Origin of the sequence: Streptosporangium amethystogenes subsp. fukuiense, from assembly GCF_042665875.1 — a bacterium.
Taxonomy (GTDB): Bacteria; Actinomycetota; Actinomycetes; order Streptosporangiales; family Streptosporangiaceae; genus Streptosporangium; species Streptosporangium fukuiense.
In genome coordinates this window covers 170268-227807 of record NZ_JBHTEE010000001.1, presented here as the reverse complement: position 1 = coordinate 227807, position 57540 = coordinate 170268, and the positions used below count along the sequence as shown (strand labels likewise).

At 68.1% G+C, this 57540-nt stretch carries 51 protein-coding genes and 1 other RNA gene (2 of these 52 running past the window's edge); 16 read left to right on the top strand and 36 right to left on the bottom strand.

What is annotated here, in order from left to right; genetic code table 11:
- From ACFQVD_RS00990 to ACFQVD_RS00970, 5 genes are all read right to left on the bottom strand, one after another.
- Window positions 1-784: the 5' portion of a methyltransferase domain-containing protein gene (locus ACFQVD_RS00990; RefSeq protein WP_343969456.1), read on the bottom strand. The gene continues 350 nt to the left of window position 1, outside the view; 784 of the gene's 1134 nt are visible here — the first part of the coding sequence; its start codon is at window positions 782-784; its stop codon lies beyond the left edge, outside the window.
- 41 nt (window positions 785-825) lie between these two features.
- A complete protein-coding gene (locus tag ACFQVD_RS00985; RefSeq protein WP_343969453.1) occupies window positions 826-1734 on the bottom strand; it encodes a radical SAM protein in 909 nt (302 codons plus the stop codon).
- Window positions 1735-1993: 259 nt separating this feature from the next.
- Window positions 1994-2305, bottom strand: coding sequence for a hypothetical protein (locus ACFQVD_RS00980; RefSeq protein WP_343969450.1), 312 nt, complete (start codon window positions 2303-2305; stop codon window positions 1994-1996).
- Window positions 2306-2475: 170 nt separating this feature from the next.
- A complete protein-coding gene (locus ACFQVD_RS00975) occupies window positions 2476-2853 on the bottom strand; it encodes a hypothetical protein (protein WP_343969447.1) in 378 nt (125 codons plus the stop codon).
- A 189-nt stretch (window positions 2854-3042) separates the two neighbouring features.
- Entirely contained in the window at window positions 3043-4407 is a 1365-nt protein-coding gene (locus ACFQVD_RS00970; RefSeq protein WP_343969444.1) for a helix-turn-helix domain-containing protein, read from the bottom strand.
- Between the two features lie 192 nt (window positions 4408-4599).
- On the opposite strand from ACFQVD_RS00970, the gene ACFQVD_RS00965 reads away from it, so the two are divergent.
- Window positions 4600-5259 carry a class I SAM-dependent methyltransferase gene (locus tag ACFQVD_RS00965; RefSeq protein ID WP_343969441.1) on the top strand — a complete coding sequence of 220 codons (660 nt, stop codon included), beginning with the start codon at window positions 4600-4602 and terminating at the stop codon, window positions 5257-5259.
- A gap of 77 nt (window positions 5260-5336) precedes the next feature.
- Here ACFQVD_RS00965 and ACFQVD_RS00960 read toward each other — a convergent pair whose 3' ends face one another.
- The 4 genes from ACFQVD_RS00960 to ACFQVD_RS00945 form a co-directional block, all read right to left on the bottom strand.
- Complete coding sequence (locus tag ACFQVD_RS00960; RefSeq protein WP_343969438.1) at window positions 5337-5813, bottom strand: (2Fe-2S)-binding protein; 477 nt, start codon at window positions 5811-5813, stop codon at window positions 5337-5339.
- A 15-nt stretch (window positions 5814-5828) separates the two neighbouring features.
- On the bottom strand, window positions 5829-8126 hold the full coding sequence (locus ACFQVD_RS00955; RefSeq protein WP_386368348.1) for a molybdopterin cofactor-binding domain-containing protein: 2298 nt from the start codon (window positions 8124-8126) through the stop codon (window positions 5829-5831).
- On the bottom strand, window positions 8127-9344 hold the full coding sequence (locus ACFQVD_RS00950) for an oxygenase MpaB family protein (protein ID WP_343969432.1): 1218 nt from the start codon (window positions 9342-9344) through the stop codon (window positions 8127-8129).
- A gap of 301 nt (window positions 9345-9645) precedes the next feature.
- Window positions 9646-10881, bottom strand: a complete 1236-nt coding sequence (locus ACFQVD_RS00945) for an oxygenase MpaB family protein (RefSeq protein ID WP_343969429.1) — start codon at window positions 10879-10881, stop codon at window positions 9646-9648.
- A gap of 182 nt (window positions 10882-11063) precedes the next feature.
- On the opposite strand from ACFQVD_RS00945, the gene ACFQVD_RS00940 reads away from it, so the two are divergent.
- The gene (locus ACFQVD_RS00940; protein WP_343969544.1) at window positions 11064-11720 is read left to right on the top strand and encodes a TetR/AcrR family transcriptional regulator; all 657 of its coding nucleotides are present in this window, start codon (window positions 11064-11066) and stop codon (window positions 11718-11720) included.
- A 68-nt stretch (window positions 11721-11788) separates the two neighbouring features.
- On the opposite strand, the gene ACFQVD_RS00935 is transcribed toward ACFQVD_RS00940, so the two are convergent.
- The 9 genes from ACFQVD_RS00935 to ACFQVD_RS00895 form a co-directional block, all read right to left on the bottom strand.
- A complete protein-coding gene (locus ACFQVD_RS00935; RefSeq protein ID WP_343969426.1) occupies window positions 11789-12400 on the bottom strand; it encodes a hypothetical protein in 612 nt (203 codons plus the stop codon).
- Window positions 12401-12771: 371 nt separating this feature from the next.
- The gene (locus ACFQVD_RS00930; protein ID WP_343969423.1) at window positions 12772-13791 is read right to left on the bottom strand and encodes a ferritin-like domain-containing protein; all 1020 of its coding nucleotides are present in this window, start codon (window positions 13789-13791) and stop codon (window positions 12772-12774) included.
- 132 nt (window positions 13792-13923) lie between these two features.
- Complete coding sequence (locus tag ACFQVD_RS00925) at window positions 13924-14334, bottom strand: cupin domain-containing protein (protein WP_031172261.1); 411 nt, start codon at window positions 14332-14334, stop codon at window positions 13924-13926.
- A gap of 9 nt (window positions 14335-14343) precedes the next feature.
- Window positions 14344-15096 (bottom strand): SDR family oxidoreductase, encoded by a 753-nt coding sequence (locus tag ACFQVD_RS00920; RefSeq protein WP_343969418.1) that lies wholly within the window; start codon window positions 15094-15096, stop codon window positions 14344-14346.
- Window positions 15093-16082 carry an RNA polymerase sigma-70 factor gene (locus ACFQVD_RS00915; protein WP_343969415.1) on the bottom strand — a complete coding sequence of 330 codons (990 nt, stop codon included), beginning with the start codon at window positions 16080-16082 and terminating at the stop codon, window positions 15093-15095. Before ACFQVD_RS00915 ends, ACFQVD_RS00920 begins: the two co-directional genes overlap by 4 nt.
- Window positions 16079-16219 carry a hypothetical protein gene (locus ACFQVD_RS00910; protein ID WP_343969412.1) on the bottom strand — a complete coding sequence of 47 codons (141 nt, stop codon included), beginning with the start codon at window positions 16217-16219 and terminating at the stop codon, window positions 16079-16081. The genes ACFQVD_RS00915 and ACFQVD_RS00910 overlap by 4 nt, the downstream gene beginning before the upstream one ends.
- Window positions 16203-16433, bottom strand: coding sequence for a hypothetical protein (locus tag ACFQVD_RS00905; protein ID WP_031172255.1), 231 nt, complete (start codon window positions 16431-16433; stop codon window positions 16203-16205). Before ACFQVD_RS00905 ends, ACFQVD_RS00910 begins: the two co-directional genes overlap by 17 nt.
- 85 nt (window positions 16434-16518) lie before the next feature.
- Entirely contained in the window at window positions 16519-17703 is a 1185-nt protein-coding gene (locus ACFQVD_RS00900) for a low temperature requirement protein A (protein ID WP_343969406.1), read from the bottom strand.
- 93 nt (window positions 17704-17796) lie between these two features.
- The gene (locus ACFQVD_RS00895) at window positions 17797-18456 is read right to left on the bottom strand and encodes a sigma-70 family RNA polymerase sigma factor (RefSeq protein ID WP_343969541.1); all 660 of its coding nucleotides are present in this window, start codon (window positions 18454-18456) and stop codon (window positions 17797-17799) included.
- Between the two features lie 304 nt (window positions 18457-18760).
- Here ACFQVD_RS00895 and ACFQVD_RS00890 point away from each other — a divergent pair, with 304 nt between their 5' ends.
- The 5 genes from ACFQVD_RS00890 (at window position 18761) to ACFQVD_RS00870 (ending at window position 29095) form a co-directional block, all read left to right on the top strand.
- Window positions 18761-21553 (top strand): ATP-binding protein, encoded by a 2793-nt coding sequence (locus tag ACFQVD_RS00890; RefSeq protein ID WP_343969403.1) that lies wholly within the window; start codon window positions 18761-18763, stop codon window positions 21551-21553.
- 160 nt (window positions 21554-21713) lie between these two features.
- The gene (locus tag ACFQVD_RS00885; RefSeq protein ID WP_343969400.1) at window positions 21714-22811 is read left to right on the top strand and encodes a hypothetical protein; all 1098 of its coding nucleotides are present in this window, start codon (window positions 21714-21716) and stop codon (window positions 22809-22811) included.
- An 86-nt stretch (window positions 22812-22897) separates the two neighbouring features.
- On the top strand, window positions 22898-26722 hold the full coding sequence (locus ACFQVD_RS00880) for an endonuclease/exonuclease/phosphatase family protein (RefSeq protein ID WP_343969397.1): 3825 nt from the start codon (window positions 22898-22900) through the stop codon (window positions 26720-26722).
- Window positions 26723-27338: 616 nt separating this feature from the next.
- Window positions 27339-28271, top strand: coding sequence for a hypothetical protein (locus ACFQVD_RS00875; RefSeq protein WP_343969394.1), 933 nt, complete (start codon window positions 27339-27341; stop codon window positions 28269-28271).
- A gap of 77 nt (window positions 28272-28348) precedes the next feature.
- Window positions 28349-29095: a hypothetical protein gene (locus tag ACFQVD_RS00870; RefSeq protein ID WP_343969391.1), complete on the top strand. Its 747-nt coding sequence runs from the start codon at window positions 28349-28351 to the stop codon at window positions 29093-29095.
- Between the two features lie 50 nt (window positions 29096-29145).
- Here the strand turns inward: ACFQVD_RS00870 and ACFQVD_RS00865 are convergent, their stop codons facing one another.
- Complete coding sequence (locus ACFQVD_RS00865) at window positions 29146-29427, bottom strand: winged helix-turn-helix domain-containing protein (RefSeq protein ID WP_343969388.1); 282 nt, start codon at window positions 29425-29427, stop codon at window positions 29146-29148.
- Window positions 29428-29523: 96 nt separating this feature from the next.
- Here ACFQVD_RS00865 and ACFQVD_RS00860 point away from each other — a divergent pair, with 96 nt between their 5' ends.
- Window positions 29524-29742: a hypothetical protein gene (locus ACFQVD_RS00860; RefSeq protein WP_343969385.1), complete on the top strand. Its 219-nt coding sequence runs from the start codon at window positions 29524-29526 to the stop codon at window positions 29740-29742.
- 1593 nt (window positions 29743-31335) lie between these two features.
- Here the strand turns inward: ACFQVD_RS00860 and ACFQVD_RS00855 are convergent.
- From ACFQVD_RS00855 to ACFQVD_RS00835, 5 genes are all read right to left on the bottom strand, one after another.
- Window positions 31336-32199 (bottom strand): phage capsid protein, encoded by an 864-nt coding sequence (locus ACFQVD_RS00855; RefSeq protein ID WP_343969382.1) that lies wholly within the window; start codon window positions 32197-32199, stop codon window positions 31336-31338.
- A 748-nt stretch (window positions 32200-32947) separates the two neighbouring features.
- The gene (locus tag ACFQVD_RS00850; RefSeq protein WP_343969379.1) at window positions 32948-33118 is read right to left on the bottom strand and encodes a hypothetical protein; all 171 of its coding nucleotides are present in this window, start codon (window positions 33116-33118) and stop codon (window positions 32948-32950) included.
- 1065 nt (window positions 33119-34183) lie between these two features.
- On the bottom strand, window positions 34184-34744 hold the full coding sequence (locus ACFQVD_RS00845; RefSeq protein WP_343969376.1) for a hypothetical protein: 561 nt from the start codon (window positions 34742-34744) through the stop codon (window positions 34184-34186).
- A gap of 59 nt (window positions 34745-34803) precedes the next feature.
- Window positions 34804-35076 (bottom strand): hypothetical protein, encoded by a 273-nt coding sequence (locus ACFQVD_RS00840; RefSeq protein ID WP_343969373.1) that lies wholly within the window; start codon window positions 35074-35076, stop codon window positions 34804-34806.
- Between the two features lie 11 nt (window positions 35077-35087).
- Window positions 35088-35261, bottom strand: a complete 174-nt coding sequence (locus ACFQVD_RS00835) for a helix-turn-helix domain-containing protein (RefSeq protein WP_386274131.1) — start codon at window positions 35259-35261, stop codon at window positions 35088-35090.
- 397 nt (window positions 35262-35658) lie between these two features.
- On the opposite strand from ACFQVD_RS00835, the gene ACFQVD_RS00830 reads away from it, so the two are divergent.
- The gene (locus tag ACFQVD_RS00830; protein ID WP_343969369.1) at window positions 35659-36858 is read left to right on the top strand and encodes a tyrosine-type recombinase/integrase; all 1200 of its coding nucleotides are present in this window, start codon (window positions 35659-35661) and stop codon (window positions 36856-36858) included.
- A gap of 40 nt (window positions 36859-36898) precedes the next feature.
- Here the strand turns inward: ACFQVD_RS00830 and rnpB are convergent.
- From rnpB to ACFQVD_RS00810, 4 genes are all read right to left on the bottom strand, one after another.
- Window positions 36899-37293, bottom strand: an RNA gene (gene rnpB / locus ACFQVD_RS00825) — RNase P RNA component class A.
- Window positions 37294-37588: 295 nt separating this feature from the next.
- A complete protein-coding gene (locus ACFQVD_RS00820) occupies window positions 37589-38839 on the bottom strand; it encodes a bifunctional RNase H/acid phosphatase (RefSeq protein WP_343969366.1) in 1251 nt (416 codons plus the stop codon).
- Window positions 38836-39576, bottom strand: a complete 741-nt coding sequence (locus ACFQVD_RS00815; RefSeq protein WP_343969363.1) for a zinc ribbon domain-containing protein — start codon at window positions 39574-39576, stop codon at window positions 38836-38838. The genes ACFQVD_RS00820 and ACFQVD_RS00815 overlap by 4 nt, the downstream gene beginning before the upstream one ends.
- On the bottom strand, window positions 39573-40406 hold the full coding sequence (locus ACFQVD_RS00810) for a Nif3-like dinuclear metal center hexameric protein (protein ID WP_364158061.1): 834 nt from the start codon (window positions 40404-40406) through the stop codon (window positions 39573-39575). Before ACFQVD_RS00810 ends, ACFQVD_RS00815 begins: the two co-directional genes overlap by 4 nt.
- Before the next feature lie 240 nt (window positions 40407-40646).
- Here ACFQVD_RS00810 and ACFQVD_RS00805 point away from each other — a divergent pair, with 240 nt between their 5' ends.
- From ACFQVD_RS00805 to menC, 3 genes are all read left to right on the top strand, one after another.
- Window positions 40647-42086, top strand: a complete 1440-nt coding sequence (locus ACFQVD_RS00805; RefSeq protein WP_343969357.1) for a flavin-containing monooxygenase — start codon at window positions 40647-40649, stop codon at window positions 42084-42086.
- Window positions 42087-42169: 83 nt separating this feature from the next.
- Window positions 42170-43219 (top strand): dipeptidase, encoded by a 1050-nt coding sequence (locus ACFQVD_RS00800; protein ID WP_386274127.1) that lies wholly within the window; start codon window positions 42170-42172, stop codon window positions 43217-43219.
- A gap of 11 nt (window positions 43220-43230) precedes the next feature.
- Window positions 43231-44331 (top strand): o-succinylbenzoate synthase, encoded by a 1101-nt coding sequence (gene menC, locus ACFQVD_RS00795; RefSeq protein ID WP_343962157.1) that lies wholly within the window; start codon window positions 43231-43233, stop codon window positions 44329-44331.
- Between the two features lie 64 nt (window positions 44332-44395).
- On the opposite strand, the gene ACFQVD_RS00790 is transcribed toward menC, so the two are convergent.
- The 5 genes from ACFQVD_RS00790 to ACFQVD_RS00770 all read right to left on the bottom strand — a co-directional run bounded on the left by ACFQVD_RS00790 (window position 44396) and on the right by ACFQVD_RS00770 (window position 50045).
- Window positions 44396-45148 (bottom strand): dienelactone hydrolase family protein, encoded by a 753-nt coding sequence (locus ACFQVD_RS00790; protein ID WP_343962155.1) that lies wholly within the window; start codon window positions 45146-45148, stop codon window positions 44396-44398.
- A 305-nt stretch (window positions 45149-45453) separates the two neighbouring features.
- The gene (locus ACFQVD_RS00785; protein WP_343962153.1) at window positions 45454-46089 is read right to left on the bottom strand and encodes a GNAT family N-acetyltransferase; all 636 of its coding nucleotides are present in this window, start codon (window positions 46087-46089) and stop codon (window positions 45454-45456) included.
- A gap of 277 nt (window positions 46090-46366) precedes the next feature.
- Entirely contained in the window at window positions 46367-47842 is a 1476-nt protein-coding gene (locus tag ACFQVD_RS00780) for an AMP-binding protein (RefSeq protein ID WP_343962151.1), read from the bottom strand.
- Window positions 47843-47854: 12 nt separating this feature from the next.
- Window positions 47855-48835, bottom strand: coding sequence for an acyl-CoA dehydrogenase family protein (locus ACFQVD_RS00775; RefSeq protein WP_343962149.1), 981 nt, complete (start codon window positions 48833-48835; stop codon window positions 47855-47857).
- Between the two features lie 31 nt (window positions 48836-48866).
- The gene (locus ACFQVD_RS00770; protein WP_343962146.1) at window positions 48867-50045 is read right to left on the bottom strand and encodes an acyl-CoA dehydrogenase family protein; all 1179 of its coding nucleotides are present in this window, start codon (window positions 50043-50045) and stop codon (window positions 48867-48869) included.
- A gap of 273 nt (window positions 50046-50318) precedes the next feature.
- Between ACFQVD_RS00770 and ACFQVD_RS00765 the strand changes: the two genes are divergently transcribed.
- Together ACFQVD_RS00765 and ACFQVD_RS00760 are read left to right on the top strand one after the other, a co-directional pair.
- The gene (locus tag ACFQVD_RS00765; RefSeq protein WP_343962144.1) at window positions 50319-51146 is read left to right on the top strand and encodes a sensor histidine kinase; all 828 of its coding nucleotides are present in this window, start codon (window positions 50319-50321) and stop codon (window positions 51144-51146) included.
- A 17-nt stretch (window positions 51147-51163) separates the two neighbouring features.
- Complete coding sequence (locus ACFQVD_RS00760; RefSeq protein WP_343962141.1) at window positions 51164-51766, top strand: TetR/AcrR family transcriptional regulator; 603 nt, start codon at window positions 51164-51166, stop codon at window positions 51764-51766.
- Here ACFQVD_RS00760 and ACFQVD_RS00755 read toward each other — a convergent pair.
- Window positions 51711-52643 carry a DMT family transporter gene (locus ACFQVD_RS00755; protein ID WP_343962139.1) on the bottom strand — a complete coding sequence of 311 codons (933 nt, stop codon included), beginning with the start codon at window positions 52641-52643 and terminating at the stop codon, window positions 51711-51713. The two genes, ACFQVD_RS00760 and ACFQVD_RS00755, sit on opposite strands and share 56 nt — an antisense overlap.
- Window positions 52644-52823: 180 nt before the next feature.
- Here ACFQVD_RS00755 and ACFQVD_RS00750 point away from each other — a divergent pair, with 180 nt between their 5' ends.
- The gene (locus tag ACFQVD_RS00750) at window positions 52824-53831 is read left to right on the top strand and encodes an AurF N-oxygenase family protein (RefSeq protein ID WP_343962136.1); all 1008 of its coding nucleotides are present in this window, start codon (window positions 52824-52826) and stop codon (window positions 53829-53831) included.
- On the top strand, window positions 53828-54625 hold the full coding sequence (locus ACFQVD_RS00745; RefSeq protein ID WP_343962134.1) for an SDR family NAD(P)-dependent oxidoreductase: 798 nt from the start codon (window positions 53828-53830) through the stop codon (window positions 54623-54625). Before ACFQVD_RS00750 ends, ACFQVD_RS00745 begins: the two co-directional genes overlap by 4 nt.
- Window positions 54626-54702: 77 nt before the next feature.
- On the opposite strand, the gene ACFQVD_RS00740 is transcribed toward ACFQVD_RS00745, so the two are convergent.
- The gene (locus ACFQVD_RS00740) at window positions 54703-55974 is read right to left on the bottom strand and encodes an MFS transporter (RefSeq protein WP_343962132.1); all 1272 of its coding nucleotides are present in this window, start codon (window positions 55972-55974) and stop codon (window positions 54703-54705) included.
- 152 nt (window positions 55975-56126) lie between these two features.
- Window positions 56127-57540, bottom strand: the final stretch of a protein-coding gene (locus ACFQVD_RS00735) for an amino acid adenylation domain-containing protein (RefSeq protein ID WP_343962129.1). Its footprint extends 1724 nt past the window's final position; the window shows 1414 of its 3138 coding nt (coding positions 1725-3138); its start codon lies off the right edge, out of view; it ends in the stop codon at window positions 56127-56129.

Here is a 57540-nt window from a genome sequence, read left to right as displayed (position 1 = left end):
CGTCCTCGCCATCCGCCACGTGCGCGGTCTCCATCAGACCGGCCAGACCGGGCGGGTAGTCGGCGCCGGTCCTGGTCTTCATGAACATCGCCCAGTCCCGCTCCACCTGCCCGGCGGCGCCACCGTCGTCGGTCTTGGTGGCCGACACGATGAGGGAGGTGCCGGCGATGGTCGTCGTCAGGCGGCCTCCGGGGTTGAGCGCGCTCAGCCAGGAGATGGGGATGGGCCGTACCGACACCATCGTCACGATCCGGTCGAACGTCCCGGGGATCTCGCCGGTGGCGTCCACCGGCGAGACGCGCGGGGTATGGCCGATGGCGGTCAGCCGCTCCGAAGCGGCGGAGGTCACGTAGGCGTCCACGTCGATGCTGGTCACCCGGCCCGCACCGAACCGGTGGCACAGCAGGGCGGTGCCGTAGCCGGAGCCGGTACCGACGTCGAGGACGGTGTCCTCATCGCCGATGCGGGCGTGCCGGTACATCTGCACCACCAGACCCGGCAGCGTGGACGAGGAGGTGGGCCGCCCCGTCGGCTCGTCGTGAGCCTCGGCCTGGTCGGCGTGGAACGTGCCGATCCTGGTGACGAGGGTGCGATCCCGGTAGGCGGCCTCCAGCCATGCCTCCTCGTCGGCCGGACCGTGCCGGAGCTCCCAGTGACCGTCGCTCCAGGTCCACCAGGCAGGCACGAACCGGTGGCGGGGGGTGGAGGCGACGGCGTCGCGCCACCGCGACCCCGGGTGGGTGACGCGGCCGGCGAGCCGCCGCGCGTGAAGGAGCCAGTCCATGACGGTCAGTCTCCTCCTCCGCTCCGGAGGCAGGGACGTCATCAGCCGATTCCAGCGAGAGGGATCAGCCACTCCCACCGTGTCGGCAGGATGAGGGCGTCGCCCTCGCAGACGGTTTCCGCCGGTGCGCAGTCGTTCCCGTCCGAACTCGGGTTGCAGGCCATCGCGCCGTTGCGGCGCGGTACCCGGATGAGGAGGTCCTGCCATGCCCGTCCGGTGAGGATCTCCGCGAGCGGGGTGGTCCTGACGTTGCCCGCGGACCCCAGGAACCGGGACATGACACACATCCACACCTCCCCGTCGGAGGCGACGGCGGCGCGGCCGTTGCCGCACTGGCCGCACAGCTCCCGGACGCCCGTGCCGATGGTGGCGGCGCCACGGCCGACGCCGCGCATCCGGTCGATCGGGCCGAGGCGGTGGACGCCCAGGGCCTGCATCTGCGCGTACGCCTGCTCGGCGCGCTGGCCGTCGGAGAGCCGGACGATGGCGACCTTGAGCGGGATGCCGCGCCGCACGGCCTGCCGGATGTTGGCGAGGGTCCGGGCGTGGGAGCCGCCACGGCCGGTGATGCGGTCGTGCTCGCCGGGGTCGTCGGAGTAGTACGAGGTGGCCAGCGTGACGCCGGGGTGGTCGAGCAGGTCCCACAGCCGGTCGGTGACCCGGTAGAGGTTGGAGAACACCTGGACCTTCAGGGCCTGGGCGAGGGCGTGCGTCAGCAGGCGCTCGAAGTCGGGGTGCCGCGTCGGCTCGCCGCCGATGAACTGCACGGTGGCGATCCCGGCGGCGGGGGCGCAGGCGAGCAGGTCCTCCCAGTCGCCGGTCGTCATGGTGCCGTGGGATCCGGTGGGGCCGGAGTCGGCGTAGCAGTGACCGCATCGGAGCTGGCAGCGGCCGGTGATCTCCAGTTCCAGGAAGTGGACCGGAGCGAGCTCGGGGACGTGCGCTGCCATCGTGATTCCTTCCTGCGGAGGACGAAGCGGTGGTTCCCGTGACCACGAGAGCGCCGCCCTCCTCTTTCACCCCCCTGTGGGATGAAAGTCGGCGTCTCCCGTGGTCACGGGGGTCGTGCCCGGCCGCCTCCCGGTCGGCTGTGTCGGGTGGAGGTCCGGTCGTCTCTCCCGTACGGCCCGGGTGTGCGACGTCGCGCCACCGTGTACGGGATGGGTCGTGACGGCGCGCTGAGGTCCGGCTCCACGTGCCGCCACGCGATCAGAGGGTCAGGGCGGCGTAGACCAGTTCGGCGATCCGGCGGGCGACGTCGGCCAGGTCGAAGGCCGGGGCGTTCGCGGCGGGAGCACCCAGGTCGGGTCCCCAGTAGATGACCTCGCCGCTGTAGCCGGTCCACACGGTCAGCGTCTCGCCCAGCAGCAGGCGGGGCTGTCCGCCTTCCCGGACGAGTTCGGGGAAGATCTCGTGGTCGGCGAGCCTGGCCCGCAGCCGTTGAAGGGCCGCGGTGGCAAGCCCCCACTGCGTGGCCTGTCGGAGCCGGTCGCTCGCCGGGGTGCCCGGTGGCGGAATCATGGCGTACGTCCTCTCGTGTGCTGAGAGCGGGTGAAGGAGATGAGCGGCCCCGGGATCTTCCGGCGTCGGAAGCCGGTGATCGTCCCGGGGCCGCCTCTGGCAGGCGTCCGGGGCCGGGCTGTGTCGGGGCGTAGGCCGCGGCCGACGCGGAGCCCGCCAGAGCTGAAAGGTCAGATGGGCGATGCCCCGGCGGGTTCCATGAGCGCCTCCAGGTACTCCCGCCGATACCGCAGCCACGGTTGCCGCTCGAACAGCCCCACCAGCAGGTCTGCGGCACCTGCGGGGTCGGCCGAGGGGTGCAGGACCATACGCCCGGTGTTGAACCAGCGGAACATTTTTGGAACGCTCCAAATCAGCAGGCCGAAAGCGAGGCTCAGAACGTAATGGCCACCGGCCGTTCTCATGACGTCACCGTCCAGCGTCGCCACACCGCGACCGTGGAGGGCCTGACGAAGCAGTTGCACCGCATTGGCGAGAGTGCTGGAGGCATGCTGCGGTTCAGGGAAGCCGTAGAGGCCACGCCGCCCATCCGCTCGGTAATGAACCATGTACCGATAGTGATATTACGCGGGATGGATCATCAGGGACGCGATGTCCCACACCCCCGTCCTTCTGCCAGCGAGGGAGGACGCCCCGTCCTACTGGCTCAAGCCGAGGGAAGGCACCAGCGACCGGACCGTGAGCGACAGATGCATCTCCTGCTCCCGACTATGGCCACCGAGGGTGGATGCTCTGTCCTACCGGCCCAAGTCAAGGGAACGCACCAGCGACCGGACGGAGGGCGACGGGCGCGTCTCCTGTTCCCGGATCTCGGCCACCAGGGAACGGGCGACGCCCTGATGCCGGAACCATACCGGCGACAGCGTATGAGCCTCCTGCAACCGCTCGATGGCCACCTGCCGCTGCCGGGCATCCAGATGCGCTTGGGCGACATCGAGCAGGTGACGACCGTAGGAAATGCCCAAAAGGTCGCCGGACCGGACGCGGTTGGCCGCGTTCAGCGCCTTGTCCGGCTCCCGCCGTACGGTGTAGGCATGGGTGGCCTGCATCGCCACCGTGGCAGGGCCGAACGCGGTGTTGTAGATCGGCGTCCGCTTACCGAGCCGTTCGGCGCCAGCGGAGGCCATCGCGATGTAGTCCTCCACCTCCCTACCGCCCGCCGCCGCCGGGGCCAGCGCGGTCATCAGCAGGTTGCCCCACGCGGCCACATGGGCGGCCGGAGCGGAGAACGACGGCTCGATCCGAGCCGCCATACCGGCTGCGAGTTCCTCGGCTTCCCGGGTGCGGGCCTGGTGCAGCAGCACCCACGCATACGTGGCGTGCAAGGTCACCCACAGCAGTTCGTCATCGCCACCGTGCGCGACGGTGATGGCCCGCTCCGCGCCGATCGCCGCCAGGTCGTCCCGGCCGAGATGCACCATCACGCTGGCCGCCAGGTCATAGGCCATGGCCAGCGGGTAGACGGCAGCCGCGCCGTACGCCGCGTGGGACAGCCGCGCCTCGGCGATCAACCCGGGAAGCCGAGCGACCAGGGCGGGGAAGTCACCGGCCCAGTAGCGGCGGCACGCGTTATCCACTGCGGCCCGCACGTCCGCCGGTGATGTCGGCTCACCGTCGTGGCCGTCGTCCGCCCCTGGCAGCAGAGACGCCGACAGCAGGGCGTCCCGCAACTTCAGGACGCTGGCGCCGTCGCGTTCGCCGCCCATCCGGTCGCGCTTGCCGGTCAGCGCCGACAGGTCCACATCGAGGGCGTTCGCCAACTTCATCAGGGTGGTGAGCCGCGCCGACTCACGGCGCCCCTGCTCCAGCTTCGCGATGATGTCCCTGCTGACACCGGCCCGTTCGGCAAGCTCCTCCTGTGTCCAGGATCGGTCGTCGCGGATCTTCCTGAGCCGGTTTCCGATGGTGCAACCGTCGTCCATGGGCCCCGCCCTTCCCTGGTGATGTCGCAGTTTCAGGCTAAGCCGCAGGCCCACTTGTTGACAGGTATTCCCCCGTGGAAGGGCCTGTTCATCCTCGCGCCACCGAGGGAGCCGTTGCCGCGACAGGGCATGAAGGTCGTCCAGCGCGAGCCCGCCGATCGGGGTGACGGCATCCGGCATGACCTGTGTGATCTTTGTCAGAGATGTTGCTCCACCGAGCACAGCGAGCAGGGATAACGCCGGCAGCGGGCCGAGCCGGTAGCGGCGTCCCCGGCGGCTGCGCGGGGCGGATACCGCATCCGGCACCAACGCTTCGGCCCTGGCCTCTGGAACAGCCCGGGTTTCGTCGGGGGCGGGTGGCATGATCCGTCGATGCCCGAGAACAGTGCTTCAATCGCGTCTTTCTGGGATGCCTTCGCCGCCTCCTTCGACGAGGAGGCCGACCACGGCCTTCGCGACCCCGCCGTCAAGACCGCCTGGGCAAACCGCCTGCGCTCCTGGATGCCCGCCTCGCCCGCCGACGTCTTGGACCTGGGATGCGGCACCGGCTCGTTGTCCCTGGTGCTCGCCGAGCAGGGCCACCGGCCGGTCGGGGTGGATCTGGCCCCGCTGATGATCGAGCAGGCCCGGCGCAAGCTCACGGCGGCCGGCTTCGATGCCGCGATGATGGTGGGTGACGCGAGTAACCCGCCCACGCGAGCCGGGACGTCTTTCGACGTGATCCTCTCCCGTCACCTGTTGTGGACCCTGCCCGATCCGCAGGAGGCGTTGCGCCGGTGGATCGGCCTGCTGCGTGCCGGCGGGCGTTTGGTCCTCATCGAGGGGCGCTGGGCCTCGGCCGAACCGGGTGAGGACCAGTCCCACGAGGGGAGGCCGGAGCCGATGCCGTGGATGGGCGGGGTCGAGGCGGAGCGTCTCCTGGCGGCGCTGCGGCCACTGGTCAAGGCCGCTCGCGTCGAGCCACTGCCTGATCCCACCCTGTGGGGACGGACCATCCAGGACGAGAGGTATGCCGTCGTCGCGTTCGCGTAGCCGTTCGCCTTTCAGGCCGGAGCGAGGACCCAGCATGACATACAGCCGTGCCCGGGGTCCCCGGGCACGCATGTGCCTCACATGTTCTCGGCGCCGGCTTTGATGGCTTCGCGGATACGGGAGTAGGTGCCGCAGCGGCAGATGTTGCGGAGGCCGTCGAGGTCGGCGTCGGTGATTCCGCGGCCTTCGGCCTTGGCCCGGCGGACCAGTGCCACGGCGGCCATGATCTGGCCGGGCTGGCAGTAGCCGCACTGGGCGACGTCGCGGTCCAGCCACGCCTGCTGCATGGGGTGCAGCTCCTTGCCGACCGTGGCCGGAAGCCCTTCGATGGTCGTGACCTCGTCGGTCGGCTGGAGGTCCGCGACGGGGATCGCGCAGGGGTTGACCGCTTTGCCGTTGATGTGGCTGGTGCACGCTTTGCAGACGTTGATGCCGCAGCCGTACTTCGGCCCGGTGATGCCGAGAATGTCGCGCAGCACCCACAGCAGGCGCACGTCGCCGTCGACGTCAACGGTGACCTGCTCACCGTTGACGCGGAAAGTGTGCTGAGGCACTCAGGTCTCCTTGTTTCAGCGGGCGTGGTTCAGGCCGTCGGTCGGGGAGGGGGGAATGGGGGGGACGGTCGGTTTGGGAGTGAAGGAGAGCGTGCCGTGGTTGATCGGGAAGCTGGTGGGCATCGTTCCGGTCGCGCGACCGTACGCGCAGGCGACCGCGGCCAGCGACGCGGCGACGCCCAGCTCCCCGGCGCCGCCGGGCTCCTCGGAGGTGCTGGGCATGACGATGATCCGGAGTTCGGGCGGGGTGTTCCACTGCCGGGTGTAGAAGTAGTTGTCCCAGCTCGCTTCGAGGAAGTACCCGTCGCGCAGGTGCAGGCTGGAGGTCAGGGCCAGCGCGATGCCGTCCATGGCGCAGCCCATCATCTGCGCTTCCAGACCTCGCGGGTTGACGGCGAGGCCGACGTCCACCGCGATCACCATCTTGGTGACGCGCGGTCCGGCCACGCCGTCGCGGATGGGGCGGTTGACGGTTTCCGGCCGGCAGTCGATCTCCACCAGCACGGCGCTGACGGCCTTGTACTCGGCGTGGAACGCGATGCCCTGCGCGGTGCCGGCCTGCATCGACCGCCCCCAGGCGCCGACCTCGGCCACCTTCGCCAGCACCGCCCGGGAGCGGTCGTCGCGGAGAAAATCGTGCCGGAACCGGTAGGGGTCCTTGCCCATCTTCGCGGCGAGCTGGTCGACGATGAGCTCCCGGGCACAGGTGACGTCGGGTGAGTAGACGTTGCGCATGCTGCCGGTGTTGAAGCTCTTGTCGGTTTCGTTGAGCAACTGGCTGCTGGCGCCGAAGTTGTAGGACATCGCCTGACTGAGATGGAAGAACGTCTGGGAGAAGCCGATGTCGCCCACCGGAAGCCTCGCGGCCATGGCGGTGATGATCTCACCGAGTCCGTGTCCGAGGTCCGTGGAGACGCTGGTGTGCCGCTGCTTGTAGCTCAGCACGGTGTTGCCGAGGTAGGCGGCGCGTACCCGCGAGGTGGCCATCGGGTGGGTACGGCCCTGGCGGGAGTCGTCGGCCCGGTGCCACATGAGCTTGACGGGTTTGCCGATCTTCTGGGACACCTCGGCGGCTTCCAGTGCGGCGTCGAAGAACAGCTTGCGCCCGAAGGAACCACCGCCTTCGGTGACGTGTACGGTAACGCTGCCGACCGGCAGCCCCAGCTTGGCGGCGATGGTCTGCTTGGCGGTGAGCGGCGATTTCAACGCCGACCAGATCTCGGCGCGGCCGGCCCGCACGTCGGCGATCGCACAGTTGGGTTCCAGCGCGCTGTTGCTGCGGAAGTAGAAGGTGAACTTGCCTTCGACGGTCGGAGTCAGCGGCTTGAGCCCGAGCGGTAGCTCCGCGGCCTCCAGTTTCCGGAGTACGGTCTCGTCGGACGTTCCTTCCGCGGTACCGGATTTCCAGGAGACCCGCAGGGCGCGTACGGCGTCGATGCACTGGCCGAAGGTTCTGGCGCGCACCGCCACCCCGGTGGAGATCGTCACCACATCGGTGACACCCGGCATGGCGCGGACCTCGGCGAGGTTGGCCACCGAGCCGACCTTGCCGTTGATGGTCGGCGGACGGCACACCATCGTCGGCTTCGCGTCCGGGACGTCGAGGTCCATCGCGAACTTCTTGCGCCCGGTCACCGCGTCCAGCGCGTCGATCCGGTTGTGCGGTCTGCCGATGACGGTGAAGTTCTCGCGTGAGGTGAGCTCCACCGACACCTGCTGGGTACGCGTGCTCGCGGCCTTCTCGGCGAGCGCACCGATGTCGACACTGCGGCCGGAGCGATTGGTGATCACCCCGGCCTTCAGCGTCAGGTCGGTGACCGCGGAACCGAGTTCGGTCGCCGCGGTCGCCAGCAACCGGTTCCGGGCGATGGCGGCGGCGACCCGGATCGGAACATAGGTGGCGATGGTGGTGTTCGACCCGCCGGTGAGCTGGTTGAACACCAGCTCCGGCCGAGCGTCGGCCAGTGTGACACGCACCCGTTCCAGCGGTACGGCCATCTCCTCGGCGATCAGCATGGCCGTCGAGGTGGTGATGCCCTGCCCCACCTCGGCCCGCGGCAACGCGAACGACACCGTGCCGTCCTGGTTGACCTCGACCGAGATCAGACCCGAGGTCGGCAGCGCCGCCGCGGTCATCATGTCGTTGAGGTCGAGCAGTTCCGTGAGTTCCGGTGAGGGCAGCCCGACGTCGGACGTCGGCGTCAGGTTGAGTTCGGTGGCGACCACCAGGGTCGGAGCCGCCACCACGTACCCGAGGAACCGGCGCCGCCCGATGCCCTCGTCCGGCCCGCCGCCATTCGATCCCATCATCATTCAGCTCAAACCCGGACGGTTGGTCGTGGGGATCTCGATCTTGGTCTCCTTGGCCTTGGTGAGATAGAACAGGATGTACTTTCGCACGGCTTCGTCGAGGACCCAGGCGGTCTCGGGTACCAGCGGCAGCGGGATGAGGCCCTCGCGGAATCTCACCAGCTTCGGCCAGATGGTGGGGATCAGCAGGTCCCACACCGGCTCGCGTTCGATGCCGTCCCAGCCGGCCACCTGGTCGCCGACCAGGTACCGGGCGAGCGCGTTGCACAGCGGCCGGCTGATGCTGGCGGGACTGGTCTGCTCGGCGAGCTGGCCCAGCAGGATGTCGGTCAGCTCCACGCCCTCGGGCGTCGGCCCCATGTTCCGGGGCAGGATCTGGTCCGACTGGGCGTTGGCCGCGGCCCAGGTGGCGGGGATGTACTCGTCCTTGATGCCGAGCATGTGCGCGGTCACCTGCCACACATGCAGGTACGCCTCGGAGTGGGCGGCGCTGATCGGGACCTTCCATTCGAGCATCTTGCGCATGGCGAAGGTTGGCAAGGTGTGCCAGGTGACCAGCATGTCCTCCTGGCTGATCGGGATGTCGCCGGTCCAGTGGGGGGACTGCTGCAGCAGGTGTCGTACCGCCGCGTGCACCAGCCGGGTCTTCACCGCCTCGACCACGCAGGAGCCGTCGGGCCGGTACGCGTTCAGGGCGCCGACGGCGAATCCCAGGATGCTCGTCTTGGCGACGCGGTCCTCCATGTCCGCGCCCCCCTTGGAGTAGTAGACCGAGAGGGCCTCTTTGGGAATGGCGGTGCTCAGCATGCCGCCACCCACGCCGTTGAGCAGGTTGAGGTACAGCCCTCTGGACTTGTTGAACTCGGCTGCGGTGTTCAGCTTGCCCTGGTTCGCCCATGACGGCAGCTGGCGGGCTCTCTCCATGAAGTCCCGCAGGTCCGCCGGCAGCCCCGCGGGCAGGGGCTGGTCGTTGCGGGTCCAATTCCACAGCAGGCGGTTGACCTCGGGGACGGCGCCTCGATCGATCAGCGAGGCGACCAGCGGGTCGGCCTCCTCGTCCCATATCCACCGCGGATCGGTGCCGGCGCCGGCACCCGCGATCGAACCGCTCGACGCCCAGGTCCAGGGCGTCGCCCGAGCCGGGAACGCCACCCCCAGCGCTCCGAGCGCCCCCAGGGCTCCACCTGAGATCAGCATCTTGCGCCTGCTCAGCTCTGCCATGCCGGACTCCTCCTGAGTTCCGCACGCCGATGATACGATGATACGTATCAGGTTTACTTGTATCTCAACAAGGATGTGAGTTGACCTGGAAACCGTGGCCTTCCGCCCCCCGGGACCCGGGCCGAGTCACCGACCGGACCGGTCGTGTTCGCCGTGGAAACGAAACGGGTTGGGTCGAGAGCTCGCCGAGGCTCTGCGGAAGGCTCGGGGCCCGGACTCTGCCGGATTCCGGGCCCGAGAATTCGCAATGGTGTCCCGGCGGGCCGGGGGCTTTCCTCCGCTTCCGGGCCGAGGATCCGGCTCAGGAGTTCGGGTAGTTCGGGTTGTTGGTCAACGGAATCTCGATGCTGATCTTCTGCGCTCCGGACAGGTAGGCCAGGAGTACCTTGCGAAGGACCTCATCGAAGAGCCAGTAGGTGCTGTCCGCCCCCGGGAACACCTTGAGCACGCCTTCGCGGACGGCGATGAAGGGTCCCCAGAACGTGTTGAGAAGCCCGTCCCAGAGCGGATACCTGGGGATGCTCAGCCACCCGGCGATCTCGTCGCCGAGCATGAAGCGCGTCAACGAGCCGAGTACGCGCTTGGTGAGGAGGCCGGCATCGATCGTGGCGCCGAGCTCCAGGAGAATGTTGGCCAGCTTGATGCCCTCGGGCGTCGGGGCCAGCACCGGGTCCAGGACCTGCTTGGCCTGGGAATTGGCCTCGGCCCACGAGGCGGGGATGTACTCCTCCTTGATGCCGAGCATGTACGCGGCCAGCTGCCACGTGTGCAGGAAGGCCGCGGAGTCGGCGGCGGGCATCGGCACCTTCCACGCGACCAGATTCTTCATGACGGTCGTGGGCAGGCTGTGCCAGGTGACCATCATGTCCGCCTGGCTGATCGGAATGTCCTCGTCGGCGGCCCCCTGCCAGTGCGGGGACTTCGGCAGCAGATGGCGCACGGCCGCATGCGCCAGCCGGGTCTTGACGCAGGTCACGATCATTTCGCCGTCGGCGTCGTAGGCGTTCCGAGTCCCGATATCGTACCCGAGCTTGGCGGTCTTGGAGATGCGGTCCTTCATGTCCGCACCACCCTGCGAGTAGTAGACCGCCCGCGCCTCCTTGGGGATGACCGTGCTCATCATGCCGCTGGCGAAGCCGTACAGCACGCCGGTGTAGAGCCCTCGCCTGTTGTTGAAGTCGGCCGCGGCGGCGATCTTGCCTCTGTCGGCCCAGGCCGGCAGCTGACGGGCCTTCTCCATGAAGGCCTTCAGGTCCGCCGGCAGTCCGGCCGGCAACGGCTGACCGTTCTTGGTCCAGGTCCGCAGCAGAGTGTTGACCCTGGGCACCTCGCCCCGGTCGATCAGCGAGGCGACCAGCGTGTCGGCCTCCGGATCCCATACCCACCGCGGGTCGAGGCCTGCCCCTGTGCCCACCACCGAGCCACTGGGCGACCACGTCCACACGCGCGCCTCCGCGGGGGTCGCGATGCTCAGCGCACCGAATGCGCCCAACGTCCCTCCCGCCCGGAGCATGTCGCGCCTGCTGAGTTTGTCCATGCCTTCGTCCCTTCTCCTCGTGAGGCCGAGAGCATTGCTGATACGATGAAACACGAGATGAATCTGAGTATCACCAATACAGCACACAGTGTCGGACATCACAAGACCGTGACAGCGATTGTCAGGGATTGAGGCAGAATCAATCACAGGAGGTGATCGTGGAATCTGCACTGTCCGGGCTCATGGCGCCGTCGGACTCGGAGTCACTGCTGGAGCGCGCGTACATCGATGCCGTCGAACAGGTCGACGACACGGACGAGACCCGTGCGCGCATACTCGACGCGGCGTATGAGCAGTTCTGCCGCATGGGTATCCGGCGGTCGACCATGGAGGACGTGGCCCGCAGGACCGGGGTTTCGCGGATCACGGTCTACCGGCGGTTCGCCACGAAGGACGCGCTGGTCGAACACGTGGTACGCCGAGAATTCCGCCGATATTTCGACCAGTTCCTCATCGACATCGAACAAGCTCATACCGCCGCCGATCGGGCGGTTCTCGGCTTTGTAAGTTCATTGCGCGCCATCCGCCGTAACCCGTTGATCGGCGGCCTGATCACCTCGGAACCGGACCTGGTCGTACCCTCCATGATCAGCGACGGGGGCCGGACCCTCGCCACCGTGCGGCAGTTCGTCGCGGGTCAGCTCCGCCACGAGCAACGCGCGGGCAACGTGTCGAGCGACTTGGACGCCGACCTCGTGGCCGAACTGATGGTCCGGGTCTCCGCCTCCTTCCTGGCGATCCCCAGTCAGATCATCGACCTCGACGACGACGAGCAACTGGCCGCGGTGGCCCGGCAGTTCCTCGTGCCCATGTTGGAACCGACCGGCCGCCCGGATTGACCGCCGAGAAGAGCAGACCGCGGAGCAGCGGCGAAGCACCCTGCTCCGCACCAGGTCATCAGCCCTCGCTATTCGTCAGGCAGCAGGTAGCGCCAGGAGAGCACGAAGAGTGCCCCCGAACCGGTCTTGAAGAGTGACCGGCCGTACTCCTGCCCGGCAGGCACCGCCTTGGTGATCGCACTCACCGCCGCCCCCTCGATGTCCTTGTGCCAAATCGGGTCCACCGTGCCCGAAGGCTCCGGGACCCCTGCGGGCCACGGCGCCGGCTTGCCCTCCGCCGAGGCGGCCCCTTCGGCGACCATGCGAACGCGAGTGGCGACGTAGTCGGTGCCCGCGGTGGCGGCCCGGGTCGCCAAGCCGTCCATCAGCTTCTTCGCCTCCGAGAGCTCCTTCGGGTAGAAGTCCGCGACCTGGTCCAGAGCCGGGGCCCGGACCTCCAGCATCTTTCCGTCCTTCCCCCGTACCCCGAGGACGGTGGTCGGCACGTCCGTCACCATCGGCGCACCCGGCCTGGGCTCCGCGGTCGGCGGTTGCCCGGTCAGGTACGTCTCCATCGACGCGACCGTCTCGCCCGTCTCGGCAGCGGTGAGCTTCAGCTGCCTGCTCGCGTCAACGATCACCAGGCCGTCGCTGTACAACACCACTCTCGGCGGACGCAGCACGTTCATGGTCGCGGTCACGAACCCGCCTTCGGCACCCCACAATGCAACCGGCTTCGCCGGCCCGTCGTCAGCCGGGGTCGCCGACATATCCGATTCCGCTCCTCCGCAGGCCGCAGTCAGGGACAACAGTGCCACGAGCAGGCTCATTCGTAATCTCATGCCCCACAAACGTACGTTTCCTTCAGATGGTTCATCCGGTGTCGTTCGCGGTCAGGCGGATCCACCGGCAAGGGCAATCGCCGACTCGGCGAGATCGTCGCGGCCAGCCTCGGCCCAGCGCCACGCCAGATATCACCGACCTAGCGACAGTTCCTCACCTCGCAAGCCTCCGGAATCCTGGCCTGCGACTTCCTGCACGTCGACACTGTCTTCCTCAAACGCCTGATGGATCAGCTGCGTGCTTCGGGCGGCACGTAGGCGAAGGTGGGACCGGCGCCGCCGGGCAACGTCATCAGGGCCCGCGCCTGGGCCCTGAGCGTGAACATGGTGCGGGTGGCGTCCGTGAGCCGCTTCGGGTCGCCGTTGAATGCCTGCTCCAGCAGATCCAGCAGGGTGCTGTAGGTGGTGTCGAACAGATCCTGGGCCGCCCGCACAGCACTGCCCCGCGCGGCGGGCCGGGGGTTGGGGGTCATCGGGAGCACGCCGTCCGGATCGACGCGGACCTTCTCGCCGGTCGGGCCGGTCTTCGGGGTGTCGCCCCGCTGGTAACGGCGGCCGAGCTTGAGCTCCTGGAAGCGGTAGTAGTGGGCGACCTCGTCCCGCTCGGGGTGGAGGACGTCCTGGTCGCCGTCCCAGACCTCGCCGCGGGCGTTGCCTTCCCCCTGCTCGACGATCTCTTTCAGCGCGCCGAGCGCGGACTCCAGATCATCGACGGCGAACAGCGAGCCGGCAGTGTGACGGAAGTGAGCGCCGCTCACCTGCCGGGTCGGGTCGCCGCAGAAGACCTCCTTCTCGCCGAGCGTGTCGCACAGGTGGCGCAACCCCTGCTCGATCGCCGCGTAGAACTGCCCGATCGTCTCGTAACCCTCGCCCTCCGGCGGCGCGCCCGGTGCCGCCGGCTGTTCCAGGCGCAGGAACATCTCCAGCGCTTCAGCGCCGAACGGCACCAGCGACACCTCCAGGTCGCTGTGCGGCAGCTTGCGCGGGTGCGGCGGCAGCATCCCCGGCATGTCCAGGCGCGGCGTGCCGCCGACGGCGTTGAGCAGGTTCGCCGCCAGCGCCAGATGCAGCATCTCCTCCACGAAGACGCCGCTCACCACCTCCACAGCGGCGGGGTTGCGCTCCGAATCCAGCGAGTACAGCACCGTCAGGTACGGCGGCAGGGTCGCGTGCTCCAGCTCGATCGCCCACTGCAGGTGCTCGCGCAGGCTGTCGAGCGTGCCGATCTTAACCGGACGTTCGTGGTTCATTCGTGTCATACCTCGGGTTGTCGGCATGGCGGATCGGACAGCCGGCCCGTGGGCCGGCTGCCTGGTTCGATCCTGGGTTCAGACGGCGTGACGGCAACCGGTGCCGTCACGCCGTGGGGTGATCCGCGGGGGTCAGGACGGGCGTGGCGCGCGGCGGTCCTCGCGCTGGGCCAGCTCGGCCTCCTCCACCAGCGTGAACATCGGCTTGCCCGGCTCGCAGAGCATGGTGACCGTGAACCGCACCGGGACATCGTCGCGATTGTTGCCGTCCTGGTAGTGGATGACGTCGCCACCCGGCTCCCAGAACGCCTCGCCGGCGCGGATCACCTGCTCCGGCTCCCCTTCCAGCTCCATCAGCATCTCGCCCTCCAGGACAACGCCGAAGGCGGGACCAGGATGGCGGTGCGGCGGCGCGCCCGGGTCTCCGGGCGGGTACTCGATGACCACGGTCATCGCGTGCGCGTCCTCAGGGATGAACGGAGGCCGCGCCTCCTGCAGCACGGTCAGCGCCGTCTGCCACGCGGTCGATCGTGGCTCGCCCATCACCCGGCCCTACTTCGCGGCGGACCGGTCGAGCCAGTCCTTGTAGGTGATGGTGCCGAGCTGCGCGCCCTCACCGGGCACCAGCGACCGCTCGCCGAGCACGCTGCCGAAGTAGCGCGCCTGCGGGTCGGTGACGACCTCGCGGGTGTCGCCCCAGGCAGCCAGCGCCTTGCGGAAGAACTCGTCCATCTTGCACTGGTTCGGTCCGGCGATCTCGATCCGGCCGTTCAGCGGCGTCCCCACCGCGGTCCTGCCCACCGCCTGGGCCACGTCATCGCCCGCGATCGGCTGGAACAGCACCGGTGCGACGTGCACCTTGCCGTCGACCGTGCCCTCGTCGGCGATGCCGCGGGCGAACTCGAAGAACTGGGTGGAGTGCACCAGCGAGAACGGGATGCCCGACTTCTCGATCAGCTGCTCCTGGGCGATCTTCGCCGCGAAGTAGTCGTTCTCCGGCATCCGCTCGGTCCCAACGATCGACACGGCCACGTGGTGGCCCACGCCCGCGGCCGCCTCGGCCGCCAGCAGGTTGCCGGTGGAGGTCTGGAAGAACTTCATGACGGCCTCGCGCTCGAACGAGGGCGAGTTCGACACGTCGATCACGACCTCGGCGCCCTTCAGCACCTCGGCCAGCCCCTCGCCGGTCAGCGTGTCGACGCCGGTGTTCGGCGACGCGGCCACGGCCTCGTGGCCGTGCTCGCCCAGCTTCTTCACCAGCTTCGACCCGATGAGCCCGGTCCCGCCGATCACCACGATCTTCATTGTTGGCACCCCTTCTGGCTTTCTGGACGCTGTGCTGCGCCCCCGTCGTCAGCTAAGACAAGGCGGCCCCCCTCAGTTGTGACAATGCGGCTACGAGACCGCCTGAAGGACTCGATCTTGGTTGGGTTGAGCATCCACAGCAGGTGATGGATTCCTTCCGTGGATGCCTCGATGGCAAGCAGGGCGACGTCACTGCCGTCCCGGCTGACGAGCACTCCCGGCAGGCCGTTCATCTCGACCCACGTGACGGTGGCGCCCGGCCAGAACCGCGGCGAGAACGCGGCCACGAACCTGGCCACCCGCTCGCTGCCCGGCACCGGGAACGTCGACGATCCTCTGACGCCGCCGCCGTCTGAGGAGCTGACGACATCGGCGGCGAAGAGCTTCTCCAGGGCGCCGACGTTTCCTGTCCGGGCGGCGTCGAGGAAGGTTTCCAGCAGGCGTCGGTGCTCGACCTTGTTGACGGGCTCGCGCCGTACGGCGGTCAGGCGCTTACGGGCACGGCTCACGATCTGCCTGACGTTCGCCGGGGTGAGCCGGAGGATCTCGGCGATCTGCGTATAGGGGTAGTCGAACGCCTCGCGCAGGACATAGGCGGCGCGCTCGGTGGGCTTGAGCCTCTCCATCAGCAGCAGGACGGCCAGCTCCAGCGCTTCGCCGCGCTCCGCGCCGGCGGTGGGGTCGAGGCTGGTGTCGACGGGTTCCGGCAGCCAGGGGCCGATGTATGACTCGCGCCGAACGCGCGCCGACCTGGCCAGGTTGATGGCCAGCCGGGTGGTGACCAGCGCCAGGAAGGCCGGCGGGTTCTCAATGGTCTCGCGGTCGGTGCCCTGCCAGCGCAGCCACACCTCCTGGACGATGTCCTCGGCCTCGGCGGCACTGCCGAGCATCCGGTAGGCGATGCCGAACAACCACGGGCGCAACTCGGCGAAGGCGGACGCCGCCCGGTCGAGGGCGTCCGCCTGTTCCAGGGATTCCGCGTTCATGTGCCGCGTTCCGGGTCGGGGGAGTGCGGCGCGGTCAGGTACGACGGCAGCGTCGCGTGCTTGAGCTCGATCGCCTGTCGCAGGTGCTCGCCGAGGCCGGCGAACGTGCCGAGCCGCGGCTCAGGCAGCGTCGCCACCCGGCCGCGAGCCGTCCTCCAGCACCTCGACCGCGTCGCGCAGCACCCGCAGAGCGATCTTCTCGCGCTCTGCGTCCGTCGGGTCGTACAGCCACTCGGTGACCGGCCGCCCCATCTCCTCCTCCGGGTGGCTGGCCTCGGCGATGACCAGCTCCTCCTCGATCTCGACGTGGAGCTCGTACAGGAACTCGTTCTCACCGTTCGGGGTGCTCATGTCTCCTCCATGTGATGTGGCTTGATCGTCAGCTGAGACAGGACAGCCCCGGCATTTGTGACAAGATCCGGTTACCGGCTCCGTTTCAGCCACGTACCGTCCAGATGGCGACGGCGACCAGCGCGACGCAGGCGGTCGCGATCATCGCGACCACGGCGGCCACCCCGATCCACGGCGCCGCGAGCGGCGACGACACGACGGCGCCGACGCACCCCGCCACGGCGGTGCGCGGCATGACGGAGTCCGCGTCGAGCAGCGCGTGCACCGCCCGGAGCAGGACGAGATACACCCCGACCGGGATGGCGACCGCGTAACCGAGCGCCATCGGCGAGGCCGCCACCTGTTGCCCGCTCTGCTCCACCGCCACCTCGAGCCCGGCTCCGAGGGCCGCCAGCGCGGCGAAGACGCCGAAGTGGCCGTACCCCCACCAGTACGACCGACGGCGCCGGTCGCTGAGCCCCTCCCCCGCCTCGACCAGGAAGTACAACCACCACAAGGCGAACAGCAGGACGAGACCTGATCCGGCGATGACGACGAGGGGACCCGCTTCGAGCGCCCCTTCAACCCCTCTGCTCGCCGCCAGGACACTCTCGCCCAGCAGGATGATCGTGAACAGGCCGTAGCGCTCGGCGATGTGATGCGGGTGCCAGGTGGTCGCCCTGACCCGCTCCGCCCACCTTGGCACCGCCAGCTCCAGGACGACCAGGCAGGCGAAGAACGGCAGTCGGAGTGACGCCGGCAGGAGGCCCGCCTCCACGAGGGCGAGCCGGAGCAGCCAGCCCGACTCGGCCAGGGCTATGCCCGCGGCGTAGCGGAGCCCCGTACGGCGGCTCGCCGGGTCCTCGAACGCGGCCCTCAGCCATTGGGCGACGAGCCCGACCCGCATGATGAGGTACCCCAGCGTGATGATCCCGAGGTCGGCGTGGCCGACCGCGGCGGGCACCCCGGCGGCGAGGACCAGCACGCCCGCCATCTGCACCATGGTCAGCAGCCGGTAGGGGACGTCGTCGGTGTCGTAGGACGAGGCGAACCAGGTGAAGTTCATCCACGCCCACCAGATCGCGAAGAACACCTGGAGGAACGGGACCAGTCCGGTCAGGGCATGACCTTCGGCGATGGCGTGCGCGAACTGCGCCGTGACGGCCGCGACCGCGACCACGAAGGTGAGGTCGAAGAGGAGTTCGAGCTGGCTCGACGCGCGATGCGGCTCGTCGACGGGCCGTGAGCTCATCCTGACCCGGATCCGGATGGTGGTCATGGTCGAGGGCACGCTCACGCTCCTGTCGCTCTTTCGGCGTCCGGTTCACCCAAAAGACCGGACGGCGTCGTGATCTGTGACAGATCGCCGCGACAGCGATCGAACTCAGCGGGCGATGTCGGCGGCGAGCACTTCTTCCAGCTCGGCGAGGTCGCCGGACTGGGCGGCGGCGACGAACGTCCGTACGAGGCGCCGGTGCGCGGTGGTGCTCACCTGGTGGCGTCGCTCGGTGGCGAGGTGGTTGCGGGCGCGTCGCAGGAGTTGCCGCGCATGGTCTTCGCCAAGGTGGAGGAGCTCGGAGATCTGGCGGTAGGGGTAGTCGAAGGCCGTGCGCAGGAGATAGACGGCTCGTTCGGCGGGTGTCAGCCTCTCCAGCAGCAGCCGGATCGCAGTGTCGACCGCCTCTCGTCGTTCGGCTGCCGTCTCGGGCCCGGCGGAGAGGTCCGCCGTCTCGGGGAGCCAGGGGCCGGCGGAGGTCTCTCGGCGCCTGCGGGCGGACTGGGCGACATTGATGGCGAGCCTCGTGGTGGTCAGCGCGAGGAACGCCGGCGGGCTGATGACGACCGACCGATCGGCACGGGCCCAACGCAGCCACGTCTCCTGCACCACGTCCTCGGCTTCGCCCACGTCCTGCAGGACGCGCAGACCGATCGTGAGAAGCCGGGGCGCGGCGCTGACGAACGCCGAATCGTCTCCGTCCCAATGTGTGATCGACCGGTCATGGATCTGCTCTGCGTGGTCTTCGTACGACTCCAACAGGCTCATGGTCACGATGGCGGCTCCGTTCGACAGCTGGCATCCGGTGATGCCACTGCGATCACGGTCGCTGCTCGGGCTGCTCCATCGCGCCCTGGGAACACCGTGGTCGGTACCCTGGCCCGCACCGTGGCGGGCGTCGGGGCAGCGGAGGCGCTTCGGACAGTGGGATGCTCCGCGACCACCCGGCTCACCCTGCGGCCGGTGTCACCAGCAGATTGCTGGGCTTAATGGCAGAACGGTAGGTTACGTGTCCATCTAGGATGTAGCGCCGGTTTCTCCCCATGTTCGGCAGTCATGGGGCAACGAACAGATGATCGTCGGGGGCGGTGCCATGGCAAGCAGAGGTCCCGGGTCGCAACTTCGCGGGCGGCAGCTCGAGTGCGAGACGCTGGATCAGCTCGTGGCGACGGTGCAGGACGGCCACAGCTCGGTCCTGGTTCTGCGCGGCGAGGCCGGCATCGGCAAGACGGCGCTGCTGGAGTACGCGCGGGACAGCGCGTCCGGCTGCCGGATCATCAGAGCGACCGGCGTGGAATCCGAGATGGAGCTGGCCTTCGGCGGGCTGCATCAGCTGTGCTCCCCGTTCCTGGAGCATCTGGGTCGCCTGCCGGGCCCGCAACACGACGCGCTCGGGACGGCGTTCGGCCTGAGCGCGGGAACTCCTCCGGACCGCTTCCTGGTCGGGCTCGCGGTGCTCAGCCTGCTCGCCGACGTGGCCGAGAAAGGGCCGCTGGTCTGCCTCGTCGATGACGCGCAGTGGCTCGACCAGGTCTCCGCGCAGACCCTCGCCTTCGTCGCGCGGCGCCTGCTCGCGGAGCCGATCGGGCTGGTGTTCGCGGTGCGCGAGCACCACCTCGGACAGGAGCTGAAAGGGCTGCCCCAGCTCGACGTGGGACGGTTGAGCGACAGCGACGCCCGCGCCCTGCTGGACTCCGTGACTCCTGGACGACTCGACGAGCAGGTCCGGGACCGGATCGTCGTCGAGACGCAGGGAAACCCGCTGGCCCTGCTCGAACTGCCCCGGGGGCTGGCGCCGGCGGAGCTGGCGGGTGGATTCGGGCGGCCCGACGCGCGACCGCTGGCCAGTCAGATCGAGCAGGGCTTCCTGCGGCGGGTCCGGTCGTTGCCGGCCGAGACACAGCGGCTGCTGCTCATCGCGGCGGCCGAACCGGTCGGGGATGTGACCCTGCTGACTCGCGCGGCGGAGTTGCTGGGCATCGAAGTGTCCGCCGCGTCGCCGGCCGAGGCGGCGGGGCTGATCGCCATCGGTACGCGGGTGCGTTTCCGCCATCCCCTCATGCGATCGGCGGCCTACCGCGTCGCGTCCCCGCAGGACCGGCAGGACGTCCACCGCGCGCTGGCCGACGCGACCGATCCCCAAGCGGACCCCGATCGCCGGGCGTGGCACCTCGCCAACGCGACGGCCGGCCCCGACGAGACGGTGGCCGCCGAGTTGGAGCGCTCGGCCGATCGGGCGCAGGCGCGCGGCGGAGTCGCCGCGGCGGCGGCGTTCCACGAGCGGGCAGCCGAGCTGACCCCCGATCCCGCGCGCCGCGGCGCCAGGGCCTTGGCGGCGGCACGGGCCAAATACCAGGCCGGCGGGTACGACGCCGCGCTCGAACTGCTGGACGCGGCCGAACTCAGCACTCTGGACGAACGCGAACTCGCCCAGGCCGGCCTGCTGCGCGGTCAGATCGCGTTCGCCTCCAGGAGCGCCGGTTCCGCCTTCCCACTGCTGCTCAGAGCCGGTGAGCGCCTGGCGCCGCTGGACGCCGGGCTGGCCCGCGAGACCTACCGCGACACGTTGAACGCGGCCATGAACGCGGGCCGGCTGCCGAGCGGCGCCCAGGTGGTGGACATCGCCGAGGCGCTGCTCGCCGCACCGCCGGGGCCGCCGCCGGAGCGCAACGACCTGCTCCTGAACGGCGTGGGCGTGGCGCTCACAGAGGGTTCCGCCGCGGGCGTGCCGATGGTGCTGCGGGCCCTGGAGTTCTTCCGCGCCGAAGGGGTCTCCAGGGAACAGGGCCTTGGCTGGCTGCCGTTCGCGTCCCGGATGGCCCATAACGTCTGGGACTTCGACAGTTGGTCGGTGCTCTCCGCGAGACTGGTCGATCTGGCACGCGAGGCGGGTGCACTGTCGGTGCTGCCCTCAGCCCTCCACATGCTCGTGTCGAACAGGGTCCTCGCCGGTGAGTTCGCCCTGGCCGACGCGCTGGTCGCCGAGGCGGTGACGATCGGCGAGGTGACAGGCAGCCGCTACCTGGCCCAGTACGCGGCCCTGATACTCGAGCCGTGGAGAGGACGAGAGGCCGCGACACGTCAGGTGAGCGCAGCGATCATGCGGGACACGGCCATTCAGGGGGAAGGCAAGGTGGTGACCGCCACCCAATGGGCGAGCGCGGTGCTCTGCAACGGCCTCGGCCGGTACGAGGAGGCGTACGTCGCCGCCGAACGAGCCTTCGAGCACCCGCAGGAGCTCGGCGGGACGGCCATCAGGTCCACGGTCGAACTCGTCGAGGCCGCCGTCCGGAGCGGGAGGCCCGCTCGGGCGGCCGAAGTCGCCTGGCGACTCGACGAGATGGCCCGAGCCAGCGGCACCGACTGGGCCCTCGGGACCTCGGCGTGCGTACGGGCCCAGGTGAGCGACGGAGCGGACGCCGACGTTCTCTACCGCGAGGCGATCGAGCGGCTCGGCCGCACCGAGGTCCGGACGACGCTCGCCCGCACCCGGCTGCTCTACGGCGAGTGGCTGCGCCGGGAGAACCGCCGCCTCGACGCACGCGAGCAGCTGGGCATCGCATACGAGCTGCTCGGCGACATGGGGGCCGAGGCGTTCGCGGAACGCGCCCGGCGCGAGCTCCAGGCCACCGGTGAGACGGTACGCAAGCGCACCGTCGAGGCACGCGCCACTCTCACCGCCCAGGAGGCGCAGATAGCGCGCCTGGCCGGCGACGGGCTGACGAACCCCGAGATCGGCGCTCAGCTCTTCATCAGCCCGCACACCGTCGAATGGCACCTGCGCAAGGTCTTCGCGAAGCTCGGCATCACGTCACGCAAGCAGATCCGCACCACGCTGCTCGAAGGCGCGGCGCTCACGGCCTGAGGATCCGCGGCCCGCCGTCGTCCGCGAGCGGGATGGTGATGTGACGAGCGTCATGTCACGAGCGGCCTCCCGCACTTTGTCTCTGTAACGACGGTCCATGAGTCACCGCCGGGCCAACGGCGCGATGGTCGTCGATTCGAGAGACGATGCGGGAGAAGAGATGTTCATCAAGAAGAGGTTGTTCATCGCGGCCGTGTCGCTGATCGCCTCTGCCGGTGCAATGACGGCGCCGGCTTCGGCCGACGACGGCGGCGCCTCGATCAGCTCCTGGGGCTTCCCCGGTGAGGGATCCGACTGGCAGCCGGTGACCTACGCCGGCGGGCAGATCACCAGCAGGTCCACTCCGGGAGAAGCGCGCGACAACCGCGGCAACATCCTGCACGCCTGGCGCGGCGCGGACAACGACTCCATCTGGATCTCGTTGAACAACGGGCCCGCGTACTCGCTGCCCAACGCGCAGACATGGACGCCTCCGCGGGTGATCTGGACGGACGACGGGGGGCGCGGCAACTTCCGGATCTTCCACACCGGCACCGAGGGCCACGTCTACCAGCACCGCGTCCAGCTCAGCCCGAGCTACCAGCTACCCGCCACCCTGCCCAACTGGACCAGGATCCCCAACGACACGCGCACCACCGACACCGAGCCCGTGGCGGCTGCCGCGCTCCCCGGCAACTCCTTCATGCTCGCCTGGAACAGCCAGTCCACCGACGACATCTGGACGATGTACTACAACGGCGACACCGGTACCTACAGCTCGCCCAGCGTCGTGCCGGGCGCGCGGAGCAAGGACGCGCCGGGACTGGCCGCCCAGGTGGGCACCAACGCCGACCCCGCTCCCTGGAACCAGGTCGTGCTCGCCTTCACGGGCACCGACAACTACGTGTACATGTCGCGGCAGCGGTACGGGACCGGCAACTGGACGAATCCGTTCCGGGTCTATGCGACAGGCACCCCGGGCTACACGAGGAACGGCCCGTCCGTCGCGCTCTCCCGAAGCGGCTACGGCGTCATCACCATCACCGAGGACCGTGACAACACCATCGGCAGTTACATGATCTCGCGCGACGGTGGGTGGAGCGGCTACTACGAGGAGAACAGCTTCGCGCTCTCCCCCGGCAGAACCCCGCTGGCCGTGGTGGCCGGTACCGATCTCTACTACGTCATCAACGGTTCGGCCAGCGGCAAGAGCGGCGTGCTGTGGAAGAAGGTCTACGACTTCGCGGCGATGCCCACGCCGTCGGCCCCGCAGTGGTGAAGCCGGCGAACGCGCGGCTGGACGACGTCATCGTCCCCGACGCCGGCTCCCGACGTCCGCGTCCTTCTCGGAGAGATCACGTGAGAATGGTCCGACCAGCGGCGGCCATGGTGTCCGTCCTGCTGCTCTCGTTATCGTCGCCGGGCATCACCCAGGCGGCGTGGGGGGCGTCCGCCTCCCCGGCGTCCGTGACCGCACCTGCCACGGCGGAGGACCCGCCGTCGGCCGGGCCTGGAGCGTCCGGCCCTGACCTGAGTCACACCAACCGCACAGCCCCGCCGGCCGGTCTGCCGGACTGGTCACGCGCCGGGTACCGAGGCGGCCAGGAGCTGCCTGAGGGCGATACGGAACTGACCGACGACGCCTCCTGCCGTATCTCGCCGGAAGAGCTCGCCTCCTCCTACGGGGTGACGGCGGACGACGGGACCGACGACACCGCCGGACTGCAGAAGGCGATCGACCACATCAAGAGCGACTGCTCGCCGAGCGCCAACTTCAACCGGCTCTCGCTCATCGAGCTGCCGGCAGGCCGGATCGACATCACCCGGCAGATCTACGTAGATGCCGGATTTCTGATCGTACGGGGCAAGGGCTCCGGCGACGGCGGCACCCGGCTGGTGTTCAGGCCCGGCCTCCAGACCCGCTACGACCAGGTGATCAACGGCCGGTGGGACCAGGAGAGCATGACCGCCGGCACCGCCCCCGACATCGGCAACGGTGGCTGGATCTGGCCGGGGCGCGGCATGTTCCGGGTCCAGACCCGGGAGGTGGCGACCCGGTACAAGGACGACTGGGAGCTGGCCTCCAGCCTGCCCATGCGCAAGGACCTCTACGAGGGCAGCGTCAACCAGCACTGGACCTCCGGCTTCAAGGTGGCCGCCGCGGCCGATGACCCGGGCTTCTCGGCACGAGCGGGAGGCACGGTCGTGCGGCTGGACGCGAAAGCCGACATGACCAAGTTCAGGCCGGGCCGCTATGTCTGGGTGGGCGCGGCCAACAGCAGGAAGTTCTACGCGCAGCAGGGCATCACCGATCAGAGCATGATCGAGGCGCTCCACATGCGGCAGGAGATGTTCCGGCTCAGCCGCATGGACGCCACGGCCAAGACGATCACGCTGGATCGGCCGCTGGAGTGGGACCTGCCGGTCAACTCCGAATCGGACGGCTCCGAACCGCTGAACGGCAACGGCACCCCGTACGCCAGCAAGGTCACGCCGCTGAAGGTGGTCGAGGGTGTCGGGTTCGAGGACTTCGCCTTCACCCAGGACATGAACGGCCTGCCGAAGATCGGCGGCCAGGAGACGTACTCGCTGACTCCCGAGCAGGCCGTGCACAACTACGGCAACATGGCACCCGAGTACGCCATGCACGGCATCGTGTTCAAGTGGGCGGCCAACAGTTGGGCGCGCGGGCTGAAAGCCACGATGACCGGCTCACACCCGATCGTCACCGAGGTGGCGCGCAACCTGCAGATCGAGCGCAACAGCTTCGACGGCGCCTGGAACAAGGGCAAGGGCGGCAACGGCTACCTGCGTGGCAGCCGCGTGTGGGACTCGCTGTGGGCGCACAACCTCAGCCGCAACCTGCGCCACTTCACCTTCCAGTGGTCGGCCAGCGGCAACGTCGCCTTCCGCAACGACCTCGACTCCGACCTGAACCTGCACGGCGGCTGGGAGCACGACAACCTGTTCGAGCAGAACACGGTGCGAGTCCCCTATGAGCACCGCTCGGCCAACTGCTCGGCCAACTGTGGCGGTGAGGGCGGCGAGATCGATGCGGGCACCTGGTATCCGATCTGGTGGGCGGCCGGGCCCAAGGCGGGCAAGTGGGCCGGCTCCTCTGGGCCGCAGAACGTCTTCTACGACAACACGCTGAGCAAGCAGACCACCGCCGGCGGGCCGTTCGAGCCGTACAGGCCGTACGGCGCCCAGGCCGGCACCGCCTTCCAGTTCGGATCGGACGACTCCGACCCACGCGCGTTCCTGCCCCTGAGCCAGAACGGGCAGGCGATCACGGACTGGACCGGACGGGAGACCCTGAACTACCAGGGCAACGGAGTGGCCGCCCTCGACGTGGGACACCGGCACTCGCTGTTCCTCCGCGACACCGGCGGCGAGCTTCCCCCACGTGACCCGAAGCTCGTCGAGATCAAGGCGGCCACCTGGAACATGGCCGGCGCGTCCTCGCAACAACAGGGCGACAGGTACGCGACCGCGCTGCCCGCTTTGCACACCCGGGAGAGTCCTCCCAGGGAGAACGACATCCTGGCCCTGCAGGAGACCGGCTATCCCGCCGACCGGCACTATTGGGGCAAAGACACGATCGCGCAGACCGACTATGTCAAAAGGATGCGCGACGGCAGCACGAACGCGCCTCCCGTCGAGGAGATCTGGCTCAGCCGAACCAGTGGAGGCCGCGGCGGAGGTTACCTCTACTGGCTGAACACGAACGTCGACACCGGTTCCGGCAACCCGGAGAAGATCAATCTGGCCGTCTGGACGCGGAGAAGTGTCCAGAGGGACGAGATATTCGTCGTCCCCGGAGCGACCCGGAACGGCGTTCACGAGGGCAAGTCCCGTCCCGCGCTCGGCGTCGACTATTGCGGGGTCGTCTACTTCACCTGGCACGGGGCCGCAGCAGGCGGCACGGACAACGTCACGATGCTGAGGAACATCAGGAGTCATATGCAGACCGCCGGCCCGAACGGGCAACCGCTGCCCTGGGTGGTCCTCGGCGACTTCAATATGGAGGTTTATGGGCAGACAGGATTGTTGACCGCCCTCGGCGACGACTCCCGTCAGTTCGACGTACTGCCCTCGAGCGGGCCCACCCGGCCCGTCACGGGACGCACCATCGACTACGCCGTCACCCAGAACGGCGTCACCCCGGCGCTCTACAGGGGGTACGGGTTCGGGACGCCGATGACCGACTTCGAAATGTCGGACCACCTTCCCGTCGAATACGACTTCTCCTATCTCACCGAGGACCAGCGGTGCACGACGTCCCAACCGGCGCGTCAGGCGAAGGCCGTTCCGCGAACAACGCAGAATCTCAGAAGCGCCTCCAGCACCCGCTCTCCCTACCCTTCGGGTTCGGGGACGCAGCCCGGCAGCAGCCGCCTCAAGACCAAAATATTCGCCCGGTCCGAGCAGAGCGCGCACAATTTCCGGTTCCTGGCCGCCGGTGACGACCCGGGACACTATCGCGTGCTGCACAGCTTCACGCGTACCTATCTGGGCCAGGAATTCGGACTCGCCGACGCGCCGGTGATTCTCCAGGGCTCCGACGAGGGCGACTCCCAGCTGTGGCGATTGCTCGACATGGGAGACGGCACCTGGATATTGCTGAACAAGGCCACCGGCCAGGCGTTGACCGCCCTGGACCGCGCTGACGGCGAAGAACTGGTGGGTCGTGACCTCGTCGACGAATTCGATCCCGACCAACGCTGGTTCCTCCAGGACGCCGAGAACGAGGCGCTGGACGTCGATGAGATCGTCACCGGCGCGGGATCGGCCATGACCGTAAAGGACTCCGATCCGGAACCGGGCACGCCGGTGGCGCTCGAACCCGACAGCGACGATTCCGAAGAAGAATTCATGCCCATATACGCCGACAAGACCGAGGATTATTACTGCTACTACCTCGTCCACAAGGGACTGTATGTCAATTCAACGGCCACCAACCCCGCGGTCGGCGACGGCAACCTGCTCACGCTGAACGAATTCCGTCCCAATGACGGCGGCTACATGTTCTGCACCCCGCCGGCCGACAGGCACGCCTCGCAACTGACGGCGGTGGGCCAGTACGACGCGCAGGGCCGCTTCCTCAACCTCGGCACTGTCGGCCCAGGTCTGCTGGCGCTGAGCGCGTCCTACGGGCTCACCTGGACCTGGAAAGCCATCGCAAGCTGACCGCCGGCGGCGTTCTACCGGCGGCATCGCGCCTGCCGATCACCACACCAGATCACGACCCATGACGAACGCCTTCGCCGGGCCGCGGAAACGGCCCCCGCCGGTGCCGTACGCGCGCCCCGGCGAAGGCCCGGCATCTTCGTTTCTCGCCATGCCCTGGCGCGGGAGCGTGATCACAACGAGCAGTCCCGCTCCCGGTGCTCGTCGAGCGCGGCGGGCGGTTCGCCGCGCGAGCCCTGACCCGGGACCCGGGTTCGGCGCGGGCCAGCCATCCTCGCCGACGCCTTAGAGGCTCCACCCGCAGGTCAGGGGCAGGGAAGGCGGACGAGTCGGCCTGTAGGCCGGGAAGAAGTTGATGGCTTGGAGAGCTGTTCGGCCCGTTCCGTCCCCGTGGTGTCTTCCCTGGTAGATGGGGCAACCGGTGTTCGGGCCGTTCCGGTCCGGTGCCCTCCGTTTCGTCCCCTTCTGTTGACGCGTTGGTGACGCGTTGAGCTAGAGAAGCCGCAGTAAGCAACGCAGTCCCCCAGCCGTCGGGCTAGAGGGCTTCCACAACATCAAAGTCCCGGCGAGTGCTGGTAACACTCCCGGGACATGGCACCTGGATTAGAGGTCCTAAGTGCGTACGCATCGTACCCCGCAGCACACCCGCTTCACGATCCTGCCGAACGCCGCATTGCAGTGCCGTTCGCTGTCGATCCTCGCCCGTGGCCTGCTGGCCTACCTCCTGTCGCTGCCCTCCGGAGCGCCCCAGTCCATCGAGACACTGGCCGCAGAAAACCCCGAGGGTAAGACCGCTATCGCCCGCGCTCAGCGAGAGCTGATCGCAGCCGGGTATGTGCGCATCGTTCGCGAACGCGTCGAGCGAGGCCGGTTCACCACCACCGTGCACGTGTACGACACTCCGCAGTCTTCCCAGGTCGCACCGATGTCCGACACCCCGGACATCGGCGAGCCGAACACCGGTGCCCCGCAGTGCGGGCCGACGGACAGTAACCCCAAGGGGTTTAAAGAAGGGAAGAAAGAAACCCTCCCCCCCTCCCCCCGGATGGCAGCGACCACGGGCGAGCCTGCGACGGCTTCTAAGGGCACCGAAGGGACGGAGGGGGAATCTTCCATCGACGAAAGGCAAACCCTTGTCTGCGTCGATCTGGTCGCCCGGCTCGGACGTGATGAGCCCCGACTGGCTCTCGGGCAGCGTGAGACGCCGAAGGTCGTGCCCCTGGTCGCCGAATGGCTCGCCCGTGGCGCCACTGAGATGCACATCCGACGTGTCCTCACCGACAGGCTTCCCGCTGAGGTTCGCTCCCCCGTCGGCCTGATCGTTCACCGGCTCACGGACAAGATGCCACCTGTTCCCGCCCCTAAGGCGGCACCTGTGCACGCTGCTGAATGTCCCGAGTGTGCCCGGCCTGTCGCCCGGCCTGGTGTGTGCTCCCTCTGTGTCGCCCAGGGCGACAGGAAGCCCGGCCCTGTCGCCGACGTGGCCCGTCACGTGGCCATGGCCCGTGAGCTGCTGACCGCCCGTCGCCCCGCCGCAGTCGCGGCGTAGAGCCGAACCCCAGACAACCCGTGTACACGTCTCCTACTGGCATGCCCGCGCCAGCAAAAGCACCAAAGGAAACCACCGTGAGCGTTACGAGCATCCTGCCCGCGAGGATTGAGCGCGAAAAGGGCATCGCCGTCGCGGTCGGCCTGCTGGCCGCCCTCTGCCCCAACATCATCGGGCAATGGCACCTCGCGGTAGCGATCGGCTGGAACCCCTACCTTGCCGCCGCCCTGCCCGTCGCCAGCGAGCTATATGCCGCCATGGCGGCCCGCGTATGGGCTGCAACCCCCAAGCACTACCGAGCACAGAAGAAAGCCGCAGCGTGGAACATGGCGGTCGGCATCCTCCTGAGCTTCGCTCTCAACGGCCTAGCCGAAGCCGTCGCATTCGGCGCGATCCAGGTAGCTCTCTGGCTTGTCCTGGTCGTGGCCGCAGTTCCCACGCTCTGTGTCGCGGTTCTGCTCCACATGGCCATGTCTGGCACGGTCGAGCAGGAAGACGAGACAGGGGCCGTGTACACGTCCCCAGCTGACGAGCCGGTTGCCGACAAGCCCCCTGCGCTTCCCCCGGCGATCGAAGTGCCCCAGGAAGACAAGCCGGTAAAGCCGCGTGGAACCGTCCGAGTGAGCCCGGCGAACATCGCAAAGGCCCGCGACTTCCTTGAGCGGTCGGCCGACCCTGCCAAGATCACCGGGACCGACCTTGAGACCGTGTTGCCCCGACTCGGCGCACGTAGCCGCCGGGAAGCACTGGACAAAGCCCGCGCCGATATGGCGGCTCACAGACCCGTACAGGACGCGCTAGAGCTGATCCCGGCTCTTGTCTGACACAGTCCCGGCTATGCCCCCGCTACAGCGGGGGCTTTCTACGCCTGGCCCTATTCGCTGCCCTGGTCGCCCTGGTCGATCTCGGCCGGTGGCCCGCCCGTCGCAGGGTCGGCAATAAACGTGCCTTTGCCTCGAATTGTGTAGATCTCCCCGGCGGCTTTCAGCTCGTCTATGACCCGCTCTGCTGTGCGCTTCGCTATCTCAAACTCTTCGGCCAGGCGGGGAGCGCCTGGCATGGGGTAGCCAGGCCGGTATTCACCATCTCGGATGCGACGGCGGATCTCGGCAAGTACTGCTTCCCATTTGAGCTGGTCAGGCCGGAAGTGAATCACAAACCTAGGCTAGGCAGCACCGGGTAGGCACCTCTTACCCCGGGTAACCCGGGATAAGAGTAGGCAGGATTAGGTAAGTGGCTTTACGCTGGAGCAATGCGACTCAGTGAGCAGGGATGGGTGATCTGGATCAACGGTGACCGTGGCCCGTGGTACGCCCGACGAGATAAGCCGACCAGCTTCACCGGTCGCCAGCTCGCCCAGGGGTTGGCCGTCACGCTCGTCGAAGACGACCTAGACGCGATCCGGGAAAAGATCGCAGCACAGAAAGCCCTAGAGGTGGAACTGGGGCTCAACGTGAGCGCTGCGCGGTGACCACGTTCGGGGGCCGTCGCCCCATGGATTGCGCGGACTGGTCGCCCCACTGGTGTGGGCGTGCCTCCTGCGTCGCCTCCTGCGACGACTTCCCCTGTGGGCTATGCCATCCGGCTCCACTGCCGTGGAGCGTGGTCCGTGCACGGGCCGACGCGGAGCTAGGCATCACCAGGCCCCCGGCCTGGTATCAGCGCGCGTCGGCTCTCGACGCCCTCTAGCCGCCCCCGGCAGTAGTGACGGTTCAACCCGACGCCGTTCGGGCTCGCTGATTCCGGGCAGGATTACGAGCCTACTGCCGGGGGCTTCACAGCCCCGTACAACGACGAAAACCCCCCGCCGGGCCACTGGCCCGGCGGGGGGTTTCGGTTACAGCGGGTGCCCGCCGGCACTCTGTCATCGCAGGTAGAGGCGTTGCGCCGATTTCGCCATTCGTCACATTGGGTGACGTTGGCAGGGTCGGTAAAGGCCCTCGCACGGTAGAAGCCTTTTCCACTATGGGGGCATGAGGGCTTCTTGGGTGCCCTGAGCAGGGATTTAGCTATCGCCGGGACGCAACGGACAATCCCTCGTAGACTGGCCGGGCGTGATGGCTAAGAGAGTGCCTGGCAAGGACCGGGATTCCCGAAGCTGAGAACTGCTGATGCGGTAGCGAGGGGTGAAAGCTCTCGCACTTATAAGCGGCGAGCGCAGGAACATGTATCTCTGCCTAGGGCGTACGTGTTTTCCCTCTGGATACCTTGTTTTACCCTAGTAAGGAAAGGGGCGGAGATGACTAAGTCTCTGAACCTGGGTAAGGCGTAACGAGCCGTGGGGGCTGCGATCGCAGGAGCGGTCAGCGGCCCCTGGAGTTTGGTTCTCCCCGTAGCCGTAGTCATGATCGTGGCGTTCCTAGGTGTCTTTCGCTTAATTGCGAAGGGCGACGTTCACAAAGTGTCTGCGGTTACCTTGAAGAACCGGCTTCTTGGCGAGATCACGCTGACCTACCGCACTGAGGAAAGTGCGGCGAAGGCGGAGGACGAGCCAGGCGGGGGGGTGGATATGGCGCCCTAGCGACCCGCGTGGAGTAGATGGTGCCTTAAGCTGAGAAGACGCGAGTGAGCGGATTCCTGAAGCGTTAAGAGGACGCGGCCCCTCCCCAATACAGGGGAGGGGCTTTTGGATGGGGCAGGAATCAGTTATGGCCAGAAATTCAACTGGCTAAATCCCGCGTTCCCGCACGTCAACCGCCCTAACTCTATGTAATTAGAAAAAGCCCAGTCATGTACAGATTGCGATGAACACCCCCTCCACAGTTCCCTATTTACGTGATCATGGGGGTACCCCCACCCTGGTTGTCACACGCTGTGACTGGTGCCGTGTACACGTACCGGTGTGTTGCCTGTCGGCACTGGACCCCGTGACCCAACCCCACTCACGGGCACCCACACCCACACCCACACCACCTGTCTCTCTCACCAGTCGTACAGACGTGGCTCTGTGTGCTTCGTAGGGCTTTGTGGAGCATGGTCGAGGCGAGCCGGGCAAGGGTCCGGCGAGTCTGGTGAAACAAGTAAGGCCCCCGCCGTAGCGGGGGCCTTAGCTGGTTGTGACTACTTACGCAGCCCAATCCACTGTTGCCTTAACGAGAGCCTTCGGCTCAGTCACCACAGCGCCAGCGACGTGTAGTCCGCGAACGATGTTGGAGAACCTAGCGGGGTGGCGAATCGTCTCCATATCCTCGATCTGGGACGCGTACGTGGTAGCGAGAGGGTGACCCGCGTACAGCTCAGCCTTAAAAGTCCCGCCGACGGTCTTCGGCAGATGGGTCGTCAACTGGACAACGAACCCTGCGATAGACCCAATCACGCCGTTCTGAATGGGGTTGGCGTTTCCGTAGTTGGCGGCAGAGCTGAAGGCCGCGCACTTCATTAGCGCTTCCTTCACCGCAGGAGAAACGACCAGGTATCGCCCTTCCTGTGGCACATCATTGTCATCCAGCATGCGGCCAAGCGTGAGAATCCCTGCGAAAATCGCATCACCAGGGTTACCGGTGCTCGCGTCAATCGGTCCGCTTAGGGCAGTCGCAGCAGCATCAATCTTGTTGCCAACATAGGTGTCAGCCTCTCGGACAAGGCCAATGCTTGCCTGAGTGATGGCCTGGTCTAGAAGCGCTCCCGCAGCCTGTACCGCCGTAATGTCATCAACCGCGAAGTTAAACGCCTTCGCGTGCTCGATCGGGAGCTTGATCGGCTCAGTCTCCAGATCGGAGAGATTCATATCAACGCCGGTGTAGCTCTCGATCACCGGCTCTTTAAGTCGGTTAATGACGACGGCAGAGCCCCGCCTCACGTCACCTTCATAATCCCTGTTCGTGCAGATGGGGCTAGAGAAAACATACCTAGCGCTTAGGTCAATATCTAGGGCCGCCGCCCATATTTCGGGAATGAAGCTATCGACATTGGTCTCGAAAATCGACAAGGTGAATCCTTTCTTAAGTGTGTTAGGCCGCTTGTAGGTACGGCCCGTATTCACCGTGATCGGTCACGGCGATAGTGCCCTTTGCAAGGGCGCGCTTGTAAGCGTTAGAGACTTCGTCGTCTATGAAACTGCTATCGTCTGAGCTTCTATAGATCGGCTCAACTGAGCACCCGCACGACGGGTGAATCGGTAGCAGGTCTTCCCTGCTGTACGTGTTCGTTGCAGCTACCACGCATAGCGCACAATGGTTGTTGCGATCAGACAAGGTCCGCTTATAGCCAACGATCGAATCATCGGCTTGCATCACAGTGTGAGCTGTATTGCGCGAGGCTAGCTGTAGGTCCGCTGCGACGGACTTCCCTAGCCTGTGAGCTTCTAAGCTGACTGCCTGGCCGATTGGTTTCCCGTCGCTTAGGTCGGTCCACAGACGATGAAAGGGCCGTGTGTAGACCTCTTCTAGCTCAACACCGTTTCCCCTTCCGGGGATATCTTCCAGCCTGACGGGGGCTGTTCCGCTGCCGGTGGCGATCCTTGAAGCCTTATTGAGGTAGTCGGCCATTAGCAATACCTCTTGCCGTTGACCTGACCGAATGACGGGGACGGCTGCGTTAGTGAAGCGAGGCACATCCCGATCGCGCCAACTGCCTAGGTTCCGCCACAGCGTCAACACTCGTTTGAGTGTGGAAGTCCTAAGCCGAGAACGCGCGACCAGTAACGCACGTTGCTCTCCTGCCAGGGTTGGCACGTATTATTTGTAATCGCAGGTAAAGCCGGTCACGGTGCCGTCCGCGTCGCGGTCGAATACTTCGAGGTTGGCGACCAGGTGGTCAATCTTCCCCTCTCGGTAGAAGCGCTCGAACACGTCAGGGGCAAGGTCGTTGATGTCGTCAAAGGTGATCGTGGTGTCAGGGGTGCTCATAGGGTTCTTCTCTCTGATGAATGTGTGCTGGATCTGGACGTACGAAAGGGGCCGCCGCGAGTATCCGACAACTCGCGACGACCCCTCGGGATCATTCAACCCATGAAAGGAATACTTGAGTGACCAACTCAAGCAACCTGTTAGTCGTGTCAGACTAACAAGCCAATGATGAGAACCTATCTGGGGGTGAAACCCCACTCCATTTGCAGCCGCTGCAAGCGGACGCCGGGGTTAGCCTCTAGCCACTCCTGGAAAACCATGCTCTCGACTTCTTCGTATTCGCCATCGAACTCTTCCCCTCTGAGGTCTCGCCACCACTGAGGGAACCATGCCGACTCGGGTTCGATGTGCCATCCCCGCCGGACAGCGAATTCCAGGCATTCGGGAGAGCACGCGTGAGCACGACGCCGGTAGTGGTGCAAGTCCTTCACGTACCCGCAACCAGTACACCGGCCGTACGAAGGCCGGTCGCCCCACGTAACCTCTCGCCGGTACCGCATCGCCTTCCGCGATGCTTCCCGGCGCCGCGCCTGTCGGCACGCCTCACAAAGGCGTTTACGGCTCTTAGGCTTACGAGGGTAAGTAAAGGGCTGCGTGCATCGTTCGCACGCCGCCTCGACTATCTCAGCCCCTCCTGCGGGGGTCTGACTTCCAACGGGGTTCAACCAAACCCATCCTTAGTGCTGCCCGTCGGGCAGTGAGTTGATAGCTGTCGGGCGAAAGCCCGAGTAGTCAACGGAATCAAATTGGGCGCAAGCCCGCATAGCTAACGAGCTGGTCAACAAACAGGGGCAGCCGCCTAAGACGGCATGCCCCTAGTCGTCGGAGTGTTCTATGCGTAGTAGTCGATCCCCTTGGGGATCGGTACTAGTTGTCTTGCTTCGCCCGGTGAGGCTTTCGCCTCTCTGGGCTTCTACCTCTACGCTTCGCCCTTCGGGCTTCTTGCTTAGCTCTTCTACCTTTGTGCTTGAAGCTTTCCGCTTAGAGCTCCAAGCTTCACCCTTCGAGCTTTGTACTTACTACTTAGTGCCCTCTGTAGAGGGGTATGCAGGGGGTGAAAGTGCGTCACGCTGCATTGGGCCGTCGAGACTCATCGTCAAACCGGTTCGCTCGTCGAGGGGACGGCGGGGTTGTCGTGGGTTTGGGCACCGACCAGCCGTCATCTACTACCGGTGTGTCCTGCGACCAGTCCGGTTCCGGCTCGTCTGCCACCGCAAGGGTAGGTGTAGGCAGTGCCTTAGATTCCGGAATCGGAGCGCTCTTGCTCGTGTCGGCCACAGTCACCAGGTTGCCAACAACGGAATCAAGCAGGGGTGCGTAGATGGGATTTCCCTTCGCGTCTTCCTTGTCTTTAAGGGCGTCAGGGATCGACAGAGAGAGTTGTGCTGCCCTGCCAACCTGACCCCGCTGGGTCAGAAAGCCAAGCCTCAGCAACACTTTCAGCCCTTTGTGGAATCCGTGGTTACTGCTCTCGTATCCGAGATCCAGTGCCAGCCTCGTGATTCCGACGTTAGACTTCCCGCTCTTACCGTTGACGTATCTCACGATGCCGTAAGCAAACAGCAACCACCTTGGCGCAAATTCATCCCCAGACAGCAGGCCGTTTGCATGCTCGTCCCAGAGCATGCGCTCATACAACACTTTGGTGTCGTAGTTTCCACTGAGAATCCATCGAGGTTCGGGAGTCATACGGTAGCCTCCGGAACCCAGTAAGAGACGTACCCATACGTTTGCCCGTCTTCCTCTTCATCGGTAGCCATGTGGATGAGCGGCGTATAGGCCGGGGTGATCCCAACCATGCGAAGCGGGTCCATGAGGGCAGGAACGGGAAACCGCAAAGCGATCTCTACGCCATCCGGGTACGTTATCTCGGCCCGCCGAATGTCACCGTCGAGCTCCGTAACTTCCGTATTGAGAATCGAGAACGGGTTACTCGGTCCCATGGAATCTTTGATCATGGATATCTCTCCTACGCCGCTTTCTGTCCGCTGATCCAGTCTTGCAATGCCCTGGGATCACAACGAAGTTGCTGTCCGATCCGCACGAAGGGGATACCCCATTCACGCCATCGGTCGTATACGCGAGACTTGGGAACCCCCAAGTAGTCCGCTACCTGATCCACTGTCCAAAGGCGCTCGTTCATGAACCTCCTTGCCTACAGGCAGGATTTCGCCTGCCTTTCGCTCTTTCTTGGGACTCCTGCGCTATCTCACTGTTCAGTTGTCAAGTTGCGTCTCAAGAGTGCGTGTACACGCATTCCAGAGAGGGCGTGTACACGCTCTGAACCCCTAGAAAGCACGAAAGCGCTCCGATTCCCCCGGCCCGATGTTCAACGGACTGAGGAGCAACAGAGCGCTCGCGGGTTGGCTTATGATCACTGGACAGGTCAATTCGCCAATGGTCAGGAACATACCTGAAGAGCGACCTTTGTCAAATCCTAAGATTTTGAACTAGGTTGGCCCGCACACCGAAGATAGGCGATGAGTCAGAGCTGGACTGACCGGCAAGACTGAGTAGCTACTCGAAAGGACGGAGGATGAGTGACGAGTGAGATGAAGGACGGGATTCGTAAGGTCCTGTCCAAGCGTGAGACGGCTGCGAAGGGCAGGCCCACCTACGGTTACAAGGTCCCGTATCGGGACGCGAACGGTAAGCAGACGTCCGAGACGTTCACCAACCTCCGGGACGCCAAGGCGTTCCGGGACAAGATCCGCTCGAAGAAGCATGAGGGCCTGGTCTTCGACGTGAAGGCCGGACGCGTCTCCTTCCAGTCCTACGCCGAGCAGTGGCTTGGCAACAAAGAGGCCGTGAAGAAGATCGGCACCGCCAACCAGTACCGATCCCACCTCACGAACCACGCTGCCCCGTTCTTCGGCGGGAAGCGGATGAACTCCGTTCTCCCGTCTGACGTGCAGACATGGGTGACATGGCTGAAGGCCAGACAGAAGCTCGCGCCGTCCACGATCGAGACGGTCTACAACATCGTGGCGTCACTCTTCCGCACCGCCGTACGGGACAAGGTCCTTGCCGAGAGCCCGTGCATCGGCATCGAGCTGCCCAAGAAAGATGACAGGAAAGCCGTTCCTCTCACGCCCGAGCAGGTTCATGCCGTGGCGGAAACCATCGTTTCCCACTATCGAGCGATGGCCATCCTGGCAGCCGGTACCGGCCTGCGACAGGGTGAGTGCTTCGGTCTGACCGTCGATCGCGTGGACTTCCTTAGGAAGACGCTCACGGTGGATCGTCAGATCGTGCAGGGCGGGATGTTCGACACCCCGAAGACCAAGGCATCGACCCGAACCATTCCTCTGCCGGACACGGTCATCAGCGCTCTGGCTCAGCACCTGGCCGACTATCCGGCCGAGGACCGCGAAGTGACATGGGCAGACGGCCGCAAGGAAGTGGTCCGGCTGATCTTCACCTCCTCGCGAGGCAACTCCCTACGGCGGAACACGTTCAACCCTGCATGGCAGCGGGCCACACACGCGAGTGGTCTAGCGGAGGGCACGGGCTTTCATGCTCTCCGGCACACCTACGCATCGCTTCTGATCGCCCGGAACGTCTCCCCCAAAGTGATTCAAGCCCGCATGGGCCATGCTTCGATCACGGAGACGATGGACACGTACGGGCATCTCTACCCCGAGAGCGAAGAGGTGACCCGAGCGGCGATCGATGACGCGCTCAGTGTTGACATGAGCACGTCCGTTGACAAAATGATGACGCAGGAGCAGACCGCTTGATCATGTAGGGTCTGTTCAAGCAGGTAGATGCCACATGGGGCGGACGAGTCGGCCTGTAGGCCGGGTTTTGTTCCTCACTTGCGTGAAGAGGCGACCATCCATCTAGGGCCGTCGTTGCCGACGGCCTCAAGCGGTCTACCCGCGCGGCTCGGGCGGGCAGCCCTCAAACGTCGCGCGCGGGACGCTCCGGAGAGCGCCCCTTCTTGACCTTGCTCCGGGTGGGGTTTACCGAGCCGCCCACGTCACCGTGGGCGCTGGTGGTCTCTTACACCACCGTTTCACCCTTACCCCCTCTTGCGAGGAGGCGGTCTGTTCTCTGTGGCACTGTCCCGCGGGTCACCCCGGGTCGGCGTTACCGACCACCCTGCCCTGTGGAGCCCGGACCTTCCTCGGCGGGTCTCCGAAGAGACCCGACGCGGCCGCCCGGCCGGCTCGTCCGCCGTGTTCCAAGCCTAACGGCTCCCAAGTGGGCTCCAACCGAACGGCAAGTCATCTGCGCTGAAATATGAATCAAGCGGGACGGGACAGACGAGCATCAGGGGAAAACGATGAGAGCAAGGATGGCCGGTCCCGCGCGCTGCCGGGATCCGCACCGGTGTGATGGGATACGGCCATCCCACCGGGTGTGGACGCTCGCACCGATGCGGGAGACGAGTGTTGGCCGTCTCCCGCATCGGGTCCGATCGTCGGCCGGAGGCCCGGCACCGTATTGCCCCGTGAGACCGACGGTTCAGCGCAGGTGGGAGGTGTCGTTGAACGCCTTCACCACCGCCGGACCGTCGGCGTAGTACTCGATCAGGGACAGGGCTGACAGGTCGAGGTGCATGCGGTACAGCGCGCTGAGGGGAGCGAGCAGCGCGAATCGCAGCAGCATCTTGATCGGCGTGACGTGCGAGACGGCGAGGATCGTCTTGCCCTCGTAGCGCTCGATCAGCACGTCCCCGGTCGCCTGGACCCGCCGCGCCGCCTCCCCGAAACTCTCCCCACCCGGCGGCGCGGCGGACGGGTCCGCCAGCCACGCGGCGAGCTCGTCCGGCCAGCGACGCTGGATCTCGGTGAACGTGTGGCCCTCCCAGTCGCCGAAGTCGGTCTCCCTGAGCCCCTCCTCGACGACGACCTCAAGACCGGTCCTGGCCGCGATGATCTCCGCGGTGGCACGGGCGCGCTTCAGCGGCGAGCTGACGATCACCTGGATGCCGTACGGCTCCCCCGCCAGCCTGGCGGCGACGGCCTCGCCCTGGGCTATGCCGTTGGGTGTGAGTTCGGGATCGCCGAGCCCGGAGAACCTGCGCTCGACGGAGAGCGGCGTCTCACCGTGCCGGAGCAGGTACAGCGAGGTCGCGACCGAGGTGGGCGGGCGCCAGCCGGTGCCGCGCCCGGTGGGCATGGCCGTCCGTTCCGCCTGCCCCGCCGGCTCCCGGGTGACGACACCGGCGCCGAGGTCATCGGTCTCGAAGAGGAGAAGGTCCTCGGCGGGCCCCCCACCGGTGAGCGTGGCGGCGCCACTCCCGGAGGCGCCGACCGCCCTCCCGGCGGGAGAGGAGGAGGCCGAGGCGGTCCAGGTGCGGCCCTTGGCCGCGGCGTCCATGGCCTCGTTGGCCAGGCGGTCGGCGTCCTTGTTCTTCTCACGCGGGATCCAGCGCCAGGTCACCTTCAGGCGCCTGGCGAGGGCCGCGGCCTGTGAGGCCAGCGGGCGCAGGCCCTCGTTCTTGACCTTCCACCGGCCGGCCATCTGCTCGATGACCAGCTTGGAGTCCATCCGGACCTCGACCTTCGCACCGTCCCCGGCGAGGGCCAGCAGCGAGGTCAGGCCGGCGATGAGCCCCCGGTACTCGGCGACGTTGTTGGTCTGGGTGCCGATCGACTCGGCGGTCTCGACCAGTATCTGGCCGTCGGCGGCGTCCTTGACGACGGCGCCGTAGCCGGCCGGCCCGGGGTTGCCCCGCGAGCCGCCGTCGGCCTCTATGACGTACAAGGTCACAGGCCGGACTCCGCGGTGCGGACCAGGATCCGGCGGCACTCCTCGCAACGGATGACCTCGTCGTGGGAGGCGGCCTTGATGCGGTTGATCTCGGCGATGGACAGGCTGGTGCGGCAGCCGAGGCAGCGACCGCCCTGGAGCATCGCGGCGCCCACCCCGAACTGCTCCCTGAGCTTGGCGTAGAGGGCGAGCAGATCGGCCGGTATGTCCTTCTCGACCTCGGCCCGCTTGCTCTGGACCTCCTCCTTCTCCTTGTCGATCTCGGCGAAGGCCGCGTCCCTGCGGTCCTCGGCGACAGCGCGGGTACCCGCGAGCTCGTCGCGCTCGGCCACCAGCTTGGCGACCTGCGCGTCCGCCGTCTCGCGGCGCTCCATGATCTCCAGCACCACCTCCTCCAGGTCGCCCTGCCTGCGCGTCAGGGAGGCGATCTCCGACTGGAGACTGGCCAGATCCTTCGGCGAGGAGACCTGTCCTGAGTCGAGGCGCTTCTGGTCGCGTTCGGCGCGGATGCGGACCGAGTCGACGTCCGCCTCGGCCTTGCTCTGCTCGCGGGCGAGGTCACCTGACTCGGTCTCGGCGGCGATCACCTGGGTCGCGATGCGGGCGACGCGAGCGGAGAGCTCGTCGATCTGGGCCAGCTCGGGCAGGGTGCGGCGGCGGTGGGCCAGCCGGTCGAGGGCGGAGTCGAGTTCGGCCAGGTCAAGCAGACGCTTCTGGGCCGCAGGGGCTGCTTTCACGTGAAATCCTCGCACTTTGCTGTTGTTTTCCAGGCGTCCGTGACCGTCTCGGAAACGCGCGTCTCAACAGTAATCCCCCTGGCGGCCGATGCGGACGCCAGATGGTGTGCCGCGTCGGCGAGCCATGGCCACTCGGTGGCCCAGTGGGCGGCGTCGATCAGCGCGGGGCCGTCGGCCTCCATGAATTCGCTCGCCGGGTGATGGCGCAGGTCCGCGGTGAGGAAGACGTCGACTCCGGCGGCGCGGGCCACCCCGAGCAGGGAGTCTCCGGACCCCCCGCTGACCGCGATCCGCTGGACGGGGCGGCCGGGGTCCCCGGCGACCCGCAGGCCGCCCGCCGTGGCGGGGAGCCCGCGCGCGGCCTGCCGGGCGAACTCGGCGAGGGGGACGGGGGCGGGCAGCGAGCCGATCCGGCCCAGGCCGCGTCCGGGGTCGTCGGCCGCGGGCATGAGCGGGACGAGCGGGCCGGTCAGGCCGACGGCGCGGGCGAGCGCGTCGGAGACGCCGGGGTCGGCGACGTCGGCGTTGGTGTGGGCGGTGAAGAGCGCGATGTCGTTCTTGATCAGTGTGTGGATCAGGCGGCCCTTGAAGGTGGTGGCCGCGACGCTGGTGGTGCCGCGTAGGTAGAGCGGGTGGTGGGTGACGATGAGGTCGGCGCCCCAGCCGAGGGCCTCGTCGGCGACGGCGGCCACCGGGTCGACCGCGAACAGGATCCTGCGCACCTCCGCGGAGGGGTCTCCGCAGACGAGTCCGACCGCGTCCCACGACTCCGCCCAGCGTGGGTCGTAGCGGGTTTCCAGCTCTGTGACGATGTCGGCAAGCGTAGGCACCCGCGCAGACTATCGGCCTATTCCCCGGCGCGAACGGATCGCCTAATGTAAGTGGATACTGACCCATCGGGGGGCGGCGGATTCCAGTATTTTTCGCAGCACTCCTGGCGTATGAAGGGATGGGGAGTTGGGGAGACGTGGGCGCAGGCGGCAGCCGAAGCTTGAGGACGTCCACCGGCGCCCGATCCTTGCCGGCATCGGGAACCGCTGCCGTGCCAACACCGACCGGGGGACGTGCGCGTGAGACCGAACATCGCGATCATCGGTGCCGGATTCGGCGGGCTGTGCATGGCCATCCAGCTGGAGAAGGCCGGCATCCGCTCGTACACGATCTTCGAGAAGGGGGACAACGTCGGGGGCACCTGGCGCGACAACACCTATCCGGGGGCGGGTTGCGACATCCCCTCGCACCTGTACTCCTTCTCCTTCGAGAAGTACTCCAGCTGGACGCGCCGCTTCCCCGAGCAGCCGGAGATCCTGGGCTATCTGGAGAGGTGCGCCGACAAGTACGGCGTGCGCCCCCGCCTCCGGCTGAACACCACGGTCGTCGCCGCCACCTTCGAGGAGTCGCTGGGGAAGTGGCGGGTCCGCACCACGGCCGGGGACGAGCTGTTCGACGTGGTGGTGTCGGCGGTGGGACAGCTCAATCGACCCCAGCTGCCCGACATTCCGGGAATGTCAACGTTTGATGGCGCGGCTTTCCACTCCGCCCGCTGGGACCACTCCTTCGATCCGACCGGCAGGCGGGTGGCCGTGATCGGCAGCGGGTCCTCGGCGGCGCAGTTGATCCCGAAGGTCGCCGAGGTGGCCGATCACCTGGACGTCTTCCAGCGGACCCCCAACTGGGTGATCCCCAAGGCGGACGCCGTCTTCGGCCCCGGCGCCAGGACCGCCTTCCGGCGCGTGCCGTTCCTGCAGCGCGCCTACCGCGAGTGGATCTACCGGTACGCGGAGGGCACCCTCTACCCGGCCCTGTCCGGAGGCTGGAGCTCCGGCCCGCTCCGCAAGCGCGCCCTGGAACACCTGCGCGACCAGGTCCCCGACCCGCTGCTGCGGGCCAAGCTGACCCCGGACTACCCGATCGGCTGCAAGCGGGTCGTCGCCGACAGCAAGTTCTATCCCGCGCTGACCCGCCCCAACGTGGACGTCGTCACCGACCGGATCACCCGGATCGTCCCCGGCGGCGTGCAGACCGCCGCCGGACTCCGCGAGGCGGACGCGATCGTCTACGCGACCGGCTTCGAGACCTCCGGCTTCCTGGCCTCCATCCAGGTCATCGGGCGCGGCGACCGGCACCTGGCCGAGGAGTGGAAGGACGGCGCGGAGGCCTACCTGGGCATCGCCGTACCGCACTTCCCCAACCTGTTCCTGCTGTACGGCCCCAACACCAACCTCGGCCACAGCTCGATCGTCTTCATGATCGAGTGCCAGGTCCGGTACATCATGGGCTGCCTGCCGCAGCTGGCCGCGCGCGGGCCGATGGAGGTCAGGCCGGAGACGATGGCCACCTGGCGGCAGAACCTGGAGGCGGCCATGGGACGCATGGTCTGGCAGGCGGGCTGCACGAGCTGGTACAAGAACGCGGCCGGCCGGGTGACCAACAACTGGCCGGGTACGACGACCGCCTACCGCCGCATCACCAGGGCCCCGCGCCCGGACGCCTTCCAGTTCGCGCGCTGACCCGCGGTCTCCCGCGAGGCGCCAAAGGCGAAGTGCCGATACCGTCGTGGCGAACGAGAGCCGTACGCGCAGAAGGGCCCGCCGTGTCCGCCGACCTCCACCGCGACTCCGTGGTCGCCGATACCCACAACGACCTGCTGATGGCCGTCACCGCCAGACCCCCTCGGCGGTGGGCGTCGTTCTTCCGTGAGCGCTGGCTGCCGCAGCTGCGCGAGGGCGGGGTGAACCTCCAGGTGCTGCCGGTCTTCGTCGACGACCAGTACCGCCCCGAGGGCGCGCTCCGGCAGACGCTGCGCATGATCGAGTGCGCCCATGTGCTGGCCGAGGGCAACGCCGACGCCGTACGGCTCTGCCTGGACGGCGCGCAGATCGACGAGACGCTCGCCCAGGGCAGGATCGCCCTGGTCCTGGCGCTGGAGAGCATGCCCGGCCTGGATGCGGCCGTCGAGCTGGTGCCCACGCTGCACCGGCTGGGCGTGCGGATCGCCTCGATCGCGCACTGGGGCCGTACCGCGCTGGCCGACGGCAGCGGCGAGGACGCCACCGGCAGCAGGCTCACTGCGGCGGGAGTGGAGACGGTCGGTGAGATGGAACGGCTCGGCATGATCTTCGACATCTCCCACCTGGGCGCCTCGGGGGTGGAGCACGTGCTGGAGCTGGCGAGCAGGCCGGTGCTGGCGACCCACTCCTCGGCCCGCGCGCTGCGCGACCACCACCGCAACCTGACCGACGAGCAGATCCGCGCGGTCGCCGCCACCGGCGGCGTGGTCTGCGTCAACTTCCTGCCCGCCTTCCTGACGGAGGACATCACCGAGTACACGGTGGACCGGCTGGTCGACCACATCGAGCACGTGGTGAGCGTCGGCGGGATCGACCACGTGGGGCTCGGTCCGGACTTCATCCGCGAGGTCATGCACGACGTCACTCCCCCGTGCTGCGAGGAGCCCGGCTACAGCGGCGTCGACGTCGGCGCGACCCTGCCCGGACTGTCCGGCCCGAGCGGCCTGCCCCTGGTCACCGACGCCCTGCTCAAGCACGGCTTCGCCGACGAGGAGATCGTGAAGATCATCGGCGGGAACGTGCACCGGCTGTTCCGCGCCGAGCTGGGCAGGCCCGCCCGGTGCGACGAATGAGAGAAGGAAGCTTGAAGATCACCGGGATCGAGTTGAGGCGGGTCGCGATGCCGCTGGTCACGCCGTTCCGTACCTCCTACGGCACGGAGACCGAACGCGACGTGCTCCTGCTCCGCGTGGTCACCCCCGAGGCGGAGGGCTGGGGCGAGTGCGTGGCCATGTCCGACCCGCTCTACTCCCCCGAGTACGTCGACGCCGCCGCCGACGTGCTGCGCCGTTTCCTCATCCCGGCCCTGCCCGCCCACCTCGACGTCCATGGCGTGGGCCGCGCGCTACAGCCCTTCAAGGGCCACCGGATGGCGAAGGCGGCCCTGGAGAGCGCGGTCCTGGACGCCCGGCTGCGCGCGTCCGGTCAGTCCCTCGCCTCCTTCCTCGGCGCCGCCGCCGACCGCGTCCCCGCCGGGGTGTCGATCGGGATCACGAACTCCGTCCCCGAACTCCTGGACACCGTCGCGGGCTATCTCGACGAGGGATACGTCCGGATCAAGCTCAAGATCGAGCCCGGCTGGGACCTGGCACCGGTCCGCGCGGTACGGGAGCGCTTCGGCGACGACCTGCTCCTCCAGGTCGACGCCAACGCCGCCTACACCCTCACCGACGCGCCCCACCTGGCCGGGCTGGATCCCTTCGGGCTGCTGCTCATCGAGCAGCCGCTGGCCCACGACGACATCGTCCAGCACGCCCGGCTGGCCGGCAGGATCGCCACCCCGATCTGCCTGGACGAGTCCATCGAGTCGGCCGCCGACGCGGCCGCCGCCATCTCGCTGGGCGCCTGCTCCGTGGTCAACGTCAAGCCCGGCCGGGTCGGCGGCTACCTGGAGGCCCGGCGCATCCACGACCTGTGCCGCGCCCACGGCGTCGCCGTCTGGTGCGGCGGCATGCTGGAGACGGGCATCGGCCGCGCCGCCAACGTCGCCCTGGCCGCCCTGCCCGGCTTCACGCTGCCCGGTGACATCTCCGCCTCCCGCCGCTACTACACGACGGACGTCACGCCGCCCTTCGAGCTGAGTGACGGCCATCTGGACGTCCCCGGCGGGCCCGGCATCGGCGTCGAGCCGATCCCCGACGTGCTGCGGGAGGTCACCACCTCCACCGAGTGGATCGCCCGCTGACCCCGGGCTCCCGAGCGGCCGGTCCGAGGCCCGGTCACGGCTACGAGGGATTCCGCGACCGGCCTCACTTCGCCGCGGCTTCCCGGGCGGCGGAGACGAAGCGGGTGATGCGCCGCCAGGCGTCGGCCGAGGCGTCGGCGAAGCCGGGAAGCCGGTGATCGAAAAAGCCGTGGGGCGCGTCCGGGTAGGTGACGAACTCGTGCTCGACCCCGGCGGCGGTGAGGGCGTCGTCGAAGGCGGCCACCATGGCCGGTGGGATGTTCTCGTCGCCGCCGCCCCACAGGGCGAGGACCGGCGCGGTCATCAGGTGGGCCAGCCGGGCCGGGCCGGGAGCCCCGTTGAGCTCGCCGGGAAAGCCGTACAGTCCGATGACCCCGTCGAGGCCGAAGCGGGGGACGGCGGTGTTGAACGCGAACCTGCCCCCTATGCAGAACCCCAGGGAGACCACGGCGTGGCAGCTCTCGCGGAGCCTTTCCACACCGGCCGACATGTCGGCGGACAGCCCCTCGGAGGTCAGCCTGGCGAGATGGTTCGGCATGAGCGTGGCCATGTCGGCGAAACTCTCGGGCCGGTCGCGGTAATCGGTTCCGGCGGTGCGCGCGTAGTAGTCGATCGCGACCGCGGTGTGCCCCAGTTCCGCCAGCCGTACGACGAGCTCCTGGTAGAAGCCCGACAGTCCGCGATTGTCGGGGAGGACGAGCACCCCCGCCCCTGACGGCTTCTCGGGCCGGGCCAGAAACGCCCCGATGAGCGTGCCGTCACCCGAGGTCAGGGTGGCCTGCGCGGCCTCCACCCGGGTGATCGGGGCATTCGGCACAGGCGGGACAGCAGCCGCGTCGTAACACACGGACGACACTCCTTTGAATTGACCGGAGTTTACGTCCGAAATATTAGCCACAAATATAAGATATCCATCGACATCATATCATCAACAGATTAATTATCGATATATGAGTGATTAAGTGCCCATCACGAATAGGTTTGACGGTACCGGTTCGCGAACACGCCGGAGTCGGGGCCCCAGGGCCGAAGCGTCCTCACGGTGTGCAACCGGGTAGCCGTAGGCCGTCGGCGGGGCGGCGACAGCATCACGGCACCTCCGGCGTGACAGGCGTGCGCTGGTCATGGCCCGAGCCGAACGCTGATCTGCGAGCCGAGCTCCCGGAAACCGAGCGCTCGGGCGACTCGCCGCGACGGCTCTGGACGCGCCCTCCACTGCGGCAGCAACCGGTTCCCCAGCGCGTCCGCCACCGCCGCCGAGGCCACCGCGCGAGCCAGGCCACGACCGCGACACTCCGGGACGGTCAGGACCGACAGATGTGCCGCCGTATCCAGCCAGGGCCGATATCCGGCAGCGGCGATCACACTCGATCCCCCGCGGACGACGAAAGCCGCCGAGGCGATCTCCTCAAGACCACTCTCGTCCGCGTCCCGCCCGTTCACCGAGGCCAGCAGCGCGCGAACGTCAGGATGACCCGCCGGCAGGGCTTCCACCTCGGTGTCGGCATGGACGGCGGAGAAGTCCCCGGCGGCGAGGTACGCCAGCGTCGCGGGCCCCAGGACGTCGAGGGCGGGCAGCTCCGCCGGCACCTGAGCGAGATCGATGTCGGCTCTTCCGACCTGGTCGAGCAGCAGGTCCCGCAATGGCTCGACCAGCTCGGAGCCGGGCACGGTGGCCAGGATCGCCCCGTCCAACGCGACGACGCCCGTCCATCGCGGCGGGCACAGCCACGACCCGGGCGAGACCACGACGCTCACGTCTCCACGCGTGGGAAACGTGACAGGGACACGGGTCAGGCCCGCCCACATCTCGCGCGCGCGATCCAAGGAACTCCACGTCATTCGTCGATGGTCCCGGCTGGGGAGGCCTGGGACCAATCGATATCGGGCGTTGGTCGAATGCGGCACGCACGCGTTCCTGGCCGCCGAGATCGCCGGCCGCGCCGCTGACCGCCGACCGGGGCCGCCACGCCTTCGAGACCCGGCCGGCCGCGGCGGCCGGAGCCACCGCGGCCCGGGTGTGGTGTTTCGGGTGTCAGGAGGCCAGGTACTCCTCCCTGACCTTGGAGCGGGAGAGCTTCCCGGTGGGTGTGCGGGGCAGCTCGTCGCGGAACTCGACGACCCTGGGGTGCTTGAAGCGGGCGATCCGCGGGCCGAGGTGTTCCAGCAGTTCCTCCGGGGAGGGACGGGGGCCGGGCATCGGCTGGATCAGGGCGACCACCTTGTGGCCCCACTCCTCGTCGGGCACCCCGATCACCGCGACGTCGGCGACCGCCGGATGCTCCAGGATCGCCGCCTCGATCTCCGCGGGGTAGATGTTCACCCCGCCGGAGATGATCAGGTCGGTGCGGCGGTCGCAGAGGAACAGGAAGCCGTCCGCGTCCATGAAGCCGATGTCACCGGGGGCGTACCAGTCACCGCGCATGCTGGCGGCGGTCTTCTCCGGGTCCTTGCGGTACTCGAAACCGCCGGTGCCCGACCTGACGTAGATCATGCCGGGCTCGCCCGCGGGGAGCTCCTCCCCGTCGGTGCCGAGGATCTTCGCCTCGAAGGTCGGGGCCGGGCGGCCGACCGTGCCGGGACGCTCCAGCCAGTCGTGCGGCTTGACGGAGAAGGCGATGGTCGACTCGGTGGAGCCGTAGTACTCGTACAGGACCGGCCCCCACCAGTCCATGATGCCCTTCTTGACCGCCACCGGGCAGGCCGCGCCGGTGTGCACCACCTGCCGCAGCGACGACACGTCGTAGCGTGCCCTGACCTCCGCCGGAAGCTGCAGCATCCGGTGGAACATGGTCGGCACCATCAGCGCGTTGTCGACCCGGTACCTGTCGACCAGTTCCAGGACGGTCTCCGGCTCGAACCTGGGCGCGATCACCAGGGTGTGCCCGAAGTGGAGGGCGAACATGGTGTGCGCGCACGGCGCGGAGTGGTACATCGGCGAGGTCACCAGGTGGATCCCGTCGCCGGTCCGCAGGTCGCAGACCTCGCCCAGGAACCAGGTGAAGAGCGGAAGGGTCGCCTCCGGCTCGTGGCCGGTGAGCGGGCGCTGCACGCCCTTGGGGAACCCGGTGGTGCCCGAGGTGTACCACATGACGGCACCGCCGGAGCGGTCCTCGGGGGCGGTCGTGGGCTGCCCCTCGGCCAGCTCGGCCACGCCGACGGCCTTCTCGACGGAGTACGACGGGTCGGCGACCACGACCCGGGCGTCGCAGTCGGTCAGGATGTAGTCGATCTCGGCCGCCGTGAGGTGCCAGTTGACCGGTACGTAGTACAGCCCCACCTGCCCGGTGGCCATCAGCATGACCACCTGGTCGCTGCCGTTGGGCAGCACCCCGGCGACCACGTCGCCGTGGCCGAGCCCGCGGGCCCGCAGGCCGTGTGAGACCTGGTTGACCGTGGCGAGCAGCTCGCCGTAGGTCGTCACGGTGCCGTCGGTGTCGATCAGGGCGCGGCGGCCGGGGTCGGCCTCGGCGATCCGGTAGAAACCGGGCAGCCCGCTGATGTCGGCCATGGGTTTCCTCCTTCAGAGCTCCAGCAGTTCGGCGAGGCGGGTCCGGTGCGCGCGGGGCGGGCCCAGCAGCACCTCGTCGGCCTTGGCGCGCTTGTAGTAGAGATGCGCGTCGTGCTCCCAGGTGAAACCGATGCCGCCGTGCAGCAGGAGGTTGTCCCTGGCCACCTCGAAGCAGGCCCTGCCCACGTAGGCCTGGGCGAGCGCGGCGGCCGAGGAGAGCTCGTCGGGCGCCTCGTCCGCGGCCCAGGCCGCGTAGCGGACTATCGACTCGGCCTGCTCCAGCTTGCAGTGCATGTCGGCGAGCCGGTGCTTGACGCCCTGGTAGGAACCGATGAGGCGGCCGAAGGTCACCCGGAGCTTGGCGTAGCCGACGATGGCGTCCAGCGAGGCGCGCAGCACGCCGAGCTGCTCGGCGGCCACCGCGACCGCGAACAGGTCCCTGGCCCTCGCCACGCCCTCTGTCGACGAGGCGATCTCCTCGCCCGCGCCCAGATCCACCTTCGCCTGCCTGCGGGTGATGTCCAGGGTGGTCAGCGGGGTGCGGTCACCGCCTCTGACCGCCAGGACCCGCGGCCCCTCGATCGCCAGGACCACGTCGGCCTCGGCACCGTTGAGCGCGCGGCCGCCGTCGAGGGCGACGGTCGCGAGCGTGGTCCCCGCGGCGATGCCGGGCAGCAGTTCCTTGTCGCCCACCTCGGTCAGCAGGATCGTGGCGAGGGTGGTGGCCAGGAAGGGGCCCGGCAGCAGCGCCGCGCCGGTCTCCTCCAGGACCAGCGCGAGCTCGGCGTACCCGGCTCCCGCGCCGCCGTGTTCCTCGCCGACGACGAGGCCGGCGAGCCCGAGCTCGCCGTTGAGCCTGCGGTAGACCTCGGGGTCGTGGCCGGTCTCCGATTCGGCGGCCCGCCGGACCTCGGGCAGCGGCGAGGCGGAGGCGAGGAAGGCGCGGACCGCGCCGCGCAGTTCCCGCTGCTCCTCGGTAAGCACGAGCTTCATATGTTTCGGCCTTTCTGCGCGAGCCCGGAGGTCACCCGTTCACCTTGAGGTCCTTGAACGGCACGTTCTTGTCCACGCGCGGCTCGGGCGGCAGGTTGAGCACCCGGTCGCCGATGATGTTGCGCATGATCTCGTTGGTGCCGCCGCCGAGGGCCATGGCCGGAGCGAGCGAGACGGCCTCGGCCAGCCGCCCGCCGCCCTCCTCGTAGGCGACGGCCTCCGGTCCGGCCAGCGAGGTGGCGAGGTCGGCCTGGAACATGGTCAGCTCGGCCAGCAGCAGTTTGGCGGCGCTGCCCCTGGCACCGGGAAAGACGCCGGCCTTGGTCTCCTGGGAGAGGCGCTCGTTGAACAGGGCGAGCGCGCGGGAGCGGATGTGCAGCTCGACGAGCTGGTCCCGGACCACCGGGTCGGCGGTGTCGGCGGTGTGGCGCAGCGCCTCGAAGGCGACCGGGTTGTCCCTGCGGCCGCCCATGCCGACGCCGCTGGAGATGGACAGGCGCTCGTGCAGGAGCGTGGTGACCGCGCAGCTCCACCCGTCGTTGACCTGGCCGACCAGGTTCTCCGCGGGGATGTGCACGTCGTCGAAGAAGATCTCGTTGAAGTGGGCGCGGCCTGTCATGTCCCGCAGCGGGCGGACCGTGACGCCGGGGGCGCGCATGTCCACGATGAACATCGACAGGCCCTTGTGCTTGGGCGCGTCCACGTCGGTGCGGGTGAGCAGCAGCCCGTAGGAGGCGTGCTGGGCGACCGAGGTCCAGACCTTCTGACCGGTGACCGTCCAGCCGTCCTCGGTCGGGGTGGCCCGGGTCTGCAGGGCTGCTACGTCGCTGCCGGCGCCGGGCTCGGAGAAGAGCTGGCACCAGATCTCCTCGCCGCGCAGCAGCGGGCGCAGATGTCTGGCCTTCTGCTCGGGGGTGCCGAGGTCGACGAGGGTCGGCCCGCACATCCCGAGTCCTATGGAGAAGACGTAGGTCGGCAGCGTGAAGCCCGCGGCCTCCTCGGCGAAGGCCCGCTCCTCCGCCTGGGTCAGCCCCTGGCCGCCCCACTCGCCCGGCCAGCTGATCCCCGAATAGCCCGCGTCGTACATGCGCGCCATGAAGGCCTTCGCGGCGGCGACGCCGCCGGCGTCCGGGGTGCCCTCGGCCTCGGTGTCCTGGGCGTTGGCCTCCAGCCAGGTCCTGGCACGCCGCCGGTACTCCTGAAGATTCATGTCCGCTCCAATCAGTGCTCACTTACTCTAGCCAGCACCCGATCAGCCGTACAGAGCAATGCTCTACGGGGAACGGTGAAGGGATATTTGCCCCTTCTTGGCCATCAAACACCAGGAAACGGCAATTAATCCGTCTAATGGTCCTATTTAGCGCCGAGGAGTGAAGTGTTCTCGGGGAACGCGTGGTCGGTACGGCATCGGCTGACGCTCACCGCCGTCACAACAGCCATCGTGACCGGGGGCGCCATCTTCACGATTGCGACACTCAGGGCCGTGAAAGCGGCGCTTGTGCAGGTCAAGGCGATCAGGCACGAACTGGAGGAGATCACCGCGACCGACATCGGCCGCCGGGTGCCGGTACCGGCCGCCCGGAGCGAGATCAGGCAACTGGCCGAGACGATCAACCAGACGCTGGACAGGCTGGAGGCCGCGGCCGAGCAGCAGCGCAGGTTCGCCTCCGACGCCTCGCACGACCTGCGCAGCCCGCTCACCGCCATGCGCGCCCAGGTGGAGGAGGCATTGCGCTACCCCGACGACGTCGACTGGAAGACCAAGGCCCACGCGATGCTCGCCAGCCTGGACCGGCTCCAGGCGATCGTCTCGGACCTGTTGATACTGGCCAAGCTCGACTCCGGGGTTCCCGCCCACTACGAGCGGATCGACCTGGGCGCGCTGGTCTGCAGTGAGCTGGACCGGCGCAGGCGCAATGTCCCGATCGACAGGGAGGTGCAGCCGGGGGTGGCGGTCACCGGCGACCGGCTCCGGCTGGCCCGGCTGCTGACGAACCTGCTGGACAACGCGGAACGGCACGCCGACTCCAAGGTCTCGGTGAGCGTGGCCAGGGAGGACGGGACGGCCGTCGTGGAGGTGCTCGACGACGGCGCCGGGATCGCACCCGAGCAGCGGGAACTGGTCTTCCAGCGGTTCACCCGGCTGGACGCCTCCCGTAACAGGGACGCCGGAGGCACCGGACTGGGACTCCCCATCGCCAGGGAGATCGCCCGTACCCACGGCGGCATCCTGAGGCTGGAGGACAGCGTCCGGGGCGCACGGTTCGTCCTGCGGATCCCCCTGCACCCCGACCAGGACGGCGATCTCTGACCCGCTAGTGTTCCCTTGTGGCAAGGGGATTTGGGCGATTACGTCGTGAAGATCTGCTCCGAACCGCCTGCGAGGTCATCGCGGCCCAGGGGTTCGGTCATACCCGAACCGCGGACATCGCGCAGGCGGCCGGCGTCAGTCAGGCACTGCTCTTCTACCATTTCGAGACCAAGGAGAAGCTGTTCGCCCAGGCCTTCTCCTACGCGGCCCAACTCCATCTGGACGCGCTCACCAAGGTGGAGGGGTCGGGTGGCTCACCTCTTGACCGGCTGCGGGCCCTGCTCAGGTTCTATCCCCCCGGCGGGAAGACCAAGTCGTGGGCTCTGTGGATCGACGCCTGGGCCGAGTCGATGCGCAACTCCGAGCTTGAGGAGACGTCCCGCAGGATCGACATGCGGTGGAAGGAGGCGCTCCACGCGATCATCGATGACGGCGTCGAGGCGGGAACCTTCGTCTGCGCGGACCCCGAGGGCTCGACCTGGCGGATCATGTCTCTCATCGACGGCCTGGCCACCCAGGTGACGGTGCACAGGCGGCTGCTCTCCCGGGCGCGCATGACCGAGTTCATCCAGACGGCCGCCGCGGCGGAACTGGGCCTCTCCCCCGCCGAACTGACCTGAACAGTCCCCTGGGCAGCACGACGAGGAGCATGGCGAGGGCGATCAGCCCTCCACCGAGGAAGAAGCCCGGGGTGAGCGACTCCCCGTACAGCGCGACGGCCAGGACGGTCACCCAGAGCGGCTGTGTCGACAGGATCACCGCGGCGGGCACCGGCGGCACGTGGACCTGGCCCCACGAGCGGGCCAGGAAGCCCAGGGCGCAGGCCACGATCGACAGGTGGCCGAGGAGTGCCCAGTCTCCCGGCGTGGCGGGCAGGGTCAGGCCGTCCGGCACGGCGAGGACACCCGTCATCACGGCGATGGCGCCGAGCTGGATGACCGTGACCGCGTAGGCGTGTCGTCGCGCCTCGGCGGAGTTGCCGAGCACCAGCGTGTGGGCCGCGTACAGGACGGCCGACACCAGGGTGGCGACCAGCGCGGGCGGGGAGACGTCGCCCTCCACGCCCTTCAGCAGGGTGAACACGGTCATCGCGACGGTCGCCAGCGCCACCGCGACCCAGATCCTGGCCGAGGTCCTGGCGCCGAGCAGGACCAGCCCGAGGACCGGAGTGATCACCACGTACGAGCCGACCGTGAACCCCGAGACCGACGAGGGCAGGTCGTGCAGCGAGACCGCCTGGACGGTCTGGCCGACGCCGAACAGCAGGCCGAGCAGGATGCCGACCAGCCAGGTGTTCTCGGAGAGCCCCCGCAGGCTACCCGGGCGGAGCGCGACCAGCACGACCGCGGCGATGCCGTACCGCTCGGCGAGGAGGTCCGCCACGGGCATGCGGACGATGAGGTCCTTCATCAGCGGGAAGGCCGACCCCCAGGCGGCGCTGACGAAGGCCAGGAGCGCGATTCCCAGGAGGGGCCGGGGGGCTGCGAGCACTGCCATAGTCGAAGGGTTACATCACCTGCAGCGACGGATAGGTCACCGACCGGAGCGGGAGTGGCCCTGATACCACGCTGAGTGAAGGACGTCACACCGGCGTGAGGGACCTCATACCCCCGCGGGACTTTCCGTCTTATTGGATGCTTCGTACAATTAGCGCAGACATCCGATGGGAGGGCAGCGATGACACCGGCCCCAGAGACCGCCGCGGACAGAGAGGGCGACCAGCAGGTCACCGAGAGACGCGCGTACGAGGCGGTCATAGAGCGCCTCTCGAAGGCATCCGTCGACAAGCACTGGGAGCCGTACGTCGACATCCCCTGGGACGAGAAGGAGTTCCTCGTCTTCGCCGACGACCCGCGCTGGGAGCTGCCCGAGGTCGACAGGCTGGGCGGCCACACCTGGTACCGGGCACAGCCCCCCGAGATCCGCGCCAAGATCGGGCTGTGGCGGGTGGCGACCGCCATGAAGATCGGCCTGCAGTTCGAGAATCTGCTCAAGCGCGGACTGCTGAACTACGCCTACCGGCTGCCGAACGGTTCCCCCGAGTTCCGTTACGTCTACCACGAGACCATCGAAGAGGGACATCACGGGATGATGTTCCAAGAGTTCGTGAACCGCACGAAACTTCCGATAAAAGGCATGCCGGGGCCGCTGAGCCTGCTCGCGCAGATCACCCCGTGGATCCCGCTGATCTCCACCGAGCTCTTCTTCGTCTTCGTCCTCGGCGGCGAGGACCCGATCGACCACGTGCAGCGCAAGATGATCAAGTCGGGCAGGACCCGGCATCCGCTGGAGGAGACGATCATACGGATCCACATCGCCGAGGAGGCCAGGCACATCTCCTTCGCCCGCCACTACCTGCGCCGCCGGGTGCCCCGGATGCCCCGCTACCGGCGCTTCGCCCTGGGCCTCGTCTCCCCTGTCATCCTGGGCATCATGGCCCGGATCATGCTCTCCCCGCCAAGCTCGATGATCAGGGCGTTCGGCATCCCCGAGGACGTCGTCAGGGAGGTCTACACCGGCAACCCCGAGATGGCCGCGGAGATCCGCGACTCGATCGGCAAGACCCGCGAGCTCTGCGCCGAACTGGGCCTGACGAACCCTCTCCAGCGCCGGGTGTGGAAGGCGATGGGCATCTGGGCGCCCCCGGCGCCCGGCACGGCACGGACCGGAAAGGCGGGCGCGTGAGAACGGCGATCGTGACGGGGGGCGCCTCCGGCATCGGCCTGGCCGTCTCCCGCGAGTTCGCCAGGCGCGGCGCGCACGTCGTCATCGCCGACCTGGACGGCGCCGGGGCCGAACGCGCCGCCAAGGAGCTCAACGGCTCGGCCGCGACGCTCGACGTCTCCGACGCGCGGGCCGTGACCGACCTCGTCGAGCGGGTGGCGGCCGAGCGGGGACGGCTCGACGTCGTCTTCAACAACGCCGGAATCGCGGTCGGCGGCACCGTCGACGAGCTCACCCTCGACCACTGGAACCGGACGATCGACGTGAACCTGCGCGGCGTCGTCCACGGCGTCCACGCGGCCTACCCGATCATGAAGCGGCAGGGCTTCGGGCACATCGTGAACACCGCGTCCCTGGCCGGACTGGTCCCCGCGCCGCTGATGGCGCCCTACACGGCGACCAAGCACGCGGTGGTCGGGCTCTCGCTCGCCCTGCGCGCCGAGGCCGCCGCCCACGGTGTCCGGGTGAGCGTGGTCTGCCCCGGGTTCACCGACACCCCGCTGCTCGACAACGCCAACCCCGGCCTGCCGCAGACCCCGACCGGCGCCGGCGCCCGCGAGTCGGCGAGCCGGACCACGGGCCGTCTCTACTCCGTCGACGCGCTGGCCGCCGACGTCATCAGGGGCATGGCCCGCGATCGCGCCCTCATCGTGGCACCCGCCACCGGCCGCCTCGCCTGGCGCGGTGCCCGCCTCTCCCCCTCGGCCGCCGTCCGGGTGGCCTCCCTCGCCGTCCACCGCCTGAGCGGGCGCTGAACCCGGCGCGCCGCGGTGAAGGCCCGTGCCGCGCACGCGCGCGGCACGGCTCCCGGCGAAAGGAGGCGCCCGTACGGTCAGGGCACCGAGCGGATCTTCCAGACCAGGACGGCGCCGAGCAGGGCGAGGGCCGCGGAGGTCAGGTAGAGGACCGGATAGCCGCCGAGACCGGCCACGATGGGACCGGCGATGACCGGGCCGAGCACCTGGGGTCCCGAGTTGGCGATGTTGATGACACCAAGGTCTTTGGCGCGTCCCTCGGCGGCCGGCAGGACCTGGGTGACCAGGGCGTTGTCCACCGAGAGGTAGATGCCGAAGCCGATCCCCATGATCGCGGCACCGGCCGTCGCCACCGGCCACTGCGGCCAGAACGCGAGCATCACCGCGGGAACCACGCTGATCAGGCCGGAGGCCGTGACGAGCGCCCTGCGGCGGCCGAGCCGGTCGGAGACGACGCCCGCGACGACGGTGGTGAGCACGACCGTCGCGGTGTAGATCAGGATCAGCGTGAGCAGGCCGTCCTCGGCCCTCTCACCGGGGAAGAGCCGCTCGTAGCCGACCTCGTCGCTGAGGAAGTACAGCAGGTAGAGCGTGGCGATGGCGTTGCCGAGCTGCATCAGGAAGCGGGTCAGCCAGGCCCAGAAGAAGTCGGGGTGAGCGCGGGGACTGATCCAGAAACCTCTCAGGAAGGCCCCGAGCTCGAAGGGCGGCCTGGCCGGCAGGCGGGGGTCGGAGGTGGTGAGAACAAAGGGGAGCACACAGAGCGGGATCAGCACCGCTATCAGGAAATATCCGGATTCGGTGGTGGTGGCGACCATGGTGACCAGGACCACCGCGAGCACCACCCCCAGCGACTGGGGAATCCCGATCCAGCCCGACACCTCACCCCGCTGGCTCACCGGCACGTGGTCCGGCACCCCGGCGTTGAGCGCGGCCTGCATCGCGTTGAGCCCGGCCTGCGCGAGGCACCAGCCGACCGCCATACCGGCGATCGACCCCTGCCCCGCCAGCAGGGCCAGCGCTCCCGCGCTGACCAGCGCCCCGGCCAGCGACCACGGGTGCCTGCGCCCGAACCGGCCCGCCGTGCGGTCGGACAGCGCCCCCGCGACGGGGTTGAACAGCATCGCGACGGCGGCCCCCAGCCCGGTCACCAGCGCCAGCGCCCCCTCCTTGCCCGCCGGGTCGATCGCCGCCACCTGCGAGGGAAGCAGGACCTGGAGTGGCCCGAAGTACCCCATCCAGAGCGCCAGATTGGCCAGCGAGATGCCGGCCACCCACCAGGGGCCCACCCTGCGTGTCGGCTCCGCGAGCGCCGCCCTCGGGTCGGGAACGGGCTGGACAACGCTCATGGGCCCTCGCATCTTCGTGACTCACGACTCCGAACAAGCGCCCGACAACACGAGGCGTGCCCGGATGTTACGCCGCCTCACTCCCTTATCAACAGCCCCCGGACGACACCGGATTCCCACCGGGAGCGCGCCCGAGAACACCACCGGCGAGATCAGGAGTGGTCGGTGCCGGCGAGCAGATCCATGGCCTCCTCGTCGGTCAGCGCGTCCAGTTCCCTGATCAGCAGTTCCTCCAGCGCCTCGGCGAGCGAGGCGACGGTGCTCATGGCGAAGACGGTCCGGATCGGGACCTCGATGCCGGTGGCCCGCCTGATCCGCGCCGCCACCCTGGTCGCCAGCAGGGAGTGCCCGCCGAGTGCGAAGAAGTCGTCGAAGACGCCGACCGCCCCCGCGCCGAGCAACTCGTCCCAGATCCCGGCCACCAGCCGCTCCGCGTCCGTGCGCGGCGCGACCCGCTCCGCGGAGGAGGCGGTGACCGGTTCGGGGAGCGCCGCGCGGTCGATCTTGCCGCCCGGGGTGAGGGGGAACGCCTCCAGGCTCACCCAGGCGGTGGGGACGAGCTGGCGTGGCAGCGAGTGCCCCAGGTGTTCCCTGAGGTCCGCCGGATCCGCGGTCCCGGTGACGTAGGCGACGAGCTCCTCGCCCCGGCCGGTCACGAAGGCCTGCCCCACCTGCGGATGGGCGAGCAGGCGGCTCTCCACCTCCCCCGGCTCGATCCGGAAACCTCGGATCTTCAACTGCGCGTCCAGCCGCCCCAGGAACTCCAGCCGCCCGTCGGAGCGCCACCGCGCCCGGTCCCCCGTCCGGTAGCGGCGTGCCCCGGGGGCACCGTACGGGTCGGGGACGAAGGCGCCGGCGGTGAGCGCCGGCCTGCCAAGGTAGCCGCGGGCCACCCCGGCCCCGCCGATGACCAGTTCCCCGGCCGCGCCGGGTGGCAGGGGCTCTCCCCGGTCGTCGAGCACCCGGACGGTGGTCTCCGCGATCGGGCCGCCGATCGGCGGGCGGCCCACGACGTCGCGCGCCCCGAGGTCGGCGGCGGTGGCGATCACCGTCCCCTCGGTCGGGCCGTAGGTGTTGACCAGCCGGACCCGGTCGCCGAACAGGCCTCGCCAGCGCTCCACCGCCGCCGCGGAGACCTGCTCGCCACCGAGGATCACCAGGCGGAGCGAGGCGGGCCAGGCGATCTCGCCCGGTTCCTCGGCCAGCGAGTGCCAGTACGCGGTCGGCAGGTCGAGCACGGTGACCGCCTCGCCCTCCGGCGAGGCCAGCAGATCGGGCAGACTCGTCGCCCCGTCGGGCAGGAGCACCAGCGTGGCCCCCGCGGCCAGCGCCGGGAAGACCTCCTCGACATGGGCGTCGAAACTGAGCGAGGCGAACTGGACGACCCGGTCGCCGGAGGTCAGGCCGTAGTCCGCGCGCATCCACCGCACCCGCGCGGCCACCGCGCCGTGCTCCACCAGCACGCCCTTGGGCACGCCGGTGGAGCCCGAGGTGGTGATGACGTACGCGGCGTCCAGCGGCACGGTCTCGCCCCGGAGGGGGGCGCGGGCACCCCCGGCGAGCGCG

What these genes read in the sequence shown, in the direction of transcription:
- ACFQVD_RS00970 (WP_343969444.1), bottom strand. Translation starts at nt 4,407, where the DNA reads ATGCCGGATGCCGTCACCCCGATCGGCGGGCTCGCGCTGGACGACCTT.
- ACFQVD_RS00775 (WP_343962149.1), bottom strand. Translation starts at nt 48,835, where the DNA reads ATGAAGCTCGTGCTTACCGAGGAGCAGCGGGAACTGCGCGGCGCGGTC.
- ACFQVD_RS00840 (WP_343969373.1), bottom strand. Translation starts at nt 35,076, where the DNA reads ATGATCAAAGATTCCATGGGACCGAGTAACCCGTTCTCGATTCTCAAT.
- ACFQVD_RS00915 (WP_343969415.1), bottom strand. Translation starts at nt 16,082, where the DNA reads ATGAACGCGGAATCCCTGGAACAGGCGGACGCCCTCGACCGGGCGGCG.
- ACFQVD_RS00950 (WP_343969432.1), bottom strand. Translation starts at nt 9,344, where the DNA reads ATGGCAGAGCTGAGCAGGCGCAAGATGCTGATCTCAGGTGGAGCCCTG.
- ACFQVD_RS00850 (WP_343969379.1), bottom strand. Translation starts at nt 33,118, where the DNA reads ATGAGCACCCCTGACACCACGATCACCTTTGACGACATCAACGACCTT.
- ACFQVD_RS00860 (WP_343969385.1), top strand. Translation starts at nt 29,524, where the DNA reads ATGCGACTCAGTGAGCAGGGATGGGTGATCTGGATCAACGGTGACCGT.
- ACFQVD_RS00940 (WP_343969544.1), top strand. Translation starts at nt 11,064, where the DNA reads ATGGCGCCGTCGGACTCGGAGTCACTGCTGGAGCGCGCGTACATCGAT.
- ACFQVD_RS00890 (WP_343969403.1), top strand. Translation starts at nt 18,761, where the DNA reads ATGATCGTCGGGGGCGGTGCCATGGCAAGCAGAGGTCCCGGGTCGCAA.
- ACFQVD_RS00965 (WP_343969441.1), top strand. Translation starts at nt 4,600, where the DNA reads ATGCCCGAGAACAGTGCTTCAATCGCGTCTTTCTGGGATGCCTTCGCC.
- ACFQVD_RS00750 (WP_343962136.1), top strand. Translation starts at nt 52,824, where the DNA reads ATGACACCGGCCCCAGAGACCGCCGCGGACAGAGAGGGCGACCAGCAG.
- ACFQVD_RS00925 (WP_031172261.1), bottom strand. Translation starts at nt 14,334, where the DNA reads ATGGGCGAGCCACGATCGACCGCGTGGCAGACGGCGCTGACCGTGCTG.
- ACFQVD_RS00740 (WP_343962132.1), bottom strand. Translation starts at nt 55,974, where the DNA reads ATGAGCGTTGTCCAGCCCGTTCCCGACCCGAGGGCGGCGCTCGCGGAG.
- ACFQVD_RS00895 (WP_343969541.1), bottom strand. Translation starts at nt 18,456, where the DNA reads ATGAGCCTGTTGGAGTCGTACGAAGACCACGCAGAGCAGATCCATGAC.
- ACFQVD_RS00920 (WP_343969418.1), bottom strand. Translation starts at nt 15,096, where the DNA reads ATGAAGATCGTGGTGATCGGCGGGACCGGGCTCATCGGGTCGAAGCTG.
- ACFQVD_RS00780 (WP_343962151.1), bottom strand. Translation starts at nt 47,842, where the DNA reads ATGGCCGACATCAGCGGGCTGCCCGGTTTCTACCGGATCGCCGAGGCC.
- ACFQVD_RS00835 (WP_386274131.1), bottom strand. Translation starts at nt 35,261, where the DNA reads ATGAACGAGCGCCTTTGGACAGTGGATCAGGTAGCGGACTACTTGGGG.
- ACFQVD_RS00985 (WP_343969453.1), bottom strand. Translation starts at nt 1,734, where the DNA reads ATGGCAGCGCACGTCCCCGAGCTCGCTCCGGTCCACTTCCTGGAACTG.
- ACFQVD_RS00975 (WP_343969447.1), bottom strand. Translation starts at nt 2,853, where the DNA reads ATGGTTCATTACCGAGCGGATGGGCGGCGTGGCCTCTACGGCTTCCCT.
- ACFQVD_RS00755 (WP_343962139.1), bottom strand. Translation starts at nt 52,643, where the DNA reads ATGGCAGTGCTCGCAGCCCCCCGGCCCCTCCTGGGAATCGCGCTCCTG.
- ACFQVD_RS00770 (WP_343962146.1), bottom strand. Translation starts at nt 50,045, where the DNA reads ATGAATCTTCAGGAGTACCGGCGGCGTGCCAGGACCTGGCTGGAGGCC.
- ACFQVD_RS00945 (WP_343969429.1), bottom strand. Translation starts at nt 10,881, where the DNA reads ATGGACAAACTCAGCAGGCGCGACATGCTCCGGGCGGGAGGGACGTTG.
- ACFQVD_RS00880 (WP_343969397.1), top strand. Translation starts at nt 22,898, where the DNA reads ATGGTCCGACCAGCGGCGGCCATGGTGTCCGTCCTGCTGCTCTCGTTA.
- ACFQVD_RS00845 (WP_343969376.1), bottom strand. Translation starts at nt 34,744, where the DNA reads ATGCTCTGGGACGAGCATGCAAACGGCCTGCTGTCTGGGGATGAATTT.
- ACFQVD_RS00980 (WP_343969450.1), bottom strand. Translation starts at nt 2,305, where the DNA reads ATGATTCCGCCACCGGGCACCCCGGCGAGCGACCGGCTCCGACAGGCC.
- ACFQVD_RS00885 (WP_343969400.1), top strand. Translation starts at nt 21,714, where the DNA reads ATGTTCATCAAGAAGAGGTTGTTCATCGCGGCCGTGTCGCTGATCGCC.
- ACFQVD_RS00930 (WP_343969423.1), bottom strand. Translation starts at nt 13,791, where the DNA reads ATGAACCACGAACGTCCGGTTAAGATCGGCACGCTCGACAGCCTGCGC.
- ACFQVD_RS00955 (WP_386368348.1), bottom strand. Translation starts at nt 8,126, where the DNA reads ATGATGATGGGATCGAATGGCGGCGGGCCGGACGAGGGCATCGGGCGG.
- ACFQVD_RS00905 (WP_031172255.1), bottom strand. Translation starts at nt 16,433, where the DNA reads ATGAGCACCCCGAACGGTGAGAACGAGTTCCTGTACGAGCTCCACGTC.